Raw genomic sequence first — 57,671 nt, 5'->3', positions numbered from 1 at the left:
AAAAGCGACTGTAGATTCAATCTGTCAACGCAACACCTTATCAATAATCTGTACTAGCTCAGACTTGATCTGACCGTTACCAGTTTTGGGCTGGTGTCTGTCAGATTAGATTCGAGTCAGATTCTTTTCTGCCCAAATCCGTTTCCCATCCATCAATGTTTCAACTGGCGTTCTACCGTTGCATATTTTTCCTCGCTTTATTTTCCTCGTCATTGTTACCGCATAAAAGTAATGCACTATTGGCCACTGCTTTGGCTCGGTGTTCAAGTATTTGTTTTTTCATCATAAATTCGTTGGGCTGTTACGAATTGTTGCATGGCAAAATGACATAGCGGTAATCACTGGGATGTACTAAAGTTAATCGTATATGCTCGTTATCTATTGAGTTTACGTGGCCATTTGATGTTTTTTTATGTGGATGACTTTGATCATTAGTAGCAAAAGTGAGTGCTTAAATGCGTCGGCAGTTCTTCGTCATTTTTATTCCTTGCGCGTTACTTATTTTGCTTAGTGGATGGCTGATAGGCGTATCCCCTAGACAAAATGTGCTCAACCCGATTTTTTCCCAAGAGTCGGCCTATGTATCTTTAGCTGCAAATCGGCTAAAGAGCGAGTTAGCCCGTCCAATAGATCATATTCATAGTCTGACACGCGAAGAGCCTGTACGCCTTGGGTTTATTAAATCCGACTCAGAAAATTTACTTTCCATGCAAAGGGCTTTCATTAGCTTGTTAATGCGCAACCCGTCTTATGCCTCTGTTCGTTGGGTGGATGAAAAGGGGATGGAGCAAGTAAAGGTGGAGAGAGTCGGCACAGCGGTCGCGGCAGCGCCTACTTCTCAATTGCAAGATGTTCATCAGCGCTACTATTTTTTAGACATTCTTCAGACGCCACCTCACTTGGTTTACGTCTCGCCTGTTGACTTAGATTATCAACAAGAAAAGCGCCAAAATACTCATCAGGCTGTCATACGGGTTGCGCAAAAAGTATTTGATGATCGAGGGCGGTTGCGTGGATTTATTGTGATCAATAATGATGCAAAGGCTACGCTTTCAGCCTTCGTGAACAGCGCCGCGCCAATCAAGCAACGATTAATGTTGTTGAATAATGAAGGTTACTGGCTACTTAGTCCAAATCCTAAAGATGAATGGGATTTTTTGGGTGTTTCAAATAAGACTTTCGGTGTTCGGCAGCCAGACGTTTGGCGCAATATCAGTACGCAGCATTCAGGGCAACTACATTTGAAAGCAGTGTGGACATGGAAAACGGTTAAACCGCTGGATGACTATGTGGGCGTGGTGAAATCTCATGTGACATGGCGTGTGGTTAGTGAATTGCCTGAAGAAATTATTTTAAACGCACAACTTTCCGCATTATGGCCTGTGGGTGTTGCCGTCTTTTTTATGCTGATCTGTCTAGGATTTGGGACGTATATGTTTGTCCTTCGTCTTGAACGTGAGCGTCAAATGAAAGAGGCTGCCATTCATGCGGAAGAAGAAACGAAAAGTGCCCGACAGATCGAGCAAGCCAATCAAAATTTTAAGATCGTATTTGAAGCAAACTCAAACGGACTGCTGATTGTCGATAGAAATGGTCTGATTGTTCAGGTGAATCAGGCGCTAGAAACTATGTTTGGATATGCCCCAGATGAGTTGATCGGGCTGCCCTTGAAAACACTGTTACCTGAAAGTTCACGGCAAGTACATGCCAATCATCTCGCGCATTATTTTGATCAGCCATTAACACGACAGGTAACGGCAGGAGGCACATTAACCGGCCTTCATAAAAATCAATCACTGATTCAAATTGAGGTTGGGTTAAGTCATTTTGAAACAAATGGCCAGCATTTTGCCTTGGCCAATGTGATTGACTATACAGAGCGTAAGCGAGCAGAGCGGCTCGAGCAGTTTAGAACGGAAATTCTTGAAGTGTTGGTGGATGGGTTACCTTTATCCGACATTCTCACTCAAATTGTCATTGGGATTGAGTCACTTTCGCCTAAGTCTTTATGCAGTGTGTTGTTGGTTGATGATTCGAATGCCACGTTAAAACAGGCTGCCGCACCTAGCCTGCCTGATTTTTATAATGAGGCGATCGATGGCATCTCTATTGGCGAACATCAAGGTAGTTGCGGTAGTTGTGCCCATAGTGGGGTTAGAACGATAACTCCGAGCATCCAGGATGATCCATGTTGGGTTGATTTTGCCGAGGTTGCTAGTCGCGCAGGGTTAAAGTCTTGTTGGTCAGAGCCCATTACAGATTCTGGGCATAAAGTGATTGGCACCTTTGCTATTTATAGAAGAGAGGTTGGCGAGCCTGATCAATATGATCTTCAAATGATTAAGCAAGCGGCAACATTGGCGGCGATCGCTATTGAGCATCGTCGAAATGAAATGGCGCTAAACGAATATCGTGAACATTTGGAAGATTTGGTGAAGGTGCGTACAGCTGAATTGGTGGTCGCGAAAGCAGAGGCCGATTCAGCAAATGAGGCGAAAAGCGTGTTTTTGGCCAATATGTCTCATGAAATTCGTACACCACTTAACGCCATTATTGGATTTGCGCAGTTGTTAACTTTGCAACTGACTGAAGACGCTCACTTAGCAAAATTAAATAAATTAATTTCTTCGGGTAAGCATTTGCTGGAGATTATTAACGACATCTTAGACCTTTCTAAAATTGAGGCTAATCAAATCGTATTAGAGCAGTCGCCATTTCAAGTGCCGATTATTATCGATAATGTGTACAGCATTTTTGCGGAGCAAGCGGCCGCGAAGGGGCTTGATTTTAATGTCGTTACTGATCCTGCGCTGACGGATTTATTGGTGGTTGGAGATCAACTTAGATTAAGGCAGGTGTTGATTAATCTTATTGGGAATTCCGTTAAGTTTACCACTGTAGGGCACGTGGCGCTGAATGCTAGTTTGAAGGGGGTTGCTCAGGGAGTTGCCAACCTTGCGTTTGAGGTACGGGATACAGGGGTTGGAATTAGTGATGGTAAACAGCATCTATTATTTAAACCATTCGAACAGGCGGATTCTAGTATCGCGCGAAAATACGGCGGTACAGGTCTTGGCTTGGCCATCTCTCGTCAATTGGTTAGCCGAATGGGGGGTGATATTTCTTTTTCGAGTAGCCCTGATCGAGGCAGTGTGTTTGCTTTTACTGTGCGCTTACCCGTGGGAGAGGCGCCACTATCGTTGCCTGAGCGAGCAAATGAGCTTGAGTTGGTGATGAAAAAAGGGGCGAAAGTTCTTTTGGTTGAAGATAATGAAATCAACCAAGAGGTTGCTGCCGAATGGCTTTCTTCATTTGAGTTGCAGGTCGATGTGGCTAGTGATGGCGAAGCCGCTTTGCGTAAATTTGCCGAGAGTGAGTATGAGTTGATTCTGATGGATGTTCAGATGCCTATCATGGATGGCTTGGAGGCGACTCGTCGAATTCGACAGCTACCAAAAGGTAGAAAAATTCCTATCTTGGCGATGACGGCGAATGCGTTTAAAGAAGATAAGCAACGTTGTTTTGATGCCGGAATGAACGACTTTTTGGTCAAGCCAGTTGAACCAGATGAATTAAAAATGCGATTGGCGCAATGGTTAGGATGCGTGCCGGAAACGGGAGGTCTAGATAAGCCGGCAACTGCTAATCAACACGAGTTATCTTCTGTCGAGCAAACTGGTGAGTCTCTGGTTAGCACCGCCTGGGGCATTGTCTATTGGAAGAGTAAAGAGAAATATCTGTTATTCCTCGATAAGTTTTTTAAGCGATTTAGTGATTATGAGTCTGCATTGGCACCAGCATCTCCAGCAGAAAAAAGAAGGTTGCTACACAATTTAAGAGGGGCTGCTGCTAGCTTGGGACTAAAAGCCTTGTCTTCTGCCGCATGGACGGCAGAGCAAAAAATTCATCAAGATGAAGAGGCTTTGGATGCGTTAACTCCTTTTTATGAGTGTTTTTATGCCACCCTGCGAGAAATTCAGCTGCTTATACCGGAAGAGTTTGCGCAGACACATTCAGCGCCGAAGGTAGTGGATGAAGTACTGCTGAAAAAGTTAATTTGCAATATATGGAAGCTACTTAATGAAGATAGCCCCGATATTGTTGATCCGCTAATTAAACAACTAGATCCCTTATTGTCATCGGAGACGCTGCAGCCTTTGCAGCAGGCGGTTAGCCAATATAATTTTAGAGAAGCAGAGCAAGTTGTTCTTTCTATTGCCAATCAATTCAATATCAACGTGGAGGATTAAGGATGCAAGTTGGTCCAATTCTAATCGTCGATGATGAGCCAATTAATTTAGATGCCTTGCGAGAGGCGCTTTCTGGTATTTATCGGCTGGTATTTGCAACAAATGGAGTGGATGCGTTATCTGCCGTAGAAAAGCATCGGCCGAGCCTGATTTTATTAGATATTCAGATGCCGCAGCTTAACGGATATGAAGTTTGTCTTTCGCTTAAAGCCAATCCGTTGACGGAAAATATCCCTGTAATTTTTGTTACTAGCCTGTCTGATACCTTTGATGAAACCTACGGCTTTGCGGTCGGTTCGGTGGATTACATCACCAAACCAATCCATCCTTCTGTTGTTCGTGCCAGAGTGCAAAACCAATTAAATTTAGTCCGGGCGTCGGCGTTAGAGCAAAGCTATCGTGATGCCATTAGTATGCTGGGGGAAGCTGGGCATTTTAATGATACAGATACCGGCCTACATATCTGGCGGATGGCGGCTTATGCAAAAAAAATTGCGCAAGCGGCAGGATGGGACGACGATAGTTGCACGCTGCTGGAATTGGCAGCTCCAATGCATGATATGGGCAAAATCGGCATCCCGGAAAGTATTTTACGTAAGCCAGGTAAGCTAGATGCGGCAGAATGGGAGGTAATGAAAACCCATACGACGATTGGCTACGAAATATTGAGAAAGAGTAATGCGCCACTATTTGTCTTGGCGGCAGAGCTTGCTTATTACCATCATGAACAATGGGATGGTAGTGGGTATCCTAATGGCGTCAGTGGGGAGTCGATTCCTGAATCCGCCAGAATTGTGGCTCTGGCAGATGTTTTTGATGCATTAACGATCAAGCGCCCCTATAAAGAACCATGGGGGATTGAGGATGTTATCAGGCATATCAAAGAGGCTTCGGGTACTCACTTTGATCCTCAGTTGGTGAGTATCTTCATGGATATTCTTCCGCAAATGATTGAAATAAAGCGAACTTGGGATGCCAAGGAGGGCGCTGTTTAGCTTAGTGCGGCAGCACTTGCTGATTGGTAGGTGTTATTGTGGAAGAAAGAAATGGTAAAGATTTCTGCAATCCTTTGTGTATCTTGCTTTCACAAAATTACCAAATCGTGCTCATTTTCTGTACAATCTCGTTTTTAAACGGGTAGGCCTTTTTGGCCCAACAAAAAATGACCGCTTCTACTGCTCCTTTAGTTGGCGTCGTGATGGGTAGTTCCAGTGATTGGGACGTCATGCAAAACGCCGTTCAACAACTTAAAGCCTTTGGTATTCCGTATGAGGCGCGTGTAGTTTCTGCGCATCGCACTCCAGATTTATTGTTTGAATATGCATCGACTGCACAAGCACGTGGCCTAAAAGCGATTATCGCTGGGGCCGGTGGTGCTGCGCATTTGCCTGGTATGTTGGCGTCTAAAACCATTGTGCCAATTTTAGGTGTGCCTGTTCCGTCTAAATACTTGCGTGGTGAAGACTCGCTGCTATCGATTGTGCAAATGCCAAAAGGCATTCCAGTTGCAACCTTTGCTATTGGTGAAGCGGGTGCAGCAAACGCTGGTCTATACGCCGTTGCCATGCTGGCCAATAACGATCCTGAGCTAGCTGAAAAATTGGCCGCATTCCGTAAGCAACAAGAAGAAACCGTGCTTGCAATGGAATTGCCTGCTGTATAACCGACAAATTGTGATTGATGTTGATCTGGGTTAATGATGTCTGATCGTACTCCTAATACTCCTATTCTTCCGCCAGCGATGCTTGGCATCTTAGGTGGTGGCCAGTTGGGCTGCATGTTTACCGTTGCGGCCAAAACCATGGGTTACCAAGTGACCGTGTTAGACCCAGATCCAAACGCACCTGCTGCAAGATTTGCTGATGAGCACCTATGTGCTGCGTTTGATGATCAAGCCGCACTAGAAAAAATGGCTGCCAATTGCGCAGCGATCACCACCGAATTTGAAAATGTGAATGCCAATTCAATGAAGTGGTTAGCGCAATCCACTTTTGTTTCTCCTCGCGGAGAGTGCGTGGAAATCGCTCAAGACCGTATTCGTGAGAAAACCTTTTTCCGTGATGCCGGTTTGCCTACTGCGCCATTTTTGGCAATTGAAAAAGCCTCGGACTTAGAGGTAGATCTCTCCCTCTACTTGCCTGGTATTCTGAAAACCGCCCGCATGGGGTACGACGGTAAAGGGCAGGTAAGAGTTAAAACAAAAGAAGAGTTGCTCACTGCGTGGCAGCAACTCAAAGAGACCGCCTGTGTCCTTGAAAAAATGATGCCGCTAAAAACAGAGGTGTCGGCAATTGTAACGCGTTCAGTTTCTGGTGATTGTGCAGTATTCCCAGTTTCAGAGAACCATCATTTTGAAGGCATTCTGGATGTATCCATTGTGCCCGCTAACGTGACTGATGCGGTGAAAACCTCTGCGGCGGCGGCAGCCAAAACAGTAGCATCGTCTCTTGGCTATGTTGGCGTGCTGGCGATAGAGTTTTTTGTGCTGGCCGATGATAGCTTGGTTGTTAACGAGATGGCGCCAAGACCGCATAACTCGGGTCACTACACATTAGATGCAACTACCGTTAGCCAATTCCAGCAGCAAGTACGTGCCATGTGTGGGTTGCCGCCAGGTGATGCAACGCTGCTAAAACCGGTTGCGATGGTGAACTTGTTGGGTGATGTATGGCCCGGTGCAGGTACTGCCGATTGCAAAGAGCCTGATTGGTCTAGCATGATGTCTGAGCCAAGTGGTTTCTTGCATTTGTACGGGAAAAAAGAAGCCCGTGTTGCCAGAAAAATGGGACATTACAATCTATTAGGTAGCAATGCGAACGACGTAGCGGCAAAAGTAGCGGCCTTGCGTGATGAGTTGCTGACTGCTGCTGGGCGCCCAAGACCGCTTGCGTAATCCTTTGTTTTGATTTTGAAATAGATACGTCAGGTTTTCCTGAAAAGAGAGTAAGAATGAACAGTTTGCTGACCTCAAATCTAACTAGTCTGAAAAAGATTTATTCGGGTAAAGTGCGTGACCTTTATGAAGTGGAAGGTGGCCGTCTATTGATGATTGCAACAGACCGCTTGTCTGCATTTGATGTCATTTTGGCTGAGCCAATCCCTGAAAAAGGGAAGATTCTGACTGCTATCTCTAATTTCTGGTTTGATAAACTAAAAGACGTGATGCCAAACCACCTAACTGGCGATTTGCCTGAAGATGTGGTGACGTCAGAAGAAGATCGCGCGCAAGTGGCTGGCCGCGCAGTGGTAAGCAAAAAGCTAAAAGGCTTGCCGGTTGAAGCGATTGTTCGTGGTTATGTGGCAGGCTCTGGTTGGAAAGAATATCAAAAATCAGGCACGATTTGCGGCATTAATTTACCTGCCGGTTTAAAAGAGGCAGATCAATTGCCGGAGCCAATTTTTACCCCAAGTACCAAAGCGGCCGTAGGTGATCATGATGAAAATATCACTTATGCACAATGCGAAGAAATTCTGGGTGCAGAGATGGCAGCAAAGGTAAGCGCCGCTGCAATTAAACTATACAAAACTGCAGCAGAATATGCGGCCACACGTGGCATCATTATCGCAGATACCAAGTTTGAATTTGGCGTAGATGATAACGGCGTACTTCACTTGATGGATGAGGCGCTAACGCCAGACTCAAGCCGTTTCTGGCCTGCTGACCAATATGTGCCAGGAACTAACCCTCCAAGCTTTGATAAGCAGTTTGTTCGTGATTGGTTAGAGTCAACTGGCTGGGATAAAACCCCTCCTGCACCGTCATTGCCAGCCGAAGTGGCGGAAAAAACGGCTGCAAAATATCGCGAAGCGCTAGAGAAACTAATGGCCTAATCTCTAGTTTCTACTGCAATAAACGAAAACGGCGCTAAATGAACTTTAGTGCCGTTTTGTTTTTTGTATCCAGCAACTTGAGTTTGAATGTCGTCAAACTTAGGTCGTAATTGGTAGATTGCTTGTCTGACTAGTAATACGAATTGTCATGCGTCTCTGGCAATCTAATAGATTGCTATTGCTTTCATTTACCATCTACTTGAATATGGGCAAATCAGCCCCATTTAGTCTGGATATGTAAAGCTTCACCGAATAACTTGACCCGATTCACCGGGCTTACCGGAGTAGTTCATGGTTCCTCATCTTACCACCGCCCTTACAGGCCCTTTAAAAGAACTAGAGACCCGTATTTTGAAGGCTCAGCCGAAAATTGAGCATTGGTTTCGTAGTCAGTGGACGGAGCATGCCGCCCCTTTTTATGCGTCGGTAGATTTGAGGAATGCAGGATTTAAGCTGGCACCGGTCGATACCAACCTATTCCCAGGTGGCTTTAATAACCTCAGCCAAGACTTTTTGCCATTGGCCATTCAGGCTGCAACCGTTGCGGTAGAAAAAGCCTGTCCTGAAGCCCGTGGTGTGTTGTTAATTCCTGAAAACCATACCCGTAATACGTTCTATTTGCAGAACGTTGCTGCTATTCATGGCATTTTGCGCCAAGCAGGGTTAAATGTTCGTGTTGGGTCTTTGTTGCCAGAAATTACTGAACCAACGCCAATTGACCTGCCAAATGGTAAACAACTGGTGCTCGAACCAATTTCGCGCCGTGGTAATCGTTTAGTGGTGGGGGAAGACTTCAGCCCTTGCGTGGTCCTACTAAATAATGACTTATCTGGTGGTATTCCAGATATTCTAAAGAATATTGAACAAAACCTATTGCCACCGCCATTTGCTGGGTGGTCTACACGCCGTAAAACCAAGCACTTTTCTGCCTATAACGACGTTTGTAACGAGTTTGCTGAATTAATCGGTATCGACCCATGGTTGATTAATCCGTACTTTGCGCATGTCGGCGAGTTAGATTTCCAAGCAAGACAAGGGGAAGATGTGCTTGCGGATACGGTGTCAGAGCTACTTAACCGTATTAAAGCGAAGTACCAAGAATACGGCATCACACATGACCCTTATGTGGTGGTAAAAGCAGATGCAGGCACTTACGGCATGGGTGTGATGACGGTAAAAGATCCGAGTGAAGTGACCGGATTAAATCGTAAACAACGCAACAAGATGTCGGTGGTCAAAGAGGGCCTAGAAGTAAACGATGTGATTATCCAAGAAGGTGTTCATACCTTTGAAACGGTGAACGAAGCCGTGGCCGAGCCAGTGGTGTATATGATGGATCACTTTGTCGTGGGTGGCTTCTACCGTGTACATACTGGACGTGGCGTGGATGAAAACTTAAATGCGCCTGGTATGCACTTTGTACCCCTCGCGTTTGAAAATCCATGTAACTCGCCAGATTGTGATGGCAACCCAGATATCGCGCCAAACCGCTTCTACGCGTATGGCGTGGTAGCGCGCTTAGCCTTGTTGGCCGCCTCACGTGAACTAGAGGCGATGAACGAAGAGTTTGGAGATTAAAGCATGCGTTTTGCGTTTATCTTAGACCCGTTACCGCTACTAAAAGCGTACAAAGATAGCAGCATTGCCATGATGCGTGCGGCGCAAGTCAAAGGCCATCATTGCTTTGCCATTATGCCAGAATCGCTTCGCGTTGAAGGTGATGCGTCCGATGTGCAGGTATTCGCAGAAGCGGTACCGCTGACGTTGTCTGACGATAATCATGATTGGTATCAGGCTGGAGAAGCGCAAGAGATTAACCTTAAAGATGTTGATGCCGTGATAATGCGTAAAGATCCGCCATTTGATGGTGAGTATCTGTACGCAACGCATCTATTAGAGGTGGCCGAGCGATCTGGCGCAAAGGTGTTTAATTCGCCAAAGTCACTCCGCAACTTTAATGAGAAACTGTCTATCCTTCGTTTTAATGCGTTTATCTCACCAACGCTAGTAACGAAATCGTCTGACAAGATTCGCGAGTTTGTCGCAAAACACCACGATGTGATTTTAAAACCGCTAGATGGCATGGGTGGTATGGGGATTTTCCGTGTCACGCCCTCGGACCCTAATCTGAGCGTAATTTTAGAGTCAATGACGTTAAATGGTGCGGTAACCATCATGGCACAACGCTATATCCCTGAGATTGTAAAAGGGGATAAGCGTATCTTGCTAATTAATGGCGAGCCAATGCCGTATGCACTTGCCAGAATTCCGCAAGTGGGTGAAACGCGTGGGAACTTGGCTGCAGGTGGGCGAGGTGTAGCTCAGCCCTTGTCTGCAAGAGACGAGGAAATTGCTCGTGCAGTTGGTCCTCTCGTCAAGGCAGAGGGGTTGTTGCTAGTAGGGTTAGATGTCATTGGCGATTATTTAACCGAAGTGAATGTAACGAGCCCTACTTGTATGGTAGAAATCGCCAATCAAACAGATTGCCGTCCTGCCGAACTATTTATAGATGCGCTGGTTGCCGCTGTTAGCTAGCGTGCTATTGCAGTGCAACACTGCCAATGCTAGCGCCTGACTGGAATACAGGGTATCTTTGCGCAGTTTATTCAATCACGCATCGTGTGATTGTCGTTAGCAAAGAGAGATAAAAGGGCTGTTGGAATGATTGGTATTTTGCTTATTACGCATTATGGCTTGGGTAACAGTCTAAAGCAGTGCGCTGAGCATGTGTTTGGCCCTGATATTCCTGCGCTAGCAGTGTTGGGGATTGAAAAGGCGGATGACCCGGATCAAAAGATTGAGGAAGCAAAGGAAATACTGACTAGCCTCAATGCAGATGCCGGTGTTTTAGTGTTAACTGATCTATTCGGCGCCACCCCAGCAAATATTGCTAAACAATTGACGCAAATAAATAATGTGCACTGTATTTCTGGTGTGAACTTACCTATGCTTATTCGGTCTGTGTCATACCGCCATTTGCCGATGCCTGAGTTAATCGATAAAGCGATATCAGGTGCACATGATGGCATTATCGCGATCAAAGCAGATTAAAGTTGTCGCATTATTAGGCATTGTCTGATTGTGGAAAATAAAGGATTGCCATGTTTGAGCAAGAAGTAGAAATTATTAATAAGTTAGGCTTACACGCAAGAGCAAGTAGTAAGCTAACTCAATTGGCAACTTCTTTTAAATGTGAAGTATGGCTAACTAAAAATACCAAGCGTGTGAATGCCAAAAGTATTATGGGCGTCATGATGCTTGCAGCAGGTAAAGGTAGTAAAGTAAAAGTAGAGACCATTGGTGAGGACGAGGAGGCGGCGGGTGCTGCGCTAGTTCAGCTAATTGCGGATCGCTTTGGCGAAGGTGAGTAAACTGGTTTGATAGGAATGGTTTGGTTGAATAAAGAGGAGACACAATCATGAGCATTACCTTGCGAGGCGTTGCAGGCGCGGGTGGTATTGCGATTGGTCACGTTCATCTGGTGTCCGAGACAACAGTGGACGTTGTTCATCTTGTTCTGCCAGACGCGGATATTCCTGCTGAAGTTCAGCGCTTTGATGCGGCAATCAAAGAAACGCGTAAGCAACTAGAAATGTTGTGGGGCTCTATCCCCGATAATGCACCTGCAGAATTAGGATCGTTCCTTAGTTTGCATATTATGTTGCTAAACGACCCTGCGTTGTCGCGTGATCCACGGGGCTTGATTGAAGAGCAGCGTTGTAATGCTGAATGGGCGTTAAAACAGCAGCTTGAAGTGTTACTTGCTCAGTTTGATGAAATTGAAGAAGACTATCTGCGCGAGCGTCGTGCAGATGTGATTCAAGTTGCCGATCGAATTCTTAAAGTATTAGCGGGGCATGTGGCTTGCCACACCCATGCACAACTCGCCACCGATGAAGAAACTATTCTCGTCGCGCATGACCTTAGCCCTGCCGATATGGTGCAGTATAAGGACATCGAATTTGCCGCTTTTGTCACAGATGCTGGCGGTGCAACATCTCACACAGCCATTTTGGCTCGTAGTCTAGGTATTCCATCTGTCGTCGCAATGCACAATGCGAGAGAGCTCCTCAAAGAAGGGGAGTTAGTGATTGTCGATGGTACGCAAGGTATTGTAATTGCAGAGCCAGATGAAGAGGAACTCGCATATTATCGCCACCTTGCTGCAGCGTGGAATCAAAATAAGATCTCCTTAACCAAAATTCGAACAGAAGCCGCTGTCACCCTTGATAGCCAGCAAGTCGAATTAATGGGCAACATCGAACTGCCTCAAGATGTGGATGAGGTGTTTGAAAACGGTGCGAAATCTGTTGGACTATTTCGTAGTGAATTCCTCTTTTTGTCTAGAGATGATTTGCCTTCAGAAGATGAACAATTTGAAGCGTATAAGGCAGTTGCCAGCGCGTTAAATGGTGAATCAGTCACTATTCGTACCCTGGACATTGGTACCGACAAAATTCCAAGATGGTTTGAGCGTGGTTCAGGCATTAACCCTGCTTTGGGTTTGTGTGGTGTTCGATTAACTTTGGCGCAACCACATATTTTCCAGACGCAATTACGTGCGCTTTTACGTGCTTCTGCGTTTGGGAATATTCAAATTATGTTTCCATTATTGTCCGAATCTCGACAGATTCGGCAGTGCGTTCAACATGTTGAACTGGCTAAACAAACATTGCGTGAAGAAGGTTTACCTTTTAACGAAAATATTAAAATCGGCGGGATGGTCGAAATCCCTGCTGCGGCCATTAATGTTGCGGGCTTTTTAAAAGACTTGTCGTTTGTCTCTATCGGCACGAATGACCTCGTGCAGTACACCTTGGGCGTAGACCGTGGTGACGATCAAGTCGCGCATCTTTATAATCCGGCGCATCCAGCCGTCTTGCATTTACTTTCTCATGTGATTGGTACCGCCAATCGCTTGGGCAAAGAAGTGTCTGTGTGTGGCGAAATGGCCGGCGATCCACGCTTTACCCGATTACTACTGGGCATGGGCTTGCGTAAATTCTCTATGCATCCCGCTAGCTTATTGGCCGTGAAGCAAGTCGTTCGAACAACAGACACAGCATTGCTTGGTGAAAAAGTATCAGAAATCATCACGCAAGATGATGAAGACCTAGTTGCACCTTTATTGGATGCACTGAATGTCTGATCTGAAAACGGTAGTGCCTGACTTCCGCATTCGACCTGCGGATGCGATTGATTTTTCTAAAGTTCAGCGCGTACTCATGATAAAGCTTCGTCATCATGGCGATGTCTTGCTGAGTAGCCCCGTTCCTGCGGCAATTAAACGGCAATTTCCTCATGTTGAAGTCGATGCCTTGGTGTATGACGATACAGCGGCAATGCTCCAAAACCATCCAGATATCGCGCAGATACATTGCGTCGGTAGAAATTGGAAAAAAGGTGGCTGGCTAGCGCAGTTAAAAAATGAGTGGAAGCTACTCAAGACCTTGAAAGCTAGACAGTACGATTTGCTGGTGCACCTAACAGATGGACGTCGTGGTGCGACATTGGCCAAGCGCCTTAGTGTTGATTATAGTGTCGCCCCAAAGACTAATAAGCGTGGTTGGGCAAAGTCGTTTACGCATATCTTTTCTATCCCTCGGCAAGGCAATACACGTCATACGGTGGAGTATCACTTAGATGCACTTCGCCGGTTGGGCTTGCAACCAGATGCAGATCGCCGACTCGTGTTAAAGCCAGGTGAGCAAACCATTGCAAAAGTACAAGCTATCTTGGCTGAGCATCATCTTGTCTCAAAACGTTTTCTCCACATTCACCCTCCGTCGCGTTGGTTCTTTAAGTGCTGGCCTGTTGAAAAAATGGCGGAGTTAATCTCGCGTTTGCAAGCTGATGGATGGGCGATTGTGATGACCGGCGCGCCATCAGGTATTGAGCAGGAAATGAATCAAGCCATTATTGCTCGATTAAGTAAACCGGTTGTTAATTTAACCGGGCAACTTTCTTTGCCAGAACTCGCTGCATTAACTAGCTTTGCACGACTCTTTATTGGTGTCGACTCCGCGCCAATGCATATTGCAGCTGCCATGCAAACTCCTGTGGTCACCTTTTTTGGCCCATCAGGCGATGTCGAGTGGGCGCCATGGCAAGTCTCGCATCGCATCCTCAAGCAAACTATGGCCTGCCGTCCGTGCGGTTGGGATGGTTGCGGTGGTGGTAAGTTATCGGAGTGCTTAACGATGATTACTGTGGATGAGGCATACTCGGCAGTAAATGCACTTTTATCAGTGAGTGTTATTGAATGAAAATTGCCCTGATTCGGCAACGCTATAACTCTGCTGGTGGTGCTGAGCGGTTTGTTAGTCGAGCGTTGCAACTTTTATCTGGCGCCGGGGCAGACGTAACGCTGATTGCAAGGCGTTGGAAAAATGAACCAGCCAATTTTCAGACGATTCAGGTAGATCCTTTTTATTTGGGGAGTACTTGGCGGGACTTAGGCTTTGCGGTTAATGTTCGAAAGTTTTTGGCTTCCAGCCATTTTGACTTAGTGCAGTCACATGAGAGAATTCCTGGCGTCCAGTTGTATCGAGCTGGCGATGGTGTTCATCGCGCTTGGTTGATGCATCGCTCAAGAGGAAAGTCATTTTGGTCACGCTGGAGTCACTTATTCAGTCCTTATCATCGTTATGTGTGTCGCGCAGAGCGAAAAATGTTTCTCCATCCAAACTTGAAAGCTGTCATTTGTATTTCTAAGTTGGTCCAGGAGGAAGTGCATTTCCATTTTGGTTTGCCAAAATCGCAACTACCAATTGTTTATTTGGGGGTGGATGTTGAGCATTTTCATCCTCGTGCCCGTTTGCATCGTGAATCGATTCGAGAGCAACTTAAAACACCTGACGAGGCAAAAGTTTTGCTTTTTGTTGGCTCTGGCTTTCAACGAAAAGGCTTGGATACGATGATCCGCGCCTTGACTCTTTTAGATGAGAGTCATTACCTATGGGTTGTGGGGCGAGATAAGCGAGTTAAATTCTATCAGCAGATGGCTAAAAATTTAGGTGTTTCAGATCGCGTTCGTTTTTGTGGTGTGTTTGAGGATGTTCGCCCATATTATGGTGCAGCAGATGTTTTTACCATGCCTGCTGTATATGAGCCATTTGGAAACGTAAATATGGAGGCGATGGCATGTGGTCTTCCGATTTTAACTAGTTTTACTGCAGGTGCTGCTGATATGGTGCGAGATGGAGAAACTGGCTGGGTGATTGATGCTTTAGACCATCATGCAGCGGCTGCACAATTAAGAGATTGCGATTTATCGGTATTGTCAGAAATGGGTGATAATGCCCGCATAGTTGCATGCGAATATCGAATTGAGCATATGCTCGAAAGCCTTCAGGCTGTATATCAGCGCCTACTTCCCTAATCTGATTGTTTTTCATCTTTATATCTACAGATTGTTATAAAATACACAATTAAGTGTTGAAAATCAGAGAAATGTCTGTCAAACAAACCTCCAGTATTAGACTGTACCTGAGATTGTTAGGGTGTATAAAACCTTACTGGAAGGTCGTTATCATCGCTTTTTTAGCTACTCAGATAGCTGCGATTACAGAACCACTATTTGCATGGTTGCTTGGCCCTCTCATCAATATTAACTTTGGAGCAGGTTCTCAGCAGCTTCCCGGTATATTAAGCAAGCTTGGGGCGCTTTTCGGGGACGTAAAAGTCGGTCATCTCCAAACACTTAGCCCAATTGTGATTCCGTTACTACTGATTGCAATTTTTTTGTTGCGCGGTATTTCAACATTTATTTCTGACTACACAGCAACATGGCTCTCAAATAGATTGGTGACGGATCTACGAGTTGAGATGTTTAATCGGGTACTGCGTTTGCCGATTTCATATTTTGATGAGCATCCTTCTGGTCATGTGATGTCACGCATAACTAGCGATGTTAGTAGTGTTACTGGGGCCGGTCTTAGTGTTTTGACGATCGTGCTAAAGGACTCAGTGACTGTCATTGGACAATTAGCATTGATGTTATATATCGATTGGCGCTTGACGCTAATCACGCTTGCTGCACTTCCTTTAACTGGGTTTAGTATACGTGCGGCAGGAAAGCGTTTGAGAGGGTTAAATCGCTTTCAGCAAGAGGCAATGCGTCTGCTGACTCAACAGTTGCAGGAAAGCATTCAAAATATCAAATTGGTCAAAATCAACAATGGGCAAGTAAATGAGTCTTCTCATTTTTCGCTTTCAGCAAATAAGGTTCGTCAATTAGCAGTAAAACAAACATCTGCAAGTTCTGCAAATTCAGCAATCGTGCAATTGTTGATCGCTGTCGCGCTTGCAGTTGTTATCTACTATGCGAGTTTACGTTCTGCCGCTGGCGCGATGAGTGCGGGGGACTTTATGTCTTTCTTAACCGCTATGCTAATGTTATCTCAGCCAGTGCAGCGTCTAACACGCGTCAATGAGTCGCTGCAAAAAGGGTTGGCGGCGGCAGAAAGTGTGTTTGGACTAATAGATGAGGTGCCTGAGAGCGACGTGGGGCAGAAATGTTTGGCTAGCAACCCGCTGAATGTCACGTTTGATCAAGTGACGTTTCAATATGCTCGCGCTGATGTCCCCGCTATTAAATCGCTAAGTGTTCAGATTGATGCAGGCAAAACGGTTGCATTTGTCGGTAGTTCGGGTAGTGGGAAGTCGACTCTCGTACAACTACTAACGCGTTTTTACGCTGTAGATAGTGGAACGATTTTGATAAATGGACTAGATCTCAATGAGATTCAGCTTTCAGACTTAAGGCAGCAAATTGCCTTTGTGTCACAAGATATTATGTTATTCAATGACACAATTGCTAACAATATTACTTATGGATTAAACCGGGTGGTAACTTTGGCAGAGTTAAAGTCTGCGGCTGAAAGTGCAAATGCCTTGAGCTTTATTGAGCAGTTGCCTGGTGGATTTGATTCGATGATCGGGGAGCGTGGTGCCCGCTTATCAGGTGGGCAACGTCAACGTATTGCTATCGCAAGGGCCATTTTGAAAGATGCGCCACTATTAATATTGGATGAAGCAACCTCCGCGCTTGATAACGAATCAGAAAGACTTGTCCAAGAGGCTTTGGAAAGATTGATGCGTAATCGCACGACAATGGTGATTGCTCATCGATTGAGCACAATTGAACGAGCAGATCAAATTTGTGTGATGAAGGATGGGCAGATTGTAGAAACGGGAACTCATTCGGATTTAATTTCGAAGCAGGGTGATTATTTCCGACTTTGGCAATCTCAATTTAAAGAGCAGGAAAAGGATTTAGGGCAATGAAGTTGGCTCCAAATGCAAACGTACTCGTCATTAATGTTTCAAGAATTGGTGACACATTATTGGCTACTCCTGCACTACAATCAATCAAAGCTCAAATTCCTAACGGGAAACTAACCGTACTTGGTCATCCAAAACGGGTGAGTGTTCTCAAGCATTTGCCGTTTATTGATGAAATTGGTGCAATAACCCCTTCCCGATCTGTATTTAAACGCTGGCTTGTGCGAAAAAATCAATTTGATGTTGCTATTGTGTATGGCCGAGACCTGCCTTTATTGCGCTTTGCTCGCAAAGCCGCTAAATACACGGTGGGAGAGTCTCAAGCTAAACTAGAGTATCACCGATATCTAGATGTCGTTGCCCGCCCTAAAGAAAAAATGATGCATGCGGTAGAACAGGCTTTGTTGTTACCTAGCGCAATTGGTATTTCTACTAAAGATAAAAGGCTATCTTATCTAGTTTCTTCAGATGAGCAGATTAGAGCCAAAGAATGGATTGATCGGCACGGATTGAGCGGTAAAACCTTAATTGGACTGCAGGTGTCTAGCTTTCCCACAAAGTCATATAGAGATTGGCCTGTTCACCGCTTTGCTGAATTAATAGATTGGCTTTCTTCTGATGATATTCAGCGGCGTTTTATTATTTTGGGGGATAAACTCTCTACTCCTAAAGCCAAAATGCTACACGCACAATTCCCTGATTTGGTAGTTGATGCGACTGGAGAGTTTGACTTACGTTCAAATGCAGCGTTGGTTTCCTGCTTGTCTCTCTATGTTGGTGTGGATACTGGACCCACTCATTTAGCTGGTGCATTAAGGATCCCAATGGTGGCGTTGTATCATCCGATGCACCCTTCTTCTGTATATGGGCCGCTGGAGCATGCCTCGGCCATTCTAATCGATCATCCCGCGTTAGGCTCCGGCAGAGTCAAGCCCGAATGTGAAATGAGCGACATTCAAGTGGCGTCTGTGTACGAGCCTGCTACTAGATTACTGAGTAAATGATGAATTCAACTAAAAAATTAAAAATTGTACATACCGAAGCATCATGCGGTTGGGGTGGGCAGGAAATTCGTATCTTAAGTGAAACCGATGGGATGTTAGCAAAAGGACATAATGTTACAGTTGTCTGTGTTGAACACTCCCCTCTGCACAGAGAGTCTTTGGCTAGAGGTATTCCTGTAGTTGGATTACCTATTGGAAAGAAGCGTCTGCCAGGCTTGCTTGCGATGTATTCTTGGTTGAAAAAAAACCAACCAGATGTGGTGAATACCCATAGTTCAACAGATAGTTGGTTAGTTGCACTTTCCTCTTTGTTTCTTCTCCGTGCACCTGCAATTGTTCGGACTCGTCATATTTCTGCGCCGATTAACAATAAGTGGACGACGCGTTGGCTGTACCAACGCGCGACAGATTGGATTGTGACAACTGGTGTTAAACTAAGAGATACCCTTGTACAGGATAATGGCTATCAGCCCGACAGAATCACGTCTGTGGCAACAGGAATTGATCCTGCTATTTTTTATCCGAAGAATAAAGAGGCGACTCGCTCAGCGCTAGGGCTATCTACATCTGCTCGATATTTAGGCATTGTGGCCACCTTACGGACATGGAAGGGTCATATTTATCTGATTGAAGCATTAAAGAATCTGCCTGAAGATGTGGTCTTGTTGATCGTTGGTGATGGCCCAAATAAAGTCAATATTGAAAAGTCGGTTCAAGAAAACAAACTAGTGCATCGTGTTCAATTTATAGGGCAGCAGAAAAATGTTGCCGACTGGTTAAATGCGATTGATATGCTGGTTCTTCCTTCTTATGCGAATGAAGGGGTTCCCCAAACCCTTATGCAAGGCATGTTGTGCAAAACGCCGATAGTGACTACAGACGTAGGAAGTATTCCCGAAATTATTCAGAATGAAAAAACTGGATTAGTAGTCGAGCCAAAGAATAGTTCCCAGTTAGGGCTAGCCATCTCTCGATTACTAACTAGTCCTGATGAGGCGACAATATTTGCAACACATGCATATGAGCATGCAGTGGCCTTCTACACCAAAGATAAAATGATTGAGCAGATGGAGCAGATCTTTCTACGAGTAAGCTTGGAGAAGCAAAGCTAATGAAAGTATTGATCAGTTATTTTGCCAGAGAGGACTCAATACCATTAGGTCACTCGTGTGCAAGAGGATTGCAGGAGTTAGGGCATGCTGCATTTGTTTTTGATAGTCAGGCAGAACATCCACTTGAATTATATTGTGTTAAATACATCAATAAAATTATAAAAGCAATTTCCAATAAAAAGTACTCGTTAAGTGACGAGCGCCGTATTTCAAATGCTAGATATCGCGAGTCTCAGTTAGAGTCCGCTATAAAAAGAGAAAATCCAGATGTGATTATTATTATCAGGGGTAATGGGTACTCTTCTGATTTTCTTCAATACATAAAAAATACATACAAAGTTAAATTGGTTGGATGGTGGGTCAAGGATCCACGATCAGGCATGGAAATGCTAAATGATGCAGCCAGCTACGATCATTATTATTGTATCCATCAATTTGGATACGATGTTGATTCTGGTATTGAGTATTTGCCTGCTTTAGCCATAGATAGACATTTATATCCACGGGCGGCATCTCGTGAAGAGATTTGCCTCACTCATGATGTTGTTCTTGTTGGTGGCTATAGTAGTAGAAGAGAGTTATATCTAGAGGGGTGGGGTGATTTGCCTCTTGAGATATATGGTCCGGGATGGCGGAAGCAGAAACGTATGTTCCATCCACTGTACAAACGTGCTTGGCAACAAAGGGGTATTTGGGGTAAAGATCTAGTCAATTTATATCACCAGACGAAAATTGTAATAAATATTACTAGCTGGGACCCTGCAAAACTCACTGGGCAAAACCTTCGTTTGTATGATGTGCCTGCTACAGGCACTTTTCTGATTACAGATGACTCGCCTGAAGTACGGGATATGTTTAAGGTGGGAAAAGAAATTGAGGTGTTCTCTAGTTCAGAGGAGCTTGCGGATAAAACCAAATATTATTTAGCTAATTCACAAGCTAGGGAATTAATCGCATTAAATGGATATTTTGCAACTCAGAGGATGCCATCCTATAAAGACCGGATGGCTTCAATTATGGGGAAAATTTGATGTTTGGCCTTAGGTGCTAATCTATGTTAAAGATTGATAACTTGCAGTCAATAAACAAGATACGAGTTTTTTTGGGGTGTTTGATTGCATTTTTAATGCCATTCAATCATGTGATGGCATTGAAAATGTTTGCTTTGTTCTTATGTTTTGTGCTTGCCCTTCCTCTTCTGGGAAAAACATTTAGAAAAAATGGTTTGCTCTATATTTTCCTTTTTTGGGTAGGCGCCGTATTTCTTTCAGTATTTTATTCAGTTGATATAAGATATTCCCTATCTGAATATAAATCTGATTTCTTTTATTCGTTAATTGGCTTTGTGTGTATATATCAGGTGTCTCTAGAAAGGCCCGTATTAATTGCAAAAAGTATTTTTTTTGGTTGGTTGACAAATGCCGTGCTCGGATTGCTTTGGTTTTTCTCTGGGCGCTCGGTGGATTGGTTTTATTGGCAACATGGAGTTGGTCAATATTCTACATATCTCGTAATTGTCACTCCTTTTATAATTTGGTTCCTAAAAAATAAGCCGTGGTATTGTGTCGGCGCTATTTTTTTTAATTTGTGTTTACTAGTTCTGGTTCCAAATAGAATGGCGTGGATTTGTTTGCTTTTTTATTTTGTTTTTTTTGCTGGTTTTTTTTACAAGAAAATTCGCTTTGGGTTGAATAAAAAAATTCTTTCTATTGGCGGAATTGTGCTGTTTGCTTTGATTGCTGGATTGTTAATTCAAATAAAATCGAAACCGGTTAATGCATTGGCGCCAGAGGTTTCAGGCAATGTTGAAATTATTAAGACTTTTACACAGAATGAACGCTTTGGCATGTGGAAGTTTTGGTTGGAGAAAGGTCAAGAGCATCAGTGGCTGGGGGTGGGATATGGTAAGTCATTACCAAGCCGGTTATATATAGATCAAATGCCTACATCTTGGTTTTCCTTAATGAAGGCTCATGCGCATAATATTTTCATAAATACATGGCTTCAAAGTGGATGGCTTGGTTTGTTGGCGTTTTGCATGTTTATTTATGCACTCTGTCGAAAATTTTACTTGCAAAAAGATATTAGCGATAAGCACCGCTTACTTTCCTATGCGGTCCTTATGATTGTCGGGGGTGCTGTGTTGAAAAATTTTACGGATGATTTTTTTTCCCGAAATACTATGTTTATAGTTTTTGGCTTATTTGGATATTGGTTGGCAATTTTAAATTTAGTTAACTCTGCGGGTGATAATAATGCACATTGTGCAAATTAATCTTCAGCGAAACTTAGGCGGCGGTGAGGTTTATGCTCATTTTCTATGTAAAACGCTGACGCAACTAGGTATTAAATCTACCCTGCTGAAAGGGGACGATGCGGCATGTTGGGAGTTGCTAGACATGGGGGGTACTTCAGTGGTGTCTATCTCGGATTTTAATCCTGAGTTGTACAACGTTGACGAGACCATTTTTATTAGCCATGGGCCTATGAATGATGAATTAAAGCGTTTACTCGTAAGTAAGTTTTCATGTTGGGCGATTGCTCACATGCCCATGTATGGCAGAAATCCAAGAGTCTATGATGGCTATGACCAAGTTTTTGGAGTGTCCCAATATGTGGTTGATGGCTTAAAGAACGCTGGTGTTGCGAATGTATATGATGAGCCTTTATATGGGATTGCTGATTTAGACCGTCTTGATAGATCTGATACCTCTGCTTTCATTCAAAATTCTTATTTTGATTGGGATAGAAGAAAGGGGCGAGATGTACTGTTTTCTTATTTAGAACCATTCTGGCGTTTTTTTCAATCCGAAGTACCTTATACGAAGGTAATAAAAGGAATTTCTTTGGGTGTGGTTTCAAGAATTACACCAATTAAACAATTCCCTATTTTATTTAAAAGCATAGTCCCTGTTTTGCAAAAATACCCCCATGTAACACTAGATATTTTTGGTGCCGGGGGGTATGCATCTGTTAGAGATCTAAAGAAGGTGCTAAGCCCGATTCGTTCTCAAGTCCGTTTCTGGGGGGAACAACGCAATGTCGCCCAAGTATATAGTGTTATTGATGTATTGTTAGTGGGTTTGCCAGAGAAAGAAGCATTTGGCCTCAATGTACTGGAAGCGCAAGCTTGCAAAGTGCCAGTGCTAGCGGTGAATGCACCTCCTTTTGTTGAGACAGTTAAAAACCGTGTAAATGGTTGGCTATACACTGATCCTCGACAGGACAACGGCGCTGACTTTGAACGAGCATTAAACGAAGTGCTTCGTAAGGAATACAAGCACTGGAATGTTTGTTTAGATGATAAATTTACATTTGATCGGTATGTGGAGCGTATAGATAAAATGTTACGTTCAGTAGCGCCAATTGAAGGTTGATTTATTTTGAAAATATTATTAATACATAGAAATAATATTGGTGATCTAATATGTGCAACGCCATTTATTGAAATCTTGCGGATTAGGTACCCAGAAGCAATTATTGATGCCTTAGTTAATAGTTATAATCACGAGGTTTTGCAAAATAACCCTAATCTTAACTATATATATATATATACAAAAGGTAAGCATCGATCTAAAGGTGAGTCCCTTTTTTGCGTATATTGGAATCGGCTGAGGACAATTTTCCTCTTGCGTAAAAAGTCGTACGATTACGCTTTAATTCTTACATCAGACCCTTCTGGAAGGGCCTTGTCGCTAGCAAATAGAATTGCACCTAATAAAATTATTTGCCTCTCAGATACGGCTACTGTAAAAAATAATGTTACAACTTTAGAAACGCCTTTGAACTGTCACGCGGTTGAGACTCTTTATCCGATAGCGACTGCATTAGATGTTAATGTAACTCACTGTAATCTTCAGATTTTTCCAGACGCCAAGCTTGTTGAGCATTACTTGGCTACTTGTTATCAAGCGTTGCGTGGCTTTAATGGGCTTACCATCGCTGTTCATATTTCGTCACGAAAAAAATCGCAGAGATGGCCTACGGAAATGTTCATTGAACTTATTTCACGACTATGCCAGTCTGAAGATGCAAAGATTTTACTGTTGTGGTCACCAGGGGATGCGCAGTCTGCAGGACACCCAGGAGATGATGCCAAAGCTAGAGACATTTTAAATGCAACCAAACATCTTAATGTGTTGCCAGCACCTACTTTGTCCTTAACAGAGTTATTTGCAACAGTATCACTTGCTGACTTGATGATCTGTAGTGATGGTGGGGCAATGCATGTGGCTGCTGCATTAAAGAAACCTATAATATGTTTTTTTGGAGATTCTAATCCTCGAACTTGGGGGCCATGGATGGTTCCTAACATCGTGCTTCAAAAAGAGTCGAAAGAGGTCAAAGATATTTTGGTTGATGAGGTGCTTGCTTCGTTTCACCAACTAAAAACGACGGCAATGCTAAGCTGAAGCACCCCTTTTAATTGATTTAAAAAAACATAACTGAAGTTAGCTAGAACAGTCGTTGAGGTCATGCCATTGAAAATCTTATTTTTGAACTGTGAATACCCCTTTTTAGAGAGGGCGTTTGAGTCTTTGGGACATGAAACAGTTCATAATGTGAATGATCTACAAAACGTAGACATGACAATACTCAGCATGAAATATGCAGCAAAAAGACCTTTTGAACTGTATAAAATATATAGCAAAAAACGACTTGGACCGGTGGTGGTTTGGGATCGAGATGGTCCATCGCATATGGGAGAAAAGGCGTGGAGGTTGTGGGTTCTAAAACATTTTCGTTGTATGGACCTTTATGCTACCCATACCTTGCAAGATGCAGGGCTTTTTTCGAATGAGGTTTTGTATTTTGCAAATGCTGCATGTACGTTTTCATATAATTTAAATGGTGCTAACTTGGCATCATTGAGAGATGCTTCAACATACAAGTATGATGTGACTTTTTTTGGTGAGACAAACGGAGAAAGGTTTCCAGAAATGCTGCCTAGAGCAGAATTTTTGAAAGCTTTGGCAGTTCAACTTGATAAACTAGATATTAGTTATTCCTTTTATCCTCCAAAAATGTCATTGGAAGAGCAAATCTCTTTTATTCAGTCTTCAAAAATTAATTTAAATTTTCATGCTGGTTGTGATACGCGTTGGCAAGGTGGTTGGCGTGGGCAGCCAAAAAGCTGGGGGCTTCCTGAAAGATGCTATGGAGTGCCTGCAACAGGAGGTTTTTTGCTCTCAGATGAGAGAGTTCATTATAAAGACGATTTTTCTCCTGATGAATACTGTACTTTCTCTGATCTAGATGATTGTGTTACGAAGATTCGCTATTACATTTCGAACTTTGAAGCATCACGAGTGATTGCGGAGAAAGCGTACAAAAAAACGCACTCTTCGCATACATACGTTCATCGAGCCACAAGGCTGCTAGATTTTTATTCTTATTGGAAAGAAATGCAAAAATTTAAATAGTTTTTGAGTTTTTATCTTTAATTATCTAACATGCTAATTAGGCCAAAAGATCTAAAGAGATTTACATAGGTCACGTATATGTAAATTTCATTAACCCTTCTCAATCGGCCCCCAGCACTTTTTTCCTTGTTGATCGATGCACACCATGTAATTGGTTTTGTCTGAATTGAACTTAATGTAGCGAGTGTCTTTTCTGCCGGTGTCATTCTTATCTGTGCCCGCACAGTCTGGGCCGAGGGAGTCGAACGTGACTTCTCGGTCTACTTGTAGTTGAGTGATTGAATTATCTGCAAGTGGATGGATGACAATATTTCCTTCGATGGTTTCTTTATTGCTGTTGCTTGAAAAATGATTGTCAGTAAAGGTGAAGTGGTCTGTGCAGTTCGCTTCTGTATAGTGCCATTCGCCTACTAAGTCGGATGCCAAATTTTCGGCAAGTACGCTAGAGGACGCATAAATAGAAGTAATAGCGATGCTGGTGAATAAGATTTTTTTCATCAAATAGTCCTTTAGCATGATGCTCATGCCATTTGAATATTGTGCCGCTGTAAATCTTTAAGTTGATGAGAAATCTTCACTGCAAGTAGTTTTTATAAGATGCTTGTTTCCCCGTGCGCCCAAACGGTCAATGACGTGGCATCTTTTGCTGTTACTCCCTGCGCAACTACCCCCGCAATCATCCCTGTCAGCACATCTCCCATGCCTGCTACTGCCATGCCAGGATGACCGCTGGTATTCACAAACCATTGGCCGTCTGGCGTGGCGATGATGCTGCCAGATCCTTTTAATACCACCGTGCTGTTGTATTCTTTCGCTAGTTTCAGTGCGGATTCTATTCTGTTTATGTTGATGGATTCGGTATTTGTATGGAGCAACCGGGCTGCCTCTAGTGGATGCGGGGTGATAATAGTGTCTGCGTTTCGTTGTTGGCAGAGCGTTTTTAGCGCGGGATTGGCTGCAATGAGGTTGAGTGCATCTGCGTCAATGACAAGTGGAATGGGTAGGCTTAATGAGGTTTTTAATAACTCTTGGGCTTCTGCTGATGTGCCAAGCCCGGGGCCAATACCGAGTACTGAAAGTGGTTGTGATAAGAGTTTTTCTGGTTTGCTACGCATGATTTGTGGGAAGTTCATGTCAATTTGTAGTGAACCTAAACAGCTGCCAATCACTTTGCCCGCGCCAGATTTTAGGGCTGCTCGTGTGGCAAGGATGACGGCGCCCTCCATGCCCTCTTCTCCACCTAATATCCCTACGGTGCCATAGGTGCCTTTGTGGCTATTGTGCTTGCGGGGCGGGGGTTGGACGGGGGCTGTGTGGATAAGTGTGCCACTAGCGGTGCCGGCTGGCACACCAAGTTCATCTAGATAGGCTTCCCCTGCGTAGTCACGTCCATCATACGTAAATAGACCCGGCTTCCAGCCGAGGTAGGTAAGGGTGTGGTGCGCGATGACGCAAGGGCTGAAGGCCACGCCTGTATCTGCGTTTAGGCCGCTTGGCATGTCGAGCGCGAGTATGTTTACACTGCATTGGTTTAGGTATTCAATTGCCTTGGCAAAAGCTCCTTCAGGGTGTCTGGTTAGCCCGATGCCAAAAATGCCATCGATTCCCCATGTCCACTCTTCAATAGTTGGTAATTCATTTTGTAGTAAGAAACCAGCATCACAATAGGCTTGGTAAGCATTTGCGGCATCTATGGGGAGTTTGTTGATTTTACCGAGTAAGACGGTGGTGCAATGAACCCCTTGCAGCTGGAGTAACCTAGACATGACGAGTGCGTCGCCACCGTTATTGCCAGGGCCAGCAATAATCAGAATTTTATCGGTGTTGGATATTCTGGTAAGTAGCCAATCTGCCGCCGCTTTACCGGCTCGCTCCATTAGTGGCGGACTGGGATGGTTTTCCTGCGCCTTTGCTTCATGTTCTCGAAGCTCGTTTGTCAGGTAACAAAGGGGAAGATGCAGGATTTCTGACATGCTGTGCTTTCGGTTGGGCAATAATCCAAGTAAAATCAACTGTTTTAGAACTAATTGATCCAGACAAAACGGTCGCGACTAATGGTTAGTGTACGCGATGCGGTGGTCAGCAAATTTTAGGTACATCAAAGCATGCGCACTTTTCAGGAACTGATTTTAACGCTGCAACAATTTTGGGGTAAGCATGGTTGCACCGTATTGCAACCCTACGATATGGAAATGGGCGCGGGCACAAGCCACACAGCGACTTTCCTGCGTGCTATTGGTCCAGAGCCATGGAATGCAGCGTATGTACAACCCTCTCGCCGTCCAAAAGATGGTCGTTATGGCGAGAACCCAAACCGCTTGCAACATTACTACCAATTCCAAGTAGTGATGAAACCATCCCCAGATAATCTACAAGAATTATATCTGGATAGCTTACGTGCGTTGGGCGTGGATCCGAACGTGCATGATATCCGCTTTGTAGAAGACGACTGGGAAAACCCAACACTAGGCGCTTGGGGCTTGGGTTGGGAAGTTTGGTTAAACGGGATGGAAGTGACGCAATTTACGTACTTCCAGCAAGTGGGTGGTATTGATTGTAAGCCAGTACTGGGCGAAATCACATACGGTATCGAGCGTTTGGCGATGTACATTCAGGGCGTAGAAAACGTCTACGATTTGGTATGGTCGATTGCGCCTGATGGTACCCGTGTGACTTATGGTGACGTGTATCACCAAAACGAAGTAGAGCAATCGCGTTACAACTTCGAACACAGCAACGTTGATGGCCTCTTTTATCTATTCAACTACTACGAATCGGAAGCCAAGCGTTTGTTAGACGTCGGTTTTGCGCTGCCAGTGTATGAGATGGTATTGAAAGCCGCGCATACGTTTAACTTGCTAGATGCGCGTGGTGCGATTTCTGTAACTGAGCGTGCAGCCTACATTGGCCGTATCCGTAACTTGGCGCGTGGCGTGGCGCAAGCCTTCTACAACAGTCGCGAAGTGTTAGGTTTCCCTATGTGCCAATTAGAAAACCCTCGTGTGATCGATTTGTTTGGTCAAGAGTGGGTGGATCGCATTAAGGCTATTCGTAACGGTGAAACCCCGGCGGCAGAGTAATAGATTAGGTAAATGCCTTATCTGACGGGATGACAGAATGCTGAAGGTTGCCTGTGGGCAGCCTCTAGAAGAGAAAAGATCATGCAAGAAAATTTATTGATTGAATTGCTGACCGAAGAATTGCCTCCAAAAGCGTTGGCAAATTTGGGTCAGGTATTTTCACAAACGGTGTTTGACGAACTCGTCAAATTGCAATTGGTAGCAAAAGACGTTGAGTTGCAATCATTTGCTAGCCCACGTCGTTTGGCCGTGCGTATTCCTAGCGTATTGGCAACGCAACCAGAACAGCAGATCGAGCGTAAAGGCCCTGCCGTCGCTTCTGGTATGAAAGATGGACAACCAACGCCAGCACTGATGGGTTTTGCCCGTTCTTGTGGAGTTGAGGTTGCTGCGTTAGCAACGATGTCGGATGGCAAACAAGATGTGTTTGTGTTCCGTAGTAGCAAGCCGGGTGACGCATTGGCCAACTTGTTGCCAGAAGTATTGGCTACTGCGATCAAGAAATTGCCGATTCCGAAAATGATGCGTTGGGGTGATACCGATGTGCAATTTGTACGTCCGGTAAAGCGCCTCATCGCGCTATTGGGCAAAGAAGTATTGCCAGTTAGCCTGTTAGGACTAACGGCCGACCGCATTACCCGTGGTCATCGTTTCTTATCTGACGGTGATTTGAGCATTGCTCATGCAGATGACTACGCGCGTGTCTTATTCGAAGAAGGCAAGGTCGTGGCTAGCGTAGCGGCACGTAAAGCGCTGATCGAGAAGCACCTGAACGAAGAAGCGGCTAAGCTGAATGCAACGATCGGTGCCGATGCGGCGTTGATTGATGAAGTGACCGCCTTGGTCGAGTGGCCGGTCGTATACGCTGCTCGCTTTGAGGATGAATTCCTGAAAGTGCCGCAAGAATGTCTGATGCTGACTATGCAGCAGAACCAGAAGTATTTCCCGCTATTGGATAGCAATGGCAAATTGCTGCCAAACTTCTTGTTGGTGTCTAACCTGCAAACCGAAGACCCAAGCCATATTATTCAAGGTAATGAGCGCGTGTTGCGTGCCCGTTTATCAGATGCGCGCTTCTTCTTTGAGCAAGACCAGAAGGTTCGCTTAGAAAATCGTGTGGCTCGCCTTGAGAATGTGGTTTACCACAATAAGCTAGGTTCGCAGCTAGAGCGTATTGCTCGCTTGCAAGCGCTGGCTGGCGAAATCGCTGCGCTATTGGGTGCTGATCGTGCAACCGCTAGCCGTGCAGCGTACTTGGCAAAAGCCGACTTGGTGTCTGACATGGTGGGCGAGTTCCCTGAACTACAGGGCACCATGGGCCGTTACTATGCGCAAATTGATGGTGAAACTGCTGAAGTTGCAGATGCGATTGAAGGCCATTATCACCCACGTTTTGCTGGTGACTCGTTGCCCGCCGGTAATATCGCGCTGAGCGTTGCCTTGGCTGATAAGTTAGAAACCCTGGTGGGTATTTACGGTATTGGCTTGATCCCAACGGGTGATAAAGATCCATTTGCGCTTCGCCGTGCGGCACTAGGTGTATTGCGTATGTTGATCGAAGCGGAATTGCCGGTGGATGTATCTGCACTCTTAAGTTTGGCGGCTAATTCGTTTGAAGCGGGTAAGTTGTCTGCGGATGTGGTGGCTGGTGTGGCTGGCTTTATGCAAGATCGCCTGAAGAACTTGCTATCTGGTGAGTTTGATGGCCGTGAAGTGGATGCCGTGTTGGCATTGCGCCCAGCGCGTCTAGATAGCATTCGTGCCAAGTTGCAAGCGGTGGCTGAGTTCCGTGCTTTGCCAGAGGCGGCTGCATTGGCAGCTGCAGACAAGCGTATCCGTAATATCTTGAAAAAGGTAGAAGGTGAATTGCCTGCAGTGGATGCGGCGAAGTTTGTTGAAGCGCCTGAAAAAGCCTTGTTTGAAGCGACGCGTGCGTTGGCGCCAACGGTGAATGCAGAACTTTCTGCGGGTAACTACACGGCGGCATTGAAGCAATTGGCGGGGCTGCGTGCACCGGTGGATGCTTTCTTTGCAGATGTAATGGTGATGGCAGAAGATTTAGGTGTGCGTAATAACCGTCTAGCGTTGCTATCGGAACTCGCGAGCCTGATGAATCAGGTGGCTGAGATTGCCGTGTTGGCAGAGTAAGCATGACGATCAAGCTGATCATCTTAGACCGAGATGGCGTTATCAACTTTGATAGTGATGAGTACGTCAAAAGTGTGGACGAGTGGATTCCGTTACCCGGCAGCATTGAGGCGATAGCCCGTCTGACCAAAGCGGGCTGGCAGGTGGCGATTGCCACTAACCAATCCGGTATTGCACGTGGGTATTTTGATCTATCTACCCTAGACGCGATGCATGACAAATTGGCCACATTGCTAACGCCCTTAGGTGGCAAAATCGACAAAATCGAATTTTGTCCACACGGACCGGATGTCAGTTGTGATTGTCGAAAACCCCTTCCGGGCATGTTCAGAACAATTGCGGACCACTATGGTTTAGCGGATTTATCTGGCATCCCCGTTGTGGGAGATAGCCTGCGCGATTTAGAAGCAGGCATGCAATTAGGCGCGACCCCTTATTTGGTGAAAACCGGTAAGGGTGAACGCACGATTGCAAAAGGGAGTTTGCCGCAGGGGACGATTGTCTGTGACGATCTGGCGGCAGTCGTGGATGCGCTTTTAACCGAGTAGCAACCATTTTGGCAACCCAATACTAACTAAAAAAGTCCAGCAATGAATGCCATTCGTTCTATTTTGTTTTATGTCGCCGCGTTAGTGTTAACGCCGATTTATTGTGTCATTGGCACGTTGATTCTGCCGCTACCCGCTAGGATTCGTTACCGCATCGTGAGTACCTTTGGTTGGACTCGTCTCATGATGTGGGTGGTGGAATATATTTGCGGTATTAAGTACAAAGTAGAAGGCTTAGAAAACCTGCAAGGGGTGAAGCCGGCCATTATTTGTTCTAAGCACCAATCGGCATGGGAAACCATGGCACTGCAAATGGTGTTTCCTCCGCAAGTGTATATCGCGAAGAAAGAATTACTTTATATTCCTTTCTTTGGTTGGGGCTTGGCAACGATTTCGACCATCTTTATTGATCGCTCGGCTGGCGTTGAGTCTCGCAATAAAATGCTAGATGTGTCTAAAAAGCGGTTGAATGATGGGTTCTGGATTGTGATTTTCCCGGAAGGCACTCGTACTGAACCGGGCGCGAAAGTGAAGTACAAAAAGGGTGCTGCCGATATGGCGCGTGCCTTAGAAGTGCCATTAGTACCGGTTGCGCACAATGCGGGTGATTATTGGCCAAAAAATAGCTGGATGAAACGCCCTGGTACGATTACCGTTTCGATTGGTCGCCCGATTTACCCGGATGGACGTGATTTGGCGTCTATTACCAATGCAGCGCACGCATGGATCGAAGGCGAAGTCGCCCGCATCCGTCAGTAACTCTGACGACTACTGCTGGCTCGCTAGTACTGCAAATTGTCGACGCAGATACGGTGAGCCAGTATCCCGTGCTTGTCCGTCACGGACAACGCCGAACGATTGGCCTCGCCATCAAAGAAGCTGCTCTCGTGATTCATTTGCCTGCAAGGGCAAACGCAGAGCAAGCGCTTCCCTTTATTCAGCAAAAAGCCGCTTGGTTAGCAAAGCACCTTGGCAATGTCGACAACCGGCCGAAACCACCTGATTTTGCGGATGGTTCTTCTATTGACTGGTTGGGTGAACAATTGACGATCGTCCTCTTGCCGGGTAGAACGAGAGGGGTAGAAGTTGAGCAAGATGGCCAGTATTTGGTCATTCGTGTGCCAACAGGGAAACCTGCGACAGTGATTCCACCTGCGGTTGCGGAATGGATGGCCGGACAAGCGCTTGCTTATTTTCTGCCTCGGTTTGATAGCTACGCGCAATTAATGCGATTAACTAAAACGCCCCCATTGTCTCTTTCCTCTGCGCGCCAAAAGTGGGGGAGTTGTGATCATAAAGGTGAAATCAAATTAAACTGGCGATTGATGCAAGCGCCGCCAGCGCTGATTGATTATGTGATTTGTCATGAGTTGGCGCATTTAAAAGAGTTTAATCATGGCCCTGCTTTTTGGCAGATCGTGGCGACACTTTGTCCAGATTACAAAGCAAGGCGAAAAGCGTTAAAAGAACAAGGGACTGCTTGGCTAAGTTGGTAAGGAACCAATCTTTGTATGGCTGTTCTGATGGAAAGAAACCAGATAAGGGGTAGGTAAATGAGATTACTGCATACAATGATTCGCGTAGGGAATTTGGATAAATCGATCGACTTTTATACCTCGGTGCTAGGGATGAAGTTACTGCGTAAGAATGATTATCCAGATGGCCGTTTTACACTGGCGTTTGTGGGCTATGGTGATGAAGACACGAATTCGGTGATCGAGTTGACACACAACTGGGATACTGAAAGTTATGATTTAGGTAACGGTTTTGGCCATTTGGCGGTGGAAGTAGAAGATGCTTATGCTACCTGTGAGGCGGTTCGTGCAAAAGGTGGCAAGGTCACCCGGGAAGCTGGTCCGATGAAGCATGGCACGACCGTGATTGCCTTTGTAGAAGATCCAGACGGTTATAAGATCGAGTTTATTCAGCTCGGTACACGATAACTAAAAAAGCCTGCCAAACTAATGAGTGGCAGGCTTTTTTCGCATGAGTCAAAACGGAATTAAGCCGCAGTGCCCATCAAGGCTTCTACTTCTGCAATGCTCTTTGGAATCGGCTCACCAATGACTTCGCAGCTATTCTCTGTGATGAGTACTTCATCTTCAATCCTTACACCACCTGCATCACGATATTGATTTAGCACTTCATAGTTGATGAGGTGCGCATGGCGTTTTTCAGCTTGCCACTGGTCGATCTGGGCCGGGATAAAATAGAGACCCGGTTCCACGGTCATCACCATCCCTTGGCGATAGGCTTTACCCATTCGTAAGTTCCGCATACCAAATAGCGTACTGCGGGTGGTGGCTTCGTCATAACCGACATACGCTTCACCAAGGTTTTCCATATCGTGCACGTCCATGCCAATCTGATGGCCAAGCCCGCACTGGAAGATGATCGCATAGGCGCCACTTAGCACGGTTTCTTCGGTGTCACCGGTGAAAATGCCTAGTGCTTTTAAGCCATCCACCAGTTTACTCACCGCTAATTGGTGGACGGATAAATTGGTGACGCCCGGTTTCATGGCGGCGATCGCGGCTAGTTGTGAGTCTAGGGTGATTTGATAGAGCGTGCGTTGTCGGTCGGTAAACTGCCCGCTAACGGGAAGGGTGCGGGTAATATCGCTTGCATAACCAAGACGACTGCTGCAACCGGTATCGTTTACCACCCAGTCGCCCGCTTGCAATTGGTTGTGATGGCTGCCGTTGTGCAGCACTTCGCCTTGCTTCGAGAAAATACTTGGGTAGGCTAATTGCAAACCATGGCGGCGCATTAGGCCTTCCATTGCACCGACAATTTGATATTCATACTGACCAGGGCGAGTTTCTCGCATAGCGGTTTCATGCATTTGCTTGGTAATGCCCAGCGCCCACGTCATTTCGGCGATTTCTTCTTCGGACTTTACTTCGCGTTGTGCCACGATTGCTCGGATTAGGTCTACCGATTCGCCACGGGCAATTTCCGTGACGGCCAGATTGAGTAGTGTTGCCAGCTGTAAGGCGGACTTGCCACGGTAGGGCGGCAAATAATGAATGCGTCGACCTGCATTTTGTGCTGCCTTTAGCTCCTCTGGCAAACTAGCGAGAGAAGCGGTTTGTGTGATGCCAACGGTTTGTCCACGCTCGGCCAAGGTTGGCAGCGGGCCGGTCCAGACGATGCTTTCTAGGCTGGGATCATCGCCATACAGGGTGCAGGTGCCGTTATCTGTATCGAGGACGCCGACTAGATCGGGCATGTGTAAGCCAAAATAGTAAGCAAAGCTGCTGTCTTGTCTAAACGGGTAAATATTATGCAGGTAGTTCATCGACGCATCCTGATTGCCTGGCAATAGGATGAGACCGCTGTTTGCCATTCGTGCTAACAGTGCGGTGCGGCGTGCTTCATAGATATTTGGTGAAAAGGTTGTTGCGTGACTCATGTCGTGACTCCGTCACAAAGAAAAACTCCCGTTGCCTGGAGAGAGAGAGGCAACGGGAGACATGCCCTTAGGCGATGTGAGTTGCGATACGTTCTACGTGGTGGCAGGCAATTTGACGGCCTTCCACTGGGCGCAGGTCGGGAGTTTCCTGCTGGCAGCGCGTATCGGCATACGGGCAGCGTTTATGAAACGCACAGCCAGTTGGAGGGTTGAGTGGACTAGGAAGTTCCCCTTCAATGCGAATTTTTGTGCGACGGTCTTCTGCAAATACCGATGGGGTCGCCGACAATAGCGCTTGGGTATAAGGGTGCATCGGCTTGCTGTAGATGACTTCTTTTGTACCCATTTCCACGGCACGACCGAGGTACATCACCATCAGATCATCGGCAACGTGTTCAACCACCGATAAGTTGTGAGAGATGAACACGTAAGCGGTGTTGAACTCTTCTTGCAGATCCATAAACAAGTTGAGTACCTGCGCCTGAATCGATACATCTAGCGCGGAGGTTGGCTCATCTGCCACCACAATTTTCGGTTGCAACATCATGGCGCGCGCAATCGCAATCCGCTGACGCTGTCCACCAGAGAACATGTGCGGATAGCGGAAGAAATGCTCAGGACGAAGACCAACACGGGTCATCATGGCGCGCACTTTTTCTTCGCGTTCTGCTTTTGTTAGCGTGGTGTTAATGGTGAGCGGTTCGGCTAACTGATCACCAATCTTTTGACGTGGGTTCAGCGAGGCATACGGGTTTTGGAACACCATCTGCACTTTTTTACGTAGATCTTTAATATCGCCTTTACCTGCTTTGGTGATATCTGTGCCATCTAATACTAATTTACCCGCGGTTGGCGCTTCTATGAGTGTTAGCTGGCGTGCTAGCGTGGATTTACCACAGCCAGACTCCCCTACAACGGCAAGCGTTTTGCCTGCACGTAACTGGAAGGACACGCCATTGAGTGCTTTAACGTGTGCTTTCGGCTTAAGAAAACCTTGGGATACTTCGTAATGACGGGTGAGGTCTTGAGCCTCTAATACAACATCGCTCATACGGCCTCCTTCGCAAATAGTGGGGTAAAGCAGCGCACGGCACCTTGATCATAAGTGGTGATGCCTGGGCGTTCCTGACGGCAGCGGTCTGCCACATACGGGCAGCGTGGGCTTAATAGACAGCCGGTTGGGCGATCATATTGGCCAGGTACGATGCCGGGTAGGGTGGATAGCCGTCTTGCCCCTTTGCTATGTTCAGGGATAGATGCGAGTAGTGCTTCGGTATAAGGGTGAACCGGGTGACGGAAAAGCCCCGGTACTTCGCCTACTTCTGCCACTTGCCCGGCGTACATCACCGCCACGCGGTGTGCGACTTCAGAGATCACCGCGAGGTCATGGGTAATCATGATGAGCGCCATATTACGTTCTTTTTGCAGGCTAACCAGCAAGTCCATAATCTGCGCTTGGATGGTCACGTCGAGCGCGGTGGTCGGCTCGTCGGCAATCAGGAGTTTTGGATTACAGGCCAGTGCAATCGCGATCATCACCCGTTGGCTCATCCCGCCAGATAGCTGGTGCGGGTAGGCTTCCAAGCGGGTTTTTGCGGCTGGAATCTCGACTAGTTCCATCAGTTCGAGTGCGCGAGCTTTGAGTGCACCACCACGTAAACCTTGGTGAACTTTTAGCACTTCCATGATCTGATAACCGACGGTGTAGCTCGGGTTGAGCGAGGTCATCGGGTCTTGGAAGATCATGGCGATATCTTTGCCCACAATCTTGCGGCGATCGCGCGCAGAGATGGTGAGTAGATTTTTGCCATCGAAGCTGAGTTCGTCAGCAACAATGCGGCCTTGTCCTTCTAGTAGGCCCATCATTGCCATCATGGTGACAGATTTACCCGAACCGGATTCCCCAACGATACCCACGATTTCGCCTTGGCTAACGGTGAGGTCTAGTCCTTCGACGGCGCGGAATGGCTTGCTGGTAGAACCAAACTCGACGGATAAATTGCGAATACTTAATAGTGGCGTGTTTTGTTGTGTCATTTACCTATCCTCACGCAGCACGTTTTAGTTTTGGATCGAGTGCATCCCGTAGGCCGTCACCCATTAGGTTGATTGCCAATACGGATAACAAGATCGTTAGACCCGGTAAGGTGACTACCCACCATGCGCTTTCGATGTAGTCGCGCGCAGAGGCGAGCATAGTGCCCCATTCTGGTGTTGGAGGTTGTACGCCCATGCCCAAGAAGCCCAGTGCGGCAATTTCCAAAATCGCAGACGAGAAGCTCATAGTGGCGTGAACGATGAGAGGTGCCATACAGTTTGGTAGTACGGTCACTAGCATCAGGCGGAATAATCCGGCTCCGGCAACGCGAGAGGCGGTGACATAGTCTTTATTGAGTTCAGACATCGCTGACGCACGGGTTAAACGTACATACGCTGGTAGTGCAACCACCGCAATCGCGATCATCGCGTTAACTAGGCCTGGGCCTAGAATCGCCATAATAGCCACCGCTAATAATAGCGATGGTAGCGCCATCATAATGTCCATTAAACGCATGATGCCTTGACCTAGCCATTTCGGGAAAAAGGCGGCTAGTAAGCCAAGTAAAATGCCCGGGATCAGTGACATCACGACTGACGAGAGGCCAATTAATAGCGACAATCTCGCACCGTGGATAAGACGAGAAAGAATGTCACGGCCTAATTCGTCCGTCCCCAATAAAAATTGACTAGAACCATTAGCAGACCAAGCCGGAGGGGTGAGTAAGTGATCTCTAAATTGTTCGATTGGGCTATAAGGCGCGATAATCGGCGCAAATAGCGCACAGAAAACCACAATCGAAATAAACACAAGACCAGCCACCGCACCTTTGTTATGCGCAAAGCCTTGCCAGAATTCTTTTAGCGGGGAAGGGTAGCTAATTGCCTGATCTTCTGCCGCTGTATTCACTGTTGCAGTGTTTACATTTGCCATCATGAATATCCTATTATTTTGAATGACGGATTCGCGGGTTGGCGATGCCGTATAAAATATCGACGAGGAAGTTTGTCAGGATTACCAAGGTAGCAACCAACAAAATACCGTTTTGTACGACGGGATAGTCACGACGACCAATCGCATCAATTAGCCATTTGCCAATGCCTGGCCAAGAGAAAATGGTTTCTGTTAGCACTGCTCCACCCATTAGCGTACCAACTTGCAGGCCGATTACGGTTAGGACCGGGATCATGGCGTTACGCAGTGTGTGCACAAAAATCACGCGGGCTGGCGATAGTCCTTTGGCGCGGGCAGTACGCACATAATCTTCACGCAATACTTCTAGCATAGAAGACCGTGTCATCCGTGCAATCACGGCAAGTGGAATTGTGCCGAGCACAATCGCTGGCAAAATTAGGTGTTTCACTGCATCGATAAATGCGCCTGCATTGAGTTCAGGGTCGGCAATTTGTGCTTTCCATGCATCAATCAGCATAAAGCCAGTCACCGGCGGGACATCAAACGCTAAGTCGATACGGCCAGAAACAGGCGTCCAACCAAGTGAAACCGAGAACAGCATGATGAGGATTAAGCCCCACCAGAAAATCGGCATCGAGAAACCGGTGAGCGAGATGGTCATCACGCCGTGGTCAAAGATTGATCCGCGTTTAATCGCGGCAAGGATACCGGCTAGTAGTCCAAACACCGTCGCAAACACCAAAGCCGCTAAAGCTAACTCTAATGTGGCTGGAAATAAGGTTTTGAACTCAACCCAAACGTTTTCTTGGGTTTTCAGAGATTGCCCTAAATTACCGTGAAGCAATTGGCTAACATAATTGACGTACTGTGTCGTCAATGGCTGGTCTAGCCCTAAACGTTTCATCGCTGCAGCGTGTAACTCTGGGGAAAGGGAACGTTCACCTACCATCACTTCAATTGGGTCGCCCGGGATCATCCGGATCAATGAAAAGGTTAGTAAGGTGATGCCGATAAAGGTCGGGATTAACACCCCGATTCGGCGAAGTAAGAATGCAAACATATTTTTCTCCCGTCCAATACATAGCGTGTAGTACGGACGTCACCTTCATGCCGGATAAGCATGAATTCGGGATTTACTGAAACAATACTAAACAAAACCCCGATGGGCGGTAAATGCTGCTTACCGTAACATCGGGGTTCTGAGAAGTCGGCGATTAATTACTTGCCAACACTCACGCCTTCAAAGCTGTAGTCACCAAATGGACTAATCTTGAAGCCGTTCACTTCTTTACGCATTGGTTGGTTCACAACAGAGTGAGCGATCGTTGTCCAAGGTAGATCTTTCTTGAACACTTCCTGAGCTTTAGAGTAAAGCGCAGTACGCTCTTTTAGGTCGGTACTCTTACGTGCTTTTAACACGAGTGCATCGAACTCTTTGCTGCAATAACGAGAGTAGTTAGAACCGCCCACTGCTTCACATGTTAGCAATACGCCCAAGAAGTTATCTGGACTAGCGTAGTCACCTGTCCAACCAATCAGACCGGTGTCGTGTTCGCCGTTCTTCATGCGTTTTAGGTACTCGCCCCACTCGTAAGTCGTGATCTTGGCGTTCACTCCAATTTTTGCCCAGTCTGCCTGAATCATTTCAGCCATTAGTTTTGCATTTGGGTTGTATGGACGTTGTACTGGCATTGCCCATAGAGAAATATCAAAACCGTTTGGATAGCCAGCTTTCGCTAACAAGGCTTTTGCTTTTGCAACGTCGTACGGTGCATTTTTCAAAGACTTGTTGTAAGACCATAGAGAAGATGGGAATGGATTCGATGCTTCTTGGCCTTGGCCTTGGTAAACCGCATCGATGATGGCTTTACGGTTGATTGCCATATCCAACGCTTGGCGAACTTCTTTTTTCGCCAATTGTGGTTTTTCGGTGTTGTAAGACACGTAGCCGATGTTAAAGCCAGGTGCTGCAATCACTTTTAGTGCTGGGTCTGTCTTCATCGCCGCCAAATCGCTTGGTTTTGGATAAGACATGATCTGGCACTCGCCAGCCTTCATTTTCTGGTAGCGAACAGATGGGTCTGTGGTGATCGCGAAGATTAGGTTGTCTACCTTCACTGCACCTTTACGCCAGTATTGTTTGTTTGCCACGTAGCGAATTTGTGCATCTTTTTGGTAACGCTTCAAGATGAACGGACCAGTACCAACTGGTTGTTGGTTGATCATGTTCGCTTTGCCTTCTTTCACTAGTTTGTCTGCAAATTCAGCAGACAACACAGAAGCGAATGGCATTGCAATTTTTGCTAGCAAGTCAGCATCTGGGTCTTTCAAAGTGAATTTAACCGTGTTGGCATCCACTTTGGTGACCGCAGTGATATTTGCATCTAGACCGGTGTCAGATGCATACGGAAATTCTGCTGGGTACGCTTTGTTGAAAGGGTAGTTCTTGTCAATCATACGGCTGAAGGTGAAGACCACGTCATCAGCAGTAAAGTCACGAGTTGGTTTGAACCACTCTGTGGTATGGAATTTCACGCCTTTGCGTAGTTTAAAGGTGTATTCCTTGCCATCTGGAGAAACGGTCCACGCTTCTGCCAAACCAGGGATGATTTTGGTAGAGCCGTGTTCGAATTCGACTAGACGGTTAAACATGGCATGGCCTGCCGCGTCAAAGGTTTGTCCGCCAGTGTACTGAGCAGAATCAAAACCTTCAGGGCTACCTTCTGAACAGTAGATCAAAGTGCCGGCCGCAAATGAAGAACTTGCAGCTAAGGTAAAACCAGCAGCTAACAGCAGTTTTTTGGATAAATCCATTGATTGACTCCCTTCCAATTGAGACGAGTTAAGCTTTTGCGTTCAGGTAAGCCTGTTGATTTACCTGTGTAACTCCACATATCGCGGGCAACTGTCCTCTGCAGGTCTTGCAGAGGCAGAAAGCTTTTTATTAATATACTGACCATTTGGTTAAACGAATGCAAGTGTTTGATCTCAAATGATCTATGCCAAATTCTATGATTTGATCAAGCTATCTGTTGAGATAGCTAACAGCGGATTATTTCATAGAAGAATTATCACACCAACTAAAGAAAATTGATGTTCTATTACTGAATGTTATATTCTGTAAAACAGCCCATGTAGAAATGACCAAAAACTATGATTCGTTTTCGACAGATTGAAGCCTTCCGACACTTGATGAGTAGCGGCACCACCGTGGGGGCAGCCAAGCGGATGCACATTACGCAACCGGCGATTAGTCGTCTCATCAATGACTTAGAAGATGACCTCGGCTTTAAGTTGTTTCATCGGGTAAAAGGGAGATTAGAACCCACCACTGCAGGGGTGCGTTTTCATCGTGCGGTAGAAGAAAACTTTCTTGGCTTAGAGCGATTACGCAAAGCGGCGGAGACGATTCGAGAAGATGAGCACGAAGGATTATCGATTGCCTGTATGCCAGTGTTGGCGACGACCTTATTGCCACTTATCTTAAAAGAGTTTTTCAAATTGCAGCCCAATGTGCCGGTAAAAGTAGATTCGATTGGGAACTCCGAATTGCTGGTGCAGTTGCAAGACATGAAGGTAGATGTTGGGATTAGCGCGGAATTTGCTTCGATTGCCGGGATTGAGGTGGAGTCTATTTATGAGACCGATCCACTTTGCGCCTTGCCACCGGGGCATCGCCTGATTGAAAAAGACAAGATTTATCCGGAAGATTTAGCCGACGAAACCATTATTGGTTGGTTACCCGGCAATGCACTCTCTCATGGCGATGAAGACAAAACTTATTTTGGACGTGCAGGCGTGCGCCCAAAGTGCCTGATTCGTACTTATACGTCGCATATTCGCTATGCGATGGTGGCCAGTGGCTTTGGCGTATCGATTGTCGAGCCATTTGCATCTAGTGTGTGGAGAGCGCATGGCGTTGTCGTCAAACCGTATCAGACTGATGTGAAACACCGCTATGTATTAGCCTATCCGAGCGCGGGCAGCCGCTCTGGCGTGTTGCAAGACTTTAGAACAGCGACCTTAATTGTCGCTGAGCAACTTGCCGGAAAACAATGGACGGATTAATTGATTCGGAGGGTTAATCCCCTCCGCCACCTCCTCCGCATCCCCCGCCACAGCTTGATCCTCCGCAGCTAGCACCACCATCTCCGCTATCACTGCTGCTATCTCCGCCACTGTCATTACAACGAGTATCGCTAGAAGACCACCAAATGGAGTCATCTCGGTCGGAGGTGCTAAGAAACGCGCTAGATTCTCCGCTTTGTGAGTTTGACCGATGACGGAAAGCGTTGGCTAGATAATTCGCATCGAACCGTTGTGAATTATCGGTAGCATAAGCAGCGGCCGGATCTAGAAAATAATGAAATCCATCGGCAATTTTTAATTTTGCATCGATCGCAAACAACAACGGCAAACGGCTAGGTTTGCTCGGTAAGATGGCTTCATCGACACAGCAAAAGTACCAGGCTCTTTCTAGTCCTTCATCTAGTGTTTTTTTGTTACTAAGCGCTTTGGCGGGTGTGTGATGCATCATCCCCCCAAAAGCGGCGTTGCACCATTTTTCATAGATGGCCGTGTGAAGAATCAGCTCATGCCAAGCGACATCGACCACTTGTGATGGCATCGAAACAAACTTGCCATTGCTTTGCGAATAGGCGAGAAAAAATTGGCGTAAAGCTTTAATGACTAAGGCGGTATCCGCCTCGGTTAAGGTAGGGTAGGTCGCAGCGACTGCGCGTTTGATCGATAGAGGTAAATGCGCTTCGCGAATAAATTTTCTTCGTAGGCTTTTTTCCCATGCGCGAAGTGCCGGAAACAGTATCGCGGCACACACACAGCCAAGAAATATAGTAAGGCCGCCAATATAAAAACTGACAAGTGGGAAGCCCAACAGGGCAAGCCATTTACCTTTTGAAACGAGCGAAATATGTGTGGGTAATTTCATGTCACTTCATTATTTGAATCGTTAAAACGAAGATAACATAAAAAAAGGAGATATGTTTTCTGCATATCTCCATGTTTGGGTTAAAAGTGAATAAGCGTTAGGCCGCGAAGCGTTGAACCGCCATGGATAAATCATGCGCAGCGCCATGCAAATGCTCTGCCGCTTGTGAAGATTCTTTGGCTGTTTGGTCGTTTTCTTCCGCTAGTTGGGTGATTTTCTCGATGTGTTGTGAAATATCCGAAACGGCACGCTCTTGTTCTAGCACCGCGCGGGTGATCGAATCGACCATCTCGACCACTTGCCTAGAGCTACGATTGATCTTCTGAATCGCATCTCCCGCTTCATTTGCTAATGTGGCGCCAGACATGGCTGTTTCGTTAACCGATTCCATAGAATGCACGAGTGAAGACATATCTACACGGATCGTATCTACCGTCAGGCTAATCTCTTTAGTGGCTTGACCGGTTCGCTCTGCCAAGTTTCGTACTTCATCTGCCACCACAGAGAAACCACGGCCAGACTCTCCTGCACGCGCTGCTTCAATCGCTGCATTTAGCGCTAGTAAATTGGTTTGGTCTGCGATTTCTTTAATCGTGGAAACGATGGCTTCAATTTGTTTAGAGCGTGCTTCAATCGAGCGAACCGAGGTCACCGTATCGCTAACTACATTCGCAATGTTTTGCATGCTGGCAACGGATTGCTCAACCACAACGGCGCCAGCCTCACAAATTTGGCCTGAACTCACTGCTTGCTCATGTGCAGAGTTGGCATTTTGGGCCACATTCCCCACGCTAGCAGACATTTGTTCGATATTGCTCGCCACCGCGGCAGAGATTGCGCTTTGAGCATCGGTAAAGTTTTTTACATGTGCAGCACTTTGTGCCACTTGTTCGGCGGTAGAGGCAACGGTCACCGCGCCCGATTGAATGCCTCCCACCGCTTCATGCAGTTTGGATTGCATGCCTTTGAGTGAATTCAGTAGGCTACTATTTTCTGTGTTGCTAAGCTTAACCGGAACACGCAAGTTACCGGCGGCGATGTGCCGAACAATTTCACGAGCATAGCGTGGGTCGCCGCCTAATAGCGTTCTAATCATTTTCACCAAGAAAACACCAAAGCCAACAATCATCAAACCAATGAGGGTTGTCGCAATAATCAAGGTTATAGTGGACTTCGAAATAGTGGTTCTAGCTAATTCTTCGTTGGTAGCAATTTGCGTCGTTGCAATCGATACCGTTTTATCCACGGCGGCGCGGTGCTGCAAATACGCGGCTTTCATCTTTTCTAATGCTGCATTGGTTTTGTCTGTGTCACCTGCTTTTACCGCCGGAATAAACTCGTCATCTCGAATTTTCATGAAGGTTAGCGCGGGTTGGTAAGACTCGGTCAGCATCGCTTCACGGAGCGCGCCAGCTGGCATTTTATCTACCCAATATTGATGCCGCGTTTGATAGTCGCTAGTGAGCGTTTGCATTTTCTTTTCAAAGGCGGGTAGCTCGGCAGGTTTTGCTCTTGCCATTTCTAAAGCGGTTAACCAGGATTCAATCAGGTATTCTGGCGGCGGCAAAATATCTGCAATCAGATCTTTATCATCGACTACCTTGCTATAGATTGGGCCATTTACTTTTACTTCGTTCAGGATCGCCTGAGAAAGCGTGCCGATCAGCGCAATACCAATGACAACTGCTGCAATTAAAAGAGTAATTTGTTGTGAGACACTCGACTCTTTGATCCGGCGAATCGGATTAAAGAAAGAGAAGATATTTCGACGGCGCAACTTCCCATTTTTGATCGTGTAGGTGGTCTCTCCCGCTTGAAGTGAGCGGTAAATAGGCTCTACTTTAGCAATTTCTTCTGCGGTTGCCGCCGTTCTAGCTGACGTAAAGCCTGTAATGACACCATGATCCTCAATTGGCGAGACAAAGGCATGTACCCAATAATGATCGCCGTTTTTACAACGGTTTTTCATTAACCCATCCCATGGCGTGCCATTTTTTAGTGATTGCCATAAATCTGCAAAGCACGCTTCTGGCATGTCTGGATGACGAATCAGATTGTGGTTTTGCCCAATCAGCTCGCTATCGATGTAGCCACTCGCTTTGCAGAAATCATCATTTGCATACGTGATGATTCCGGCTGTGTTGGTTTGCGTGATATAGGCAACACCCGGTGTTAATTGAACCGATTTACCTGTGATGGGTTGGTTATTTCGCATGCGAGCTCTCTAATAGGGGGATCTAACAGATATCGATCTATATGAGCGCTGCATTCTATTGATGAATATTGACAAGAAAATGAAGCAAAAATGATAGATTTAATATCGTATACAATCCTAGAGAGTGCCCCCAAAATGCGTCAACCGTACAAGGTTGATTCTTATCAAATGTAAGTGGGTTCTTAACGAGTTTTAACGCAATTGATTGCTGAATACGCTGATTTGTAAGGAGAGCTCGTTGACGAACCATCGGGCTGCCGCTGTGCGCTATTAGCCGACAGCCTAATCGGGGTTAAGGTGCGGGTTGGCGCGCAAACGGGCCACTATCCAATCAATAAAGCTTCTCACCTTTGCGGACTCCTGGCGCGGCTCTCTGTGAACGATATGCACCGGTAACGGGGGAGCTTTCTGCTGCCGGTAAAAGGATCGCTAACTGGCCATCCATTCTGAAGGAAACTGAATATTGAAATTGTTAATTCAGTTACAACGACCTCAATCAGAAAGGACACACGACATTAGCATGTGCCATCTTATAATTCTGCTAACCATTGGCCCAGAGGACGTAGGGGGATCTATAGCTGATGTGGTGGGATTTTCATCTCGATTCTACCGTCTCTATGCAATTCAAGAGTAATATTCAATTCAGCATTATTATCTAGAACCGCTTTTGCTTGGTAATTCCCCGTGGATACTTCTTTACCCAATATGACAGACTTGCAGCTTCTGCCTGTATGCGTTTGTTCTGATAGTCCTTGTGTAACCATGTTACATGCCGTTCTCTCTAGATAATGTTTTTTAGCCTGCAAATAGGCAAGGCCAGAAGCTAGCAGTAAAGATAGGCACCATATCCAGAAGTGCTTTCTACCTTGGTTAGATGCTCTTGCTCGTTTCCACAAATAAACAGGTGGCAGTAGATATACCCATACAAATGACGGTGGAGTATAGCCAGCAGCTCTTATCTGTTTAGCGTCAAGAATGCACAAAATAATCCAAATAATCCAATATTCAAAAGTTAAATGAATTTGAAAAAAATATTCAATAGTCATGCCTGATAGTGGTACGAGTACCATTAACCAAGCATAAATGTTGAATAGTTTTACGGTTTGTAATCCATCGTCATTGCCAGAATTCTTGACACCATTGGTAGATGACGCACATGACGGGCACGAGGAAGCATTACTACTGAAATGATCTAGTTTTTTTCCACACGTTGGGCAAAACGAAAACTGCATTACCTACTCCGTCTACAATTGATTAGTATATTTTCATAATCAATTATCATATACGAATTTTGTAAAAGAGAAAGCCCAAAACTAGGGCAATAATAAAACAAAAGGATTTGCATGGCAGATACAGAAACTTTTCCCACCACTTTTGGTATTCGCCAGACCATTTGGTCACATAGACCAAAAGAGGTGCCCTCGGTTACTTCTTTTGCGCTCAGATTGCACGAAACTTCGGTTGTGTCATCTGTCTACTCATCGTTTGTGATAGACGCTATCTGTAATGACAATAATCGCGTTTGTTCTTCCCAATACGCACCTTCTGTGAACCATGGAAATGCAGCGGGAAAGGCCGGGTCTTCCCAGCGATTACATAGCCATGCGCTGTGATGTAGCATGCGCAGCGTTCGGAGTGGCTCGATCAATTTGACTTCTCGCCAATCGAACTCGCAAAAGTCTTCGTAGCCGATTAATAAATCAGTTAATTGATTGCGCTGTTCATCAATATCGCCGGACACGAGCATCCATAAGTCCTGAATGGCGGGTCCCATTCGGCTATCGTCAAAGTCGACAAAGTGTGGTCCATTATCTGTCCACAGTACGTTGGATGGGTGGCAATCTCCATGCAAGCGCAAAGAATCAAGTGTCCCTAGTGAGTCAAAAATGGATTTGCAAGCGGCTAGGGCGCTTTGTGCGGTTTGCTCCCAATTGCTTTGCAAATGCGCAGGGACAAAGCCGGATCGCAAGATATTGGCAATGGCGTCTTCACCAAACGTCGTGGTGTTTAGCTGAGGGCGATGGGCGAAAGGTTGCTGTTTACCTACGGCGTGAATCCGGCCTAAAAAGCGACCCAGCCATAGCCTTGTTTCTGCGATGTCTAATTCAGGTGGGCGACCGCCTTTTCGCTCAAACAACGTCACGCGATGCCCATGAATGTGATGCAGCGTTTCGCCGTTTTTATTTTTAATTGGCGCCACCACGGGGATTTCTGCTTCTGCCATTTGAAGCAAAAATTGGTGTTCTTCTAGAATGGCTTCATCCGTCCAGCGATTAGGGCGATAAAACTTGGCAATCAGTGGTTTTTCTTCCTCAATGCCGACCTGATACACCCGATTTTCAAAGCTATTAAGCGCCAACAGACGACCATCAGTACGAAAACCAATGTCGTCAATCGCATCTAAGATAAAATCTGGCGTCAGGTTGTAATAAGGCTTGTTCTGATGGTCCATGGACGGCTTTCGGTTGTATTGCCTGCTATTGTACGCGACAAGCGATGCCTTCGCTGCGCTCCCGCGTTTTCTCTCCTTGGCGTAAAATGCGGCTGAAAAGGAGAGAATGCATGCGTGTGTTATTACAGCGGGTATCGGAAGCGGCCGTTCGTGTAGACGGGCAAGTAACGGGTGAAATTGGTCAAGGTTTGTTGTTATTGGTCGGGATTATCGAAGGTGACGATACGACCGATATGGACTGGGTGATTCGTAAACTACTGAATCTTCGTATTTTTGAAGATGAACAAGGTGTGATGAATCGCTCTGTATTGGAAACCGGAGGGGATGTTTTGGCGGTGAGCCAATTTACCCTTTTTGCGAGTACCAAAAAAGGAAATCGCCCGTCTTGGAGTAAAGCAGCCCCCCCAACCATCTCTAAGCCATTGTTTGATGCATTTGTAGATTTGCTATCTAACACACTTGGAAAACCAGTGCCTACTGGCGTGTTTGGGGCGGATATGAAAGTGTCGCTCATTAATGATGGCCCGGTTACGCTGATGCTTGATTCGAAAAATCCAGAATAACTATGCCTGCCTCAGATAAAGAGACCGCTAAATATTTGCAGCTAGTCGCAACGATTGGGCTGCAAATTCAGCAGGGCGTATTAAAGGCCGGCGATGCATTATTATCTGTTCGGGCGGCAAGAAAAGCCTATCAGTTAAGCCCTTCCACCATTATGCAAGCCTATTACCTTTTGGAAAGCCAAGGGGTGATCGAGGCGCGCCCTCGGTCGGGGTACTACGTTTGCCAAACGAGACCCAGAAAACTAGCTTCACCTTCCGTGACCACGCCGGTGAATACGGCAAGCGAGCTAACGGTTAGTGACTTTATCTTTCAGATATTGGACTCTGTCCGTGATCCCTCCTTTGTGCCATTGGGGTCTAGCTTTCCAGATCCTGCTAGCTATCCACTTTCGCAGCTGGGGCGGTTTTTGTCTAAGGCCGCCAAACAGTTAACCCCATCGGACACATTGCAGCATCTTTCGCCCGGCTATGACGCCTTACGCCGACAAATTGCATTGCGCTATTTGCGATTAGGCGCAACCGTTTCTTTAGATGAAATTGTGGTGGTTTCTGGTGCAATGGAAGGCATTTCGATTGCTTTGCAAGCGGTAACCAAACCGGGTGACCTGGTGGCGATCGAGTCCCCTGCATTTTATGGTGGCTTACAGGCGATAGAACGCTTGGGGTTAAAAGCAATTGAGGTGCCGACAGACCCTGAAACAGGCGTTAGCATCGAGGCACTTGCCAATGTATTGGCCGAGCACCCTGTTAAAGCGTGTCTGTTTATGTTGAATCATCAGAATCCCATGGGTGGGGTGGTGCCTAAACCTGCGCGACAAGCCTTATTACAATTGCTAGCGCAATATGATTTGCCGCTCATCGAAGATGACGTGTATGCCGAGCTTTATCATCCAAATACCACGCCGATTTGCACAAAAGCAGACGATGACGCCCATCGGGTGATTCATGTCGGATCATTTGCGAAGTCTCTCGCACCCGGGTATCGATTGGGCTGGGTGGCGGCAGGGCGCTATGCAGAAGCCATTCGGCGCATCAAATTAGCTAGCAGCATTTCCACTAGCTTACCAATACAAATGGCCATTGCGGATTATTTGGAGACCGGAAATTATGATCGGCATTTACGCCAGCTGCGCGCCACTTTTTTCCAAAATTATCTACGCTTAATTGAGGCAATTGCCACTCATTTCCCTGTTGGTACAAAAGTCTCTATGCCAACAGGTGGTTACTTTTTATGGGTGGAGTTACCAGATGACATATTGGCACTCTCCTTGTATGAGCGTGCGTTAGCGGCAGGGATTAGTATCGCGCCTGGCCCAATCTTTTCAGTCGATGGCAGTTATCGGCATTGCATTCGATTGAATTTTGCGTATGTCGATGAAGCGATTGAACACCATATCGCGCAGCTAGCGGTGCTAATGTCCGCGTAGGCACTTCTCCTTCACCCTTGATTTAACACAATTAAATTCATCTGTTATGGTTTATTTTCATTAATTCTGAAACTGTTATGGTTGGCTGGTTTCCTTTACCTTTCTGTTATTCATTGGTAAAGGACGCATCATGCAGGCGAAGCCCATACAGTTTTATCGTAAAAGCGAGGGAATCTACCCAAAAGTAGTCAAGGGACGTTTCTACTTTTGGCGATGGTCACTTGTGTTGCTAACGCAACTAATTTACTTCTGTACCCCTTGGTTAAACTGGGATGGCCGGCAAGCTATTCGATTTGATATTCCAGAAGGTCGCCTTTATCTGTTTGACCTTATCTTGTGGCCGCAAGATGCGTTAGTGATGGCATTTATTCTTATCTTCTGTGCCATTGGTCTCTTTTGGGTAACCGCTATTGCAGGGCGTCTCTTCTGTGGTTTTGCCTGTCCGCAAACCGTTTATACCAATTTATTTATGGCGATCGAACGCTTTTGCGAAGGGGATCACCTTGCTCGCCGTAAGCTAGACGGGCAAGCGTGGAGCGCCAATAAGGTCGTACGCAAAGGGAGCAAGCATCTGATCTGGATTGGGTTCTCAATTGCAGCGGGTTTGACGTTTGTTGGGTACTTCTCTCCCATCCGAACCTTGCCCATGCAACTACTTCACCTTGAGACGGGGCCTTGGGAAAGTTTCTGGTTTATTTTCTATGCTGCTTTTATGTATGTGCAGGCAGGGCTAGCAAGAGAGGCGGTTTGCCAGCATATGTGCCCGTACTCTCGTTTTCAGGGGGTGATGGTCGACGCGCAAACAAAAACGGTAGCTTACGATGCATTACGTGGCGAGCCACGTGGGGCGCATCGGCAGGATGCCGATCATAAACCCCAGGGCAGTTGTGTGGATTGTGGAATCTGCGTGCAAGTCTGCCCGGTGGGTATCGATATTCGCCAGGGCTTACAGTATCAGTGTATTAATTGCGGATTATGTATTGATGCCTGTGATCAAGTCATGGCGAAAACCAAGCAACCGCTTGGCCTGATTCGCTTTGAATCCGAGCGAGGATTCGCGTGGAAAGGCCAGGCGGCGAAACTTTCTCGCCCACGGCTGTATGTGTATGGCGGTTTAATGCTCTCGATGGTCATCGCTTCTGTGGTGTTTTTTCTTCAGCGAGAACCCGTGGAAGTGGATTTGGTGCGTGATCGTGGATTATTGGCCAGAGAGAATAATCAAGGGCAAATTGAAAACGCTTATTTGCTGCGCTTAAGCAATATGCAGCAAGTGCCGGTGACGTATCGCTTGTCTATTCAGTCGCCTGTAGCGCTTAGTATTTTGGGATCAAATACAGTGACTGCGTTACCGGGAGAGGTGGTAACGAAAACCATGACCATTGTTGGGGAGGTAGATGCGCTCAAGAAAGGGGTGGTTCACTTCACGCTAGAAGCCAATACGCAGCAAAAGGCCGTTCGGCATGGCAAGACAGAAAGTACATTTATTACCCCGTAAATGCATTGGTTTCTGAATTAATCCATTGGCATGCGTCAAAAAGGCTGTGGTAGTATGCAGCTTGCATGCCGATAGAATAATTCTGTGAGAACAACAATGCCGCTAATTGCAAAACCGCTAACAAAAATCAGTTTGGGCTTGATGCTTTGCGCATCTGCATTCACTGTCATCGCGAGAGAATACCCCGCCTTAAAAGAAGTGGGGGCAGGAAAAAATAGCTACCAATTCGTGCTTAAAGACCCTGTCACGAACAAGGCACTACCAAATACCCGCTACCGCTTGTTTGCGTATGAAACACCAATTAAAGGTGTCGAAAATTATCCAGAAACCAATGTGGGCGTGGTCTACGGCACCACAGATGCGAATGGTAAAACCGCAAAAGTTAAAGTGGCAAAAAAAGTGGCAAGCCGAGACTGGGTACTAAACCGTGTGGTAGGTAAAGGAAGTAAAGGCGAAGCGTTTTATATGCCTGCCGCAAATGCAGATTACGCAATTGATGTAGACGGTAGCTTGGTTTATTGCGGTAAGGCAGATGCGAATGGTAATACCGATTTTCTTACTGTGAATGGCGATCACCGTCTGGACAGTTATGAATTAGACCCGCTAAGCGAAGCTGATTTGGCATTTTGCCAGCAAAACTTAACGGCGATGGATGCATTTCCTGCTGATGTGACCCCCGCACAAAGTTTTGATGCGTTAGCTAGCCTTTATCGCCCAGTGGCTGATCAACTCAGTAAAGGGCTTGTGAAGATTGTCTCGACGAAGTTGTTGGCATTATCGATCGCGACAAAAGATGAAGGCAAAGTCGCTTATGCAGTGGAAGAACGTTTGAAGGAAGGGAATGACGCTGATATTTTGAATAATATTGGTTACGACCTAATCGATGGCAATATGCTCGTTGAAAAAGGGTTGGCGCTAGTAGATAAAGCGCTGGAACAACGGCCTGATGACTTTTACGCGCAAGACAGTAAAGGTTGGGCGTTGTTTAAATTGGGTAAAACCCAAGATGCCTTGGTTTGGCTGAAGAAATCTTATGACACCTACAATAAGACGGATGGCAATGATACCGCCGCATTGATCGAGAACTTAGCGCATCTAGCGGAAGTGCAGTATCAATTAGGTAATAAAGAAGAAGCCACCAAGTTGCTACATAAAGGATATGAGCAAGATCCATCTAGTACGCTGATTGCTGACACGGCCAAACGATTAAATATTTCATTGGAAGATGCAGAAGTGCCGGTGATTGCCGAGCCTCCTCCTGCAATCTAATTGCTATTCAAGTTTGTGCGAAAAGCCGCTGATTATTCAGCGGTTTTTTTTATGCTGTTCATCAATTTTATTTTGGCTTAATCTGTCCTATTGTTATCTTAACTAGGTCTCTTTTCTTTGATGCTTCTTGTCTAAACTAACACTCATTCTGGTTGCTTGAAAACAAGGAGTAAAAGATGAAGGTTGGCATCTTTGTATTTGATGGTGTTGAGGTCCTCGATTTTGCAGGGCCATTTGAAGTATTTACTACTGCTAATCGCGTAGCGAAGAAGCTTCAGGTCAGTGAGGGGAATCTCTTTGATGTCGGTTTGATTGGCCTCTCGAAGGAATTTGTTACGGCTAGAGCGGGTTTAAAAATTTGGCCGGATATGTCTCTGTCTGACGTTGCTGTATTAGATGTTTTGCTGGTGCCGGGCGGGGTAGTTGATGCGTGTGTTAAAGATGCGGAGCTGATTGGCTGGATTCGACAGCAGTCAGCGCAAGTGCCGCTCATTGCATCGATTTGTACGGGGGCTTTTGTGTTAGCAGAAGCCGGGCTACTGAATGGCAAAAGCGCAACGACACATTGGGAAGATATTCCCGATCTTACTGCGCAATACCCGTTGATATCTGTGCAGTCGAATGTGAGATGGGTAGATGAAGGGGCGCTCGTGACTTCTGCTGGTATTTCAGCCGGGATTGATATGTCTTTGCACCTAATTGAGCGGTTGGTTGGCCGGCAACTTGCGTTGGCAACGGCTAAACAACTGGAGTTTGATTGGACTGAAAACGCATAAAAATTATCAATGACCGTGTTTAAACCAATCAAGAATGGAGTTAACTAGATGAGCCCAAAAACCGCCGTGTTGGTGATTGATGTACAAGATTCATTTTTTCATCGTCCTTATTATGAAGCAGACCAACTGCCTGTATTTCAGGAAAAACTAACGAAGTTATTAGCAGGTGCTGCAAGCAAGAATATACCGATTCTGCATGTGTTTCATGTCGAGTCAGAAGGGCATTTTTCGATTGAAAGTGGTCTAGTCAAACCAATGGATTGGTTGCCTGATAATGCCGCTGCCGTATTTTATAAACACGTCCATAACGCGTTTACCGAAACAAGACTTCAAGCATGGCTGATTCAAGAGGGGATTACCCGCTTAGTGATTACCGGTATTCGAACAGAGCAGTGTTGTGAAACGACCACTCGGGTGGCCTGTGATTTAGGTTTTGAAGTGTTGTTTGCAAGCGAAGCGACCATGACATTTAGCATGGCGCATGCGAATGGGCGGGTTTATCGGCCATCTGAAATCCGGGAGAGAACGGAGTTAGTGTTAGATGGCCGATTCGCCCAAGTCGTAACCGTAGAGGAAACTTTGGCAATGCTCTAAAAAGAGGCGGGGTTATCGAAGGGTGACTCCTCTTTTTGATAGGGTTCGGTCGCTATTTAGCTGGCTACTCATGCGTTGAAGTGGCTTACGTTTGCGAGTTTGTTTTTTTAACTCGGCATCTGCTAATAAAGCCGCTTCATCTGCTGAAAACTCTAGCGATAAAAAGGTATTGATCAGTTGCTGGCGGTGAGAGAGTGGCATGGAGAGAGTCCCTTCTGATCATCAAAAATCACACAAGATGACGAATTGACTGCTGGGCACGATGCCGGTTCCTGCGTTGCTTAGGTTTTTACAGTTCAGTGTCATGAGTAACAATTTGGTAACACTTTTCTAAATTTCAAGAGGAAAATTTCGCTGTCAATGTAATTGAACCGGTACAGTTGGTTTGAATTGTCTGCGACTGTACCTGTGAGGTTTTCTTGCTTCGATGCATCTTGTATACAATCGATCGTTTGCTTCTCTGTAAAGAGGCAACCTAAGCCTGACGTATAAAGCCATCTTATTTCACTAAGTGATTTTGTAAATGGCAAGTAGGAAAAGACGATAGCGCAATAACACTTTAGCTAGGGGACGAAGATGGCCATACGCCATTTAATGTTAGCGTTAATGATTGTGGTGGTGTGGGGCGTAAACTTTGTCATTATCAAGTTTGGCCTGCATAACGTGCCGCCACTTTTACTCGGTGCATTACGCTTTTTAGCCGCTGCATTGCCGGCGATTTTCTTTGTGCCACGTCCTAAAGTGCCGCTATCTCTCTACCTAGCGTATGGGTTAACCATTTCTGTTGGTCAATTTGGCTTTATGTTTTCCGCTATTTATGTCGGCATGCCAACGGGGTTAACCTCGGTTGTCTTACAGTCCCAGGCCTTTTTTACGCTCATCCTTTCTGCCATGTGGTTAAAAGAACACTGGCACAGCAATCAATTAATTGGTTTGTTGCTTGCAGCGGGCGGTTTGATGCTGATTGGTTTATCGCACGGCGTGTCGATGCCAATTCTTGGCTTCTTGCTCACGCTGGCTGGTGCGTTGATGTGGGCGACTGGCAATATTGTGACCCGCTTCGTCGCCAGAGTCGGCAACGTGAATATGTTCGCCTTTGTGGTGTGGGCTAGCTTAGTACCGCCCATCCCGTTTTTCCTGCTTTCTCTTTTATTGGAAGGCCCGCAGAAAATTGCAGCGGCATTCCATGGTTTTGATGGGGTTAGCCTAGGTGCAGTGCTGTATTTGGCTTGGGTTGCTACCTTGTTGGGCTATGGTAGTTGGAGCAAATTGCTCGCTATTTATCCCGCCAATAAAGTCGCTCCGTTTAGTTTGTTAGTGCCTGTCGTTGGCTTGCTAACTGCATGGCTGGTGTTAAACGAACAATTGTCATCACTGCAATGGGCGGGTTGTGGGCTATTGATGCTAGGCCTACTCGTCAATGTGTTTGGTGGCGTGTGGTGGAGAAAGTGGCGCGCTGCGAAGGAGGTGGTTAATGTCGCCTGAGCAATTACCAGAAATCCCGGTTTATATTGTTGTCACGCCGGGCTTCATGATGTTGGATCTAGCTGGGCCTGCAGAGGCCTTTCGCCTTGCGCGCCAATTTGGCGGACCTTTCCGTATGCAATTAGTTGGTCCAGAAGAAAAGGTGGCTAGTTCTCTAGGACTGCCGGTGTGTGATTTAAAACCGCTACCAGATAATGTGCCAGATCATGCCTTGGTGGTGATTTCTGGCGTTGAAAACTCTGCCGAAATGTACCAGTTGCCAGCAGCAGAAGAAGTAGTGAAGTGGTTGGTGGCGCAACGAAATGGCGAACACTACTTAGCAACGATATGTTCGGCCGCCCAGTTGGCGGCAAGAGCGGGTTTATTAGATGGCAAGCGTTGCACAACGCACCATACGATTATCGATCGATTAAAGAAAATGGCGCCAGAAGCCAAAGTGGAAGACGACCGCGTATTTGTCGAAGATGGACGATTCTTTAGTAGTGCGGGTGTTACCGCTGGGATTGATTTAGCACTTTATCTCATCGAAAAACTAGCTGGTGCAGCACTTGCTCAGCAAGTGGCGAGGGAAATGGTGGTGTATTTGCGCCGAAGTGGGCATGACCCTCAGTTATCGCCTTGGCTAGAAGGCCGTAACCACATGCATCCTGCGATTCATAAAGTGCAAGATGCCATTAGCCAATTCCCTGATCGTCATTGGTCGCTGAATGATTTAGCCGATATTGCCTGTATGAGCGTCAGAAACCTTAGTCGCTTATTTAAACAACACGTGGGTGATAGCGTGCTCGATTATCAGCAACGCCTGCGCGTGGCGTATGCAAGACAATTGATTCAAGCGACGAATGTGCCAATTGAACGAGTGGCTGAAAAATCGGGTTTTGCTTCAGCAAGAGATTTTAGACGGGTTTGGGCAAAGTTCGAACCATTGCCGCCGGCCTTGGTAAGGCAACAGATGATGGAAGCGGTTTGATTCGCTTCTTAGTGATCTCACTCAAAACAAAAAGCCGGGATGCTCCGGCTTTTTGTTTTTGGTGAACAAGCGATTGCCGTTAAACAATCCCACTGCCAGATGCATTTTTACTGGCTGGGCGTTCTTCTGCTTTTTGCTGGCGGTAGCCAGACTCTCGGTAACAATTAATCATATCAATTGCACCGCCGCTACGGAATCTTGCCATGTCTAGGATGGGTGTGACATCGGTTTGGAACGCACGACGCAAGGTGCGTGCGGCCATCATCACATCATTGCTTGCTTGGTAAGCGGCTAACTGATCACGATCAACCAATGAGGCTTGTACAAAGGCTCTTTGTACTTCAATTGCGCTGCCCATTAAGCTTTCGATTGGATCGGTCACATTATGTGATTGATCTAGCATGTAAGCTGGGTTGAAGCTGCTGCCTTCACGGATTTCAGCATCCACTAGTTCATTAAAGATGAGGAAGAGTTGGAATGGATTGATACTGCCGGAATCCAAATCGTCGTCACCGTATTTGCTATCGTTAAAGTGGAAGCCGGCGAGTTTGCCAAACTGTACTAAACGCGCCACGATCATCTCGATATTGGTGTTGGGTGCATGGTGCCCCAAGTCTACCAAGCACTTGGCCTTGTCGCCTAGTTGCTGCGCACAAGCAAAGCTAGTGCCCCAGTCTGCAATCACGGTGGTGTAGAACGCAGGTTCGAACAATTTGTGCTCCAAGAACACTTGCCAATCGTCGGGCAGCGCTTGGTAGATTTGTTTTAGGCTATCTAGGTAGCGTTCTAGTGCACCGCGTAGGTTGAGTTGCCCCGGGAAGTTGCCACCATCACCCACCCATACGGTCAAAGCTTTGGAGCCCAATGCCTTGCCAAGTTCGATACATTCGATATTGTGAGCCACTGCCAAATCGCGAACCGCTGCGCTTTGGTTGGTTAGGCTACCAAATTTGTAAGATTCTGCTTGATTTGGCTGATTTTGGAAGGTGTTGGAGTTTACCGCGTCAAAACCCAGTTTCCAGCTATCTGCATGTTGTTTTAGCTCTTTGGCATCACTGACTTTATCCCATGGAAAATGAAGAGATACCGTTGGTGTTGCTTGGCTTAGCTGGTTTACTGTGCCGCAGTCATCTAGTTTCTCGAACACGTTACGTGGCTCGCCAACTCCTGGGAAGCGGGCAAAGCGCGTGCCGCCGGTGCCAGCGCCCCAGCTTGGTGTTGCTACCGCAAAGCCTTGCGCACGTAAGGTTAGGGCTTCGATATCTACGCCGTTTCGGGCGAGTTTACTACCGAGTGCATCAAAGTCTGATTGCAGGTCTGCAACACGAGATTGGTTGTGTGACTGTACAAAGTCATCTGAAATTCGGAAGGTCATGCTATTTGTCTCCTCGGTGACCGTGTGAAACGATCACCTATTTTTTCTATTTGGTATGACTTAGCGAGTAAATGCGCCAGCGTTTCCTGCATCTACATTGAGTATGTTGCCGGTCGATTTGTTCGACTTATCACTCGCAAAAAAGTAGACCGCTTCGGCAATATCTTCCGGGAAGACACTGCGTTTTAGCATGCTGCGCTGACGGTAAAACTCTTCTAGGTTGTCTTCGCTAATTTTGTTGGCTTCGGCGCGTTCTTCTTTCCATTTGCCGTTCCAGATACGCGAACCACGAATCACCGCGTCTGGGTTCACCACGTTCACGCGAATCTGATGTGGGGCACCTTCTAGTGCCAAGCAACGTGCCAAATGAACTTCGGCTGCTTTGGCGGTGCAATAAGCCGATGCGCCGCCAGAGGCAACCAAACCATTTTTACTGGCGACAAACACCATGTTGCCACCAATGCCTTGTTGCAACATGATTTGGTAGGCTGATCGGCTAACCAAGAAATACCCAGTGGCCAGAACGGAGAGATTTTTCTCCCACAAGGCGAGGGTGGTTTCTTCAAATGGCGCCGCAGAGGCAATGCCAGCGTTAGACACCAGAATATCTAGGCCGCCAAAATCAACCATCGCGGATTTGAGCGATTCAATCACAGCCGTTTCGTTTGTGACATCGACTTGCACGCTACTGACGACATCTTTACCAAACTTTGCAACCAGCTCTTGTTTTGCTTCCGTAAGCGCATTTTGATCAACATCGCTCAATACAACGCAAGCGCCTTCGCTAAGTAGTTGGCTAGCCACTGCTCTACCAATGCCGCCAGCGCCACCAGTGACCAAGGCAACGCGACCTGCCAAGCTTTTTGGTTTTGGCATGCGTTGTAGTTTGGCTTCTTCTAATAACCAGTATTCAATATCAAATGCTTCTTGCTCAGGTAGCCCAACGTAAGTATCTACACCTGCCGCACCACGCATCACATTGATTGCATTTACATAGAATTCACCCGCAATCCTCGCGGTGGCTTTGTCTTTCGCGAAGGTCAGCATGCCAAC

General features: G+C 46.2%; 51 protein-coding genes (2 of these 51 only partly in view). 36 read left to right on the top strand and 15 right to left on the bottom strand.

Going from position 1 to position 57,671, the window contains the following annotated elements:
- The 21 genes from LIN78_RS07540 to LIN78_RS07440 all read left to right on the top strand — a co-directional run.
- Nucleotides 1-73: the final stretch of a transposase gene (locus LIN78_RS07540; RefSeq protein ID WP_227180120.1), read on the top strand. It extends 269 nt beyond the left edge of the window; 73 of the gene's 342 nt are visible here — the last part of the coding sequence; its start codon lies beyond the left edge, outside the window; it ends in the stop codon at nucleotides 71-73.
- A 382-nt stretch (nucleotides 74-455) separates the two neighbouring features.
- Complete coding sequence (locus LIN78_RS07535; RefSeq protein ID WP_227180119.1) at nucleotides 456-4,250, top strand: response regulator; 3,795 nt, start codon at nucleotides 456-458, stop codon at nucleotides 4,248-4,250.
- A 2-nt stretch (nucleotides 4,251-4,252) separates the two neighbouring features.
- Nucleotides 4,253-5,245 carry an HD domain-containing phosphohydrolase gene (locus tag LIN78_RS07530; protein ID WP_227180116.1) on the top strand — a complete coding sequence of 331 codons (993 nt, stop codon included), beginning with the start codon at nucleotides 4,253-4,255 and terminating at the stop codon, nucleotides 5,243-5,245.
- A gap of 167 nt (nucleotides 5,246-5,412) precedes the next feature.
- Nucleotides 5,413-5,913 carry a 5-(carboxyamino)imidazole ribonucleotide mutase gene (purE, locus tag LIN78_RS07525; RefSeq protein WP_227180249.1) on the top strand — a complete coding sequence of 167 codons (501 nt, stop codon included), beginning with the start codon at nucleotides 5,413-5,415 and terminating at the stop codon, nucleotides 5,911-5,913.
- 36 nt (nucleotides 5,914-5,949) lie between these two features.
- Nucleotides 5,950-7,143, top strand: coding sequence for a 5-(carboxyamino)imidazole ribonucleotide synthase (locus LIN78_RS07520; RefSeq protein ID WP_227180114.1), 1,194 nt, complete (start codon nucleotides 5,950-5,952; stop codon nucleotides 7,141-7,143).
- Between the two features lie 56 nt (nucleotides 7,144-7,199).
- Nucleotides 7,200-8,081 carry a phosphoribosylaminoimidazolesuccinocarboxamide synthase gene (locus tag LIN78_RS07515; protein WP_227180112.1) on the top strand — a complete coding sequence of 294 codons (882 nt, stop codon included), beginning with the start codon at nucleotides 7,200-7,202 and terminating at the stop codon, nucleotides 8,079-8,081.
- Nucleotides 8,082-8,372: 291 nt separating this feature from the next.
- The gene (gene gshA, locus LIN78_RS07510; RefSeq protein ID WP_227180109.1) at nucleotides 8,373-9,659 is read left to right on the top strand and encodes a glutamate--cysteine ligase; all 1,287 of its coding nucleotides are present in this window, start codon (nucleotides 8,373-8,375) and stop codon (nucleotides 9,657-9,659) included.
- Between the two features lie 3 nt (nucleotides 9,660-9,662).
- Nucleotides 9,663-10,616, top strand: coding sequence for a glutathione synthase (gshB, locus tag LIN78_RS07505; protein WP_227180108.1), 954 nt, complete (start codon nucleotides 9,663-9,665; stop codon nucleotides 10,614-10,616).
- Between the two features lie 126 nt (nucleotides 10,617-10,742).
- Nucleotides 10,743-11,132, top strand: a complete 390-nt coding sequence (locus LIN78_RS07500) for a PTS sugar transporter subunit IIA (protein WP_227180106.1) — start codon at nucleotides 10,743-10,745, stop codon at nucleotides 11,130-11,132.
- Between the two features lie 50 nt (nucleotides 11,133-11,182).
- A complete protein-coding gene (locus LIN78_RS07495) occupies nucleotides 11,183-11,452 on the top strand; it encodes an HPr family phosphocarrier protein (RefSeq protein WP_227180104.1) in 270 nt (89 codons plus the stop codon).
- A gap of 47 nt (nucleotides 11,453-11,499) precedes the next feature.
- Nucleotides 11,500-13,230, top strand: coding sequence for a phosphoenolpyruvate--protein phosphotransferase (gene ptsP / locus LIN78_RS07490; RefSeq protein WP_227180102.1), 1,731 nt, complete (start codon nucleotides 11,500-11,502; stop codon nucleotides 13,228-13,230).
- Nucleotides 13,223-14,347, top strand: a complete 1,125-nt coding sequence (rfaQ, locus tag LIN78_RS07485; RefSeq protein WP_227180100.1) for a putative lipopolysaccharide heptosyltransferase III — start codon at nucleotides 13,223-13,225, stop codon at nucleotides 14,345-14,347. The genes ptsP and rfaQ overlap by 8 nt, the downstream gene beginning before the upstream one ends.
- A complete protein-coding gene (locus LIN78_RS07480; protein ID WP_227180098.1) occupies nucleotides 14,344-15,462 on the top strand; it encodes a glycosyltransferase family 4 protein in 1,119 nt (372 codons plus the stop codon). The genes rfaQ and LIN78_RS07480 overlap by 4 nt, the downstream gene beginning before the upstream one ends.
- 71 nt (nucleotides 15,463-15,533) lie before the next feature.
- Nucleotides 15,534-17,369: a lipid A export permease/ATP-binding protein MsbA gene (gene msbA, locus LIN78_RS07475; protein WP_227180096.1), complete on the top strand. Its 1,836-nt coding sequence runs from the start codon at nucleotides 15,534-15,536 to the stop codon at nucleotides 17,367-17,369.
- A complete protein-coding gene (locus tag LIN78_RS07470) occupies nucleotides 17,366-18,370 on the top strand; it encodes a glycosyltransferase family 9 protein (protein ID WP_227180094.1) in 1,005 nt (334 codons plus the stop codon). The genes msbA and LIN78_RS07470 overlap by 4 nt, the downstream gene beginning before the upstream one ends.
- A complete protein-coding gene (locus LIN78_RS07465) occupies nucleotides 18,367-19,482 on the top strand; it encodes a glycosyltransferase family 4 protein (RefSeq protein WP_227180092.1) in 1,116 nt (371 codons plus the stop codon). Before LIN78_RS07470 ends, LIN78_RS07465 begins: the two co-directional genes overlap by 4 nt.
- Nucleotides 19,482-20,513 carry a CgeB family protein gene (locus LIN78_RS07460; protein WP_227180090.1) on the top strand — a complete coding sequence of 344 codons (1,032 nt, stop codon included), beginning with the start codon at nucleotides 19,482-19,484 and terminating at the stop codon, nucleotides 20,511-20,513. Before LIN78_RS07465 ends, LIN78_RS07460 begins: the two co-directional genes overlap by 1 nt.
- A 23-nt stretch (nucleotides 20,514-20,536) precedes the next feature.
- Nucleotides 20,537-21,757, top strand: coding sequence for an O-antigen ligase family protein (locus tag LIN78_RS07455; RefSeq protein ID WP_227180087.1), 1,221 nt, complete (start codon nucleotides 20,537-20,539; stop codon nucleotides 21,755-21,757).
- Nucleotides 21,738-22,859, top strand: a complete 1,122-nt coding sequence (locus LIN78_RS07450) for a glycosyltransferase family 4 protein (RefSeq protein WP_227180085.1) — start codon at nucleotides 21,738-21,740, stop codon at nucleotides 22,857-22,859. The genes LIN78_RS07455 and LIN78_RS07450 overlap by 20 nt, the downstream gene beginning before the upstream one ends.
- Nucleotides 22,860-22,865: 6 nt before the next feature.
- Entirely contained in the window at nucleotides 22,866-23,894 is a 1,029-nt protein-coding gene (locus tag LIN78_RS07445) for a glycosyltransferase family 9 protein (protein WP_227180083.1), read from the top strand.
- Nucleotides 23,895-23,963: 69 nt separating this feature from the next.
- Entirely contained in the window at nucleotides 23,964-24,905 is a 942-nt protein-coding gene (locus tag LIN78_RS07440; protein ID WP_227180081.1) for a glycosyltransferase family protein, read from the top strand.
- Between the two features lie 90 nt (nucleotides 24,906-24,995).
- Here the strand turns inward: LIN78_RS07440 and LIN78_RS07435 are convergent, their stop codons facing one another.
- Nucleotides 24,996-25,403: a hypothetical protein gene (locus LIN78_RS07435; RefSeq protein WP_227180079.1), complete on the bottom strand. Its 408-nt coding sequence runs from the start codon at nucleotides 25,401-25,403 to the stop codon at nucleotides 24,996-24,998.
- 92 nt (nucleotides 25,404-25,495) lie between these two features.
- Entirely contained in the window at nucleotides 25,496-26,878 is a 1,383-nt protein-coding gene (locus tag LIN78_RS07430; RefSeq protein ID WP_227180076.1) for an NAD(P)H-hydrate dehydratase, read from the bottom strand.
- 132 nt (nucleotides 26,879-27,010) lie between these two features.
- Here LIN78_RS07430 and glyQ point away from each other — a divergent pair, with 132 nt between their 5' ends.
- The 6 genes from glyQ to gloA all read left to right on the top strand — a co-directional run bounded on the left by glyQ (nucleotide 27,011) and on the right by gloA (nucleotide 32,624).
- Complete coding sequence (gene glyQ, locus LIN78_RS07425; RefSeq protein ID WP_227180074.1) at nucleotides 27,011-27,985, top strand: glycine--tRNA ligase subunit alpha; 975 nt, start codon at nucleotides 27,011-27,013, stop codon at nucleotides 27,983-27,985.
- Between the two features lie 78 nt (nucleotides 27,986-28,063).
- On the top strand, nucleotides 28,064-30,133 hold the full coding sequence (gene glyS / locus LIN78_RS07420; protein WP_227180248.1) for a glycine--tRNA ligase subunit beta: 2,070 nt from the start codon (nucleotides 28,064-28,066) through the stop codon (nucleotides 30,131-30,133).
- Between the two features lie 8 nt (nucleotides 30,134-30,141).
- Nucleotides 30,142-30,681: a D-glycero-beta-D-manno-heptose 1,7-bisphosphate 7-phosphatase gene (gene gmhB / locus LIN78_RS07415; RefSeq protein ID WP_227180247.1), complete on the top strand. Its 540-nt coding sequence runs from the start codon at nucleotides 30,142-30,144 to the stop codon at nucleotides 30,679-30,681.
- Between the two features lie 42 nt (nucleotides 30,682-30,723).
- Complete coding sequence (locus LIN78_RS07410; RefSeq protein ID WP_227180072.1) at nucleotides 30,724-31,440, top strand: lysophospholipid acyltransferase family protein; 717 nt, start codon at nucleotides 30,724-30,726, stop codon at nucleotides 31,438-31,440.
- Nucleotides 31,404-32,177: a M48 family metallopeptidase gene (locus tag LIN78_RS07405; RefSeq protein WP_227180070.1), complete on the top strand. Its 774-nt coding sequence runs from the start codon at nucleotides 31,404-31,406 to the stop codon at nucleotides 32,175-32,177. Before LIN78_RS07410 ends, LIN78_RS07405 begins: the two co-directional genes overlap by 37 nt.
- Before the next feature lie 57 nt (nucleotides 32,178-32,234).
- Complete coding sequence (gene gloA, locus LIN78_RS07400; protein WP_227180068.1) at nucleotides 32,235-32,624, top strand: lactoylglutathione lyase; 390 nt, start codon at nucleotides 32,235-32,237, stop codon at nucleotides 32,622-32,624.
- Between the two features lie 59 nt (nucleotides 32,625-32,683).
- On the opposite strand, the gene LIN78_RS07395 is transcribed toward gloA, so the two are convergent.
- The 6 genes from LIN78_RS07395 to LIN78_RS07370 all read right to left on the bottom strand — a co-directional run bounded on the left by LIN78_RS07395 (nucleotide 32,684) and on the right by LIN78_RS07370 (nucleotide 39,863).
- Nucleotides 32,684-34,096 (bottom strand): aminopeptidase P family protein, encoded by a 1,413-nt coding sequence (locus LIN78_RS07395; RefSeq protein WP_227180065.1) that lies wholly within the window; start codon nucleotides 34,094-34,096, stop codon nucleotides 32,684-32,686.
- Nucleotides 34,097-34,163: 67 nt separating this feature from the next.
- On the bottom strand, nucleotides 34,164-35,147 hold the full coding sequence (locus tag LIN78_RS07390) for a peptide ABC transporter ATP-binding protein (protein ID WP_227180063.1): 984 nt from the start codon (nucleotides 35,145-35,147) through the stop codon (nucleotides 34,164-34,166).
- Nucleotides 35,144-36,133, bottom strand: coding sequence for an ABC transporter ATP-binding protein (locus LIN78_RS07385; protein ID WP_227180061.1), 990 nt, complete (start codon nucleotides 36,131-36,133; stop codon nucleotides 35,144-35,146). The genes LIN78_RS07390 and LIN78_RS07385 overlap by 4 nt, the downstream gene beginning before the upstream one ends.
- A gap of 10 nt (nucleotides 36,134-36,143) precedes the next feature.
- Nucleotides 36,144-37,067, bottom strand: coding sequence for an ABC transporter permease subunit (locus LIN78_RS07380; protein ID WP_227180059.1), 924 nt, complete (start codon nucleotides 37,065-37,067; stop codon nucleotides 36,144-36,146).
- A gap of 13 nt (nucleotides 37,068-37,080) precedes the next feature.
- Nucleotides 37,081-38,109, bottom strand: a complete 1,029-nt coding sequence (locus LIN78_RS07375; protein ID WP_227180057.1) for an ABC transporter permease subunit — start codon at nucleotides 38,107-38,109, stop codon at nucleotides 37,081-37,083.
- 158 nt (nucleotides 38,110-38,267) lie between these two features.
- A complete protein-coding gene (locus LIN78_RS07370) occupies nucleotides 38,268-39,863 on the bottom strand; it encodes an ABC transporter substrate-binding protein (protein WP_227180055.1) in 1,596 nt (531 codons plus the stop codon).
- A 339-nt stretch (nucleotides 39,864-40,202) separates the two neighbouring features.
- On the opposite strand from LIN78_RS07370, the gene LIN78_RS07365 reads away from it, so the two are divergent.
- Nucleotides 40,203-41,117, top strand: coding sequence for a LysR substrate-binding domain-containing protein (locus LIN78_RS07365; protein ID WP_227180053.1), 915 nt, complete (start codon nucleotides 40,203-40,205; stop codon nucleotides 41,115-41,117).
- Between the two features lie 13 nt (nucleotides 41,118-41,130).
- On the opposite strand, the gene LIN78_RS07360 is transcribed toward LIN78_RS07365, so the two are convergent.
- The 4 genes from LIN78_RS07360 to LIN78_RS07345 all read right to left on the bottom strand — a co-directional run bounded on the left by LIN78_RS07360 (nucleotide 41,131) and on the right by LIN78_RS07345 (nucleotide 46,664).
- Nucleotides 41,131-41,997 (bottom strand): glycine-rich domain-containing protein, encoded by an 867-nt coding sequence (locus LIN78_RS07360; RefSeq protein WP_227180052.1) that lies wholly within the window; start codon nucleotides 41,995-41,997, stop codon nucleotides 41,131-41,133.
- 97 nt (nucleotides 41,998-42,094) lie between these two features.
- Nucleotides 42,095-44,212 (bottom strand): methyl-accepting chemotaxis protein, encoded by a 2,118-nt coding sequence (locus tag LIN78_RS07355; RefSeq protein ID WP_227180050.1) that lies wholly within the window; start codon nucleotides 44,210-44,212, stop codon nucleotides 42,095-42,097.
- A 572-nt stretch (nucleotides 44,213-44,784) separates the two neighbouring features.
- Nucleotides 44,785-45,444, bottom strand: coding sequence for a hypothetical protein (locus tag LIN78_RS07350; protein ID WP_227180048.1), 660 nt, complete (start codon nucleotides 45,442-45,444; stop codon nucleotides 44,785-44,787).
- A gap of 242 nt (nucleotides 45,445-45,686) precedes the next feature.
- Nucleotides 45,687-46,664 carry a serine/threonine protein kinase gene (locus LIN78_RS07345; protein ID WP_227180046.1) on the bottom strand — a complete coding sequence of 326 codons (978 nt, stop codon included), beginning with the start codon at nucleotides 46,662-46,664 and terminating at the stop codon, nucleotides 45,687-45,689.
- A gap of 110 nt (nucleotides 46,665-46,774) precedes the next feature.
- Here LIN78_RS07345 and dtd point away from each other — a divergent pair, with 110 nt between their 5' ends.
- From dtd to LIN78_RS07315, 6 genes are all read left to right on the top strand, one after another.
- Nucleotides 46,775-47,227, top strand: coding sequence for a D-aminoacyl-tRNA deacylase (gene dtd / locus LIN78_RS07340; protein ID WP_227180043.1), 453 nt, complete (start codon nucleotides 46,775-46,777; stop codon nucleotides 47,225-47,227).
- A 2-nt stretch (nucleotides 47,228-47,229) separates the two neighbouring features.
- The gene (locus tag LIN78_RS07335) at nucleotides 47,230-48,654 is read left to right on the top strand and encodes an aminotransferase-like domain-containing protein (protein ID WP_227180041.1); all 1,425 of its coding nucleotides are present in this window, start codon (nucleotides 47,230-47,232) and stop codon (nucleotides 48,652-48,654) included.
- Between the two features lie 130 nt (nucleotides 48,655-48,784).
- Nucleotides 48,785-50,149, top strand: a complete 1,365-nt coding sequence (gene ccoG, locus LIN78_RS07330; RefSeq protein ID WP_227180039.1) for a cytochrome c oxidase accessory protein CcoG — start codon at nucleotides 48,785-48,787, stop codon at nucleotides 50,147-50,149.
- A gap of 96 nt (nucleotides 50,150-50,245) precedes the next feature.
- Entirely contained in the window at nucleotides 50,246-51,418 is a 1,173-nt protein-coding gene (locus LIN78_RS07325) for a tetratricopeptide repeat protein (RefSeq protein ID WP_227180037.1), read from the top strand.
- Nucleotides 51,419-51,594: 176 nt separating this feature from the next.
- Nucleotides 51,595-52,194, top strand: coding sequence for a DJ-1/PfpI family protein (locus tag LIN78_RS07320; protein WP_227180035.1), 600 nt, complete (start codon nucleotides 51,595-51,597; stop codon nucleotides 52,192-52,194).
- A gap of 48 nt (nucleotides 52,195-52,242) precedes the next feature.
- Nucleotides 52,243-52,788 carry a cysteine hydrolase family protein gene (locus LIN78_RS07315; RefSeq protein WP_227180032.1) on the top strand — a complete coding sequence of 182 codons (546 nt, stop codon included), beginning with the start codon at nucleotides 52,243-52,245 and terminating at the stop codon, nucleotides 52,786-52,788.
- Nucleotides 52,789-52,800: 12 nt separating this feature from the next.
- On the opposite strand, the gene LIN78_RS07310 is transcribed toward LIN78_RS07315, so the two are convergent.
- On the bottom strand, nucleotides 52,801-52,989 hold the full coding sequence (locus tag LIN78_RS07310; RefSeq protein ID WP_227180030.1) for a hypothetical protein: 189 nt from the start codon (nucleotides 52,987-52,989) through the stop codon (nucleotides 52,801-52,803).
- 375 nt (nucleotides 52,990-53,364) lie between these two features.
- Here LIN78_RS07310 and LIN78_RS07305 point away from each other — a divergent pair, with 375 nt between their 5' ends.
- Both LIN78_RS07305 and LIN78_RS07300 read left to right on the top strand, forming a co-directional pair.
- The gene (locus tag LIN78_RS07305; RefSeq protein WP_227180028.1) at nucleotides 53,365-54,273 is read left to right on the top strand and encodes an EamA family transporter; all 909 of its coding nucleotides are present in this window, start codon (nucleotides 53,365-53,367) and stop codon (nucleotides 54,271-54,273) included.
- Nucleotides 54,263-55,243: a GlxA family transcriptional regulator gene (locus LIN78_RS07300; protein WP_227180026.1), complete on the top strand. Its 981-nt coding sequence runs from the start codon at nucleotides 54,263-54,265 to the stop codon at nucleotides 55,241-55,243. The genes LIN78_RS07305 and LIN78_RS07300 overlap by 11 nt, the downstream gene beginning before the upstream one ends.
- A 79-nt stretch (nucleotides 55,244-55,322) precedes the next feature.
- Here the strand turns inward: LIN78_RS07300 and rhaI are convergent, their stop codons facing one another.
- Entirely contained in the window at nucleotides 55,323-56,618 is a 1,296-nt protein-coding gene (rhaI, locus tag LIN78_RS07295; protein WP_227180024.1) for an L-rhamnose catabolism isomerase, read from the bottom strand.
- Nucleotides 56,619-56,678: 60 nt separating this feature from the next.
- Nucleotides 56,679-57,671, bottom strand: the 3' end of a protein-coding gene (locus LIN78_RS07290) for a bifunctional rhamnulose-1-phosphate aldolase/short-chain dehydrogenase (RefSeq protein WP_227180022.1). The gene runs 1,107 nt beyond the window's last position; only the last 993 of its 2,100 coding nucleotides appear in the window; the start codon falls outside the window, past its right edge; its stop codon occupies nucleotides 56,679-56,681.

The sequence above is a fragment of the Leeia speluncae genome (assembly GCF_020564625.1).
GTDB classification, from domain to species: Bacteria; Pseudomonadota; Gammaproteobacteria; order Burkholderiales; family Leeiaceae; genus Leeia; species Leeia speluncae.
Note: the sequence above shows the minus strand (reverse complement) of the source record. Positions and strands in the feature narration are given on the sequence as shown.

Bases quoted from the DNA above. Each gene is read 5' to 3' on its own strand.
- LIN78_RS07535 (WP_227180119.1), top strand. From the start codon at position 456: ATGCGTCGGCAGTTCTTCGTCATTTTTATTCCTTGCGCGTTACTTATT.
- LIN78_RS07530 (WP_227180116.1), top strand. From the start codon at position 4,253: ATGCAAGTTGGTCCAATTCTAATCGTCGATGATGAGCCAATTAATTTA.
- purE (WP_227180249.1), top strand. From the start codon at position 5,413: ATGACCGCTTCTACTGCTCCTTTAGTTGGCGTCGTGATGGGTAGTTCC.
- LIN78_RS07520 (WP_227180114.1), top strand. From the start codon at position 5,950: ATGTCTGATCGTACTCCTAATACTCCTATTCTTCCGCCAGCGATGCTT.
- LIN78_RS07515 (WP_227180112.1), top strand. From the start codon at position 7,200: ATGAACAGTTTGCTGACCTCAAATCTAACTAGTCTGAAAAAGATTTAT.
- gshA (WP_227180109.1), top strand. From the start codon at position 8,373: ATGGTTCCTCATCTTACCACCGCCCTTACAGGCCCTTTAAAAGAACTA.
- gshB (WP_227180108.1), top strand. From the start codon at position 9,663: ATGCGTTTTGCGTTTATCTTAGACCCGTTACCGCTACTAAAAGCGTAC.
- LIN78_RS07500 (WP_227180106.1), top strand. From the start codon at position 10,743: ATGATTGGTATTTTGCTTATTACGCATTATGGCTTGGGTAACAGTCTA.
- LIN78_RS07495 (WP_227180104.1), top strand. From the start codon at position 11,183: ATGTTTGAGCAAGAAGTAGAAATTATTAATAAGTTAGGCTTACACGCA.
- ptsP (WP_227180102.1), top strand. From the start codon at position 11,500: ATGAGCATTACCTTGCGAGGCGTTGCAGGCGCGGGTGGTATTGCGATT.
- rfaQ (WP_227180100.1), top strand. From the start codon at position 13,223: ATGTCTGATCTGAAAACGGTAGTGCCTGACTTCCGCATTCGACCTGCG.
- LIN78_RS07480 (WP_227180098.1), top strand. From the start codon at position 14,344: ATGAAAATTGCCCTGATTCGGCAACGCTATAACTCTGCTGGTGGTGCT.
- msbA (WP_227180096.1), top strand. From the start codon at position 15,534: ATGTCTGTCAAACAAACCTCCAGTATTAGACTGTACCTGAGATTGTTA.
- LIN78_RS07470 (WP_227180094.1), top strand. From the start codon at position 17,366: ATGAAGTTGGCTCCAAATGCAAACGTACTCGTCATTAATGTTTCAAGA.
- LIN78_RS07465 (WP_227180092.1), top strand. From the start codon at position 18,367: ATGATGAATTCAACTAAAAAATTAAAAATTGTACATACCGAAGCATCA.
- LIN78_RS07460 (WP_227180090.1), top strand. From the start codon at position 19,482: ATGAAAGTATTGATCAGTTATTTTGCCAGAGAGGACTCAATACCATTA.
- LIN78_RS07455 (WP_227180087.1), top strand. From the start codon at position 20,537: ATGTTAAAGATTGATAACTTGCAGTCAATAAACAAGATACGAGTTTTT.
- LIN78_RS07450 (WP_227180085.1), top strand. From the start codon at position 21,738: ATGCACATTGTGCAAATTAATCTTCAGCGAAACTTAGGCGGCGGTGAG.
- LIN78_RS07435 (WP_227180079.1), bottom strand. From the start codon at position 25,403: ATGAAAAAAATCTTATTCACCAGCATCGCTATTACTTCTATTTATGCG.
- LIN78_RS07430 (WP_227180076.1), bottom strand. From the start codon at position 26,878: ATGTCAGAAATCCTGCATCTTCCCCTTTGTTACCTGACAAACGAGCTT.
- glyQ (WP_227180074.1), top strand. From the start codon at position 27,011: ATGCGCACTTTTCAGGAACTGATTTTAACGCTGCAACAATTTTGGGGT.
- LIN78_RS07410 (WP_227180072.1), top strand. From the start codon at position 30,724: ATGAATGCCATTCGTTCTATTTTGTTTTATGTCGCCGCGTTAGTGTTA.
- LIN78_RS07405 (WP_227180070.1), top strand. From the start codon at position 31,404: ATGGATCGAAGGCGAAGTCGCCCGCATCCGTCAGTAACTCTGACGACT.
- gloA (WP_227180068.1), top strand. From the start codon at position 32,235: ATGAGATTACTGCATACAATGATTCGCGTAGGGAATTTGGATAAATCG.
- LIN78_RS07395 (WP_227180065.1), bottom strand. From the start codon at position 34,096: ATGAGTCACGCAACAACCTTTTCACCAAATATCTATGAAGCACGCCGC.
- LIN78_RS07390 (WP_227180063.1), bottom strand. From the start codon at position 35,147: ATGAGCGATGTTGTATTAGAGGCTCAAGACCTCACCCGTCATTACGAA.
- LIN78_RS07385 (WP_227180061.1), bottom strand. From the start codon at position 36,133: ATGACACAACAAAACACGCCACTATTAAGTATTCGCAATTTATCCGTC.
- LIN78_RS07380 (WP_227180059.1), bottom strand. From the start codon at position 37,067: ATGGCAAATGTAAACACTGCAACAGTGAATACAGCGGCAGAAGATCAG.
- LIN78_RS07375 (WP_227180057.1), bottom strand. From the start codon at position 38,109: ATGTTTGCATTCTTACTTCGCCGAATCGGGGTGTTAATCCCGACCTTT.
- LIN78_RS07370 (WP_227180055.1), bottom strand. From the start codon at position 39,863: ATGGATTTATCCAAAAAACTGCTGTTAGCTGCTGGTTTTACCTTAGCT.
- LIN78_RS07365 (WP_227180053.1), top strand. From the start codon at position 40,203: ATGATTCGTTTTCGACAGATTGAAGCCTTCCGACACTTGATGAGTAGC.
- LIN78_RS07360 (WP_227180052.1), bottom strand. From the start codon at position 41,997: ATGAAATTACCCACACATATTTCGCTCGTTTCAAAAGGTAAATGGCTT.
- LIN78_RS07355 (WP_227180050.1), bottom strand. From the start codon at position 44,212: ATGCGAAATAACCAACCCATCACAGGTAAATCGGTTCAATTAACACCG.
- LIN78_RS07350 (WP_227180048.1), bottom strand. From the start codon at position 45,444: ATGCAGTTTTCGTTTTGCCCAACGTGTGGAAAAAAACTAGATCATTTC.
- LIN78_RS07345 (WP_227180046.1), bottom strand. From the start codon at position 46,664: ATGGACCATCAGAACAAGCCTTATTACAACCTGACGCCAGATTTTATC.
- dtd (WP_227180043.1), top strand. From the start codon at position 46,775: ATGCGTGTGTTATTACAGCGGGTATCGGAAGCGGCCGTTCGTGTAGAC.
- LIN78_RS07335 (WP_227180041.1), top strand. From the start codon at position 47,230: ATGCCTGCCTCAGATAAAGAGACCGCTAAATATTTGCAGCTAGTCGCA.
- ccoG (WP_227180039.1), top strand. From the start codon at position 48,785: ATGCAGGCGAAGCCCATACAGTTTTATCGTAAAAGCGAGGGAATCTAC.
- LIN78_RS07325 (WP_227180037.1), top strand. From the start codon at position 50,246: ATGCCGCTAATTGCAAAACCGCTAACAAAAATCAGTTTGGGCTTGATG.
- LIN78_RS07320 (WP_227180035.1), top strand. From the start codon at position 51,595: ATGAAGGTTGGCATCTTTGTATTTGATGGTGTTGAGGTCCTCGATTTT.
- LIN78_RS07315 (WP_227180032.1), top strand. From the start codon at position 52,243: ATGAGCCCAAAAACCGCCGTGTTGGTGATTGATGTACAAGATTCATTT.
- LIN78_RS07310 (WP_227180030.1), bottom strand. From the start codon at position 52,989: ATGCCACTCTCTCACCGCCAGCAACTGATCAATACCTTTTTATCGCTA.
- LIN78_RS07305 (WP_227180028.1), top strand. From the start codon at position 53,365: ATGGCCATACGCCATTTAATGTTAGCGTTAATGATTGTGGTGGTGTGG.
- LIN78_RS07300 (WP_227180026.1), top strand. From the start codon at position 54,263: ATGTCGCCTGAGCAATTACCAGAAATCCCGGTTTATATTGTTGTCACG.
- rhaI (WP_227180024.1), bottom strand. From the start codon at position 56,618: ATGACCTTCCGAATTTCAGATGACTTTGTACAGTCACACAACCAATCT.